Origin of the sequence: Kribbella sp. NPDC023855 (assembly GCF_040639475.1) — a bacterium.
Taxonomy (GTDB): Bacteria; Actinomycetota; Actinomycetes; order Propionibacteriales; family Kribbellaceae; genus Kribbella.
The window spans coordinates 55,635-110,333 of sequence record NZ_JBFAAA010000017.1 but is presented as its reverse complement, the minus strand read 5'-3'; the positions used below and the strand labels follow the sequence as shown (position 1 = coordinate 110,333).

57 protein-coding genes and 1 other RNA gene (1 of these 58 cut by a window edge) are annotated in these 54,699 nt (G+C 68.5%); 30 read left to right on the top strand and 28 right to left on the bottom strand.

The features are described 5' to 3' along the window. A protein-coding gene (locus tag AB0F51_RS36625) for an arginase family protein (RefSeq protein ID WP_360287865.1) crosses the window boundary here: on the bottom strand, positions 1-567 show its 5' portion. 222 nt of this gene lie to the left of the window's left edge; only the first 567 of its 789 coding nucleotides appear in the window; its start codon is at positions 565-567; its stop codon lies off the left edge, out of view. 95 nt (positions 568-662) lie between these two features. Between AB0F51_RS36625 and AB0F51_RS36620 the strand changes: the two genes are divergently transcribed. Then, the gene (locus AB0F51_RS36620) at positions 663-2,177 is read left to right on the top strand and encodes a DUF3558 family protein (protein WP_360287863.1); all 1,515 of its coding nucleotides are present in this window, start codon (positions 663-665) and stop codon (positions 2,175-2,177) included. A 12-nt stretch (positions 2,178-2,189) separates the two neighbouring features. On the opposite strand, the gene AB0F51_RS36615 is transcribed toward AB0F51_RS36620, so the two are convergent. Then, positions 2,190-2,609 carry a MarR family transcriptional regulator gene (locus AB0F51_RS36615; protein ID WP_360287861.1) on the bottom strand — a complete coding sequence of 140 codons (420 nt, stop codon included), beginning with the start codon at positions 2,607-2,609 and terminating at the stop codon, positions 2,190-2,192. A 70-nt stretch (positions 2,610-2,679) separates the two neighbouring features. Between AB0F51_RS36615 and AB0F51_RS36610 the strand changes: the two genes are divergently transcribed. From AB0F51_RS36610 to AB0F51_RS36590, 5 genes are all read left to right on the top strand, one after another. Further along, complete coding sequence (locus tag AB0F51_RS36610) at positions 2,680-3,765, top strand: methyltransferase (protein ID WP_360287859.1); 1,086 nt, start codon at positions 2,680-2,682, stop codon at positions 3,763-3,765. 2 nt (positions 3,766-3,767) lie between these two features. Beyond that, a complete protein-coding gene (locus AB0F51_RS36605; protein ID WP_360287857.1) occupies positions 3,768-4,166 on the top strand; it encodes a DUF1304 family protein in 399 nt (132 codons plus the stop codon). Between the two features lie 216 nt (positions 4,167-4,382). Continuing rightward, complete coding sequence (locus AB0F51_RS36600; RefSeq protein WP_360287855.1) at positions 4,383-5,096, top strand: C4-type zinc ribbon domain-containing protein; 714 nt, start codon at positions 4,383-4,385, stop codon at positions 5,094-5,096. Beyond that, positions 5,093-6,244: a bifunctional RNase H/acid phosphatase gene (locus AB0F51_RS36595; protein WP_360287853.1), complete on the top strand. Its 1,152-nt coding sequence runs from the start codon at positions 5,093-5,095 to the stop codon at positions 6,242-6,244. The genes AB0F51_RS36600 and AB0F51_RS36595 overlap by 4 nt, the downstream gene beginning before the upstream one ends. A 51-nt stretch (positions 6,245-6,295) precedes the next feature. After that, entirely contained in the window at positions 6,296-7,732 is a 1,437-nt protein-coding gene (locus AB0F51_RS36590; RefSeq protein WP_360287851.1) for an RNB domain-containing ribonuclease, read from the top strand. A 188-nt stretch (positions 7,733-7,920) separates the two neighbouring features. On the opposite strand, the gene AB0F51_RS36585 is transcribed toward AB0F51_RS36590, so the two are convergent. Continuing rightward, positions 7,921-8,484: a TetR/AcrR family transcriptional regulator gene (locus AB0F51_RS36585; RefSeq protein WP_360287850.1), complete on the bottom strand. Its 564-nt coding sequence runs from the start codon at positions 8,482-8,484 to the stop codon at positions 7,921-7,923. Between the two features lie 28 nt (positions 8,485-8,512). On the opposite strand from AB0F51_RS36585, the gene AB0F51_RS36580 reads away from it, so the two are divergent. Then, positions 8,513-9,016 (top strand): GNAT family N-acetyltransferase, encoded by a 504-nt coding sequence (locus tag AB0F51_RS36580; RefSeq protein ID WP_360287848.1) that lies wholly within the window; start codon positions 8,513-8,515, stop codon positions 9,014-9,016. Here the strand turns inward: AB0F51_RS36580 and AB0F51_RS36575 are convergent. Then, positions 9,013-9,753: a helix-turn-helix transcriptional regulator gene (locus tag AB0F51_RS36575; protein ID WP_360287846.1), complete on the bottom strand. Its 741-nt coding sequence runs from the start codon at positions 9,751-9,753 to the stop codon at positions 9,013-9,015. The genes AB0F51_RS36580 and AB0F51_RS36575 overlap by 4 nt on opposite strands. A gap of 52 nt (positions 9,754-9,805) precedes the next feature. On the opposite strand from AB0F51_RS36575, the gene AB0F51_RS36570 reads away from it, so the two are divergent. Beyond that, complete coding sequence (locus AB0F51_RS36570; protein ID WP_360287844.1) at positions 9,806-10,924, top strand: MFS transporter; 1,119 nt, start codon at positions 9,806-9,808, stop codon at positions 10,922-10,924. Here AB0F51_RS36570 and AB0F51_RS36565 read toward each other — a convergent pair whose 3' ends face one another. The 3 genes from AB0F51_RS36565 to AB0F51_RS36555 all read right to left on the bottom strand — a co-directional run bounded on the left by AB0F51_RS36565 (position 10,925) and on the right by AB0F51_RS36555 (position 13,161). After that, complete coding sequence (locus AB0F51_RS36565; protein ID WP_360287842.1) at positions 10,925-12,319, bottom strand: D-arabinono-1,4-lactone oxidase; 1,395 nt, start codon at positions 12,317-12,319, stop codon at positions 10,925-10,927. A gap of 62 nt (positions 12,320-12,381) precedes the next feature. Beyond that, an RNA gene (rnpB, locus tag AB0F51_RS36560) (RNase P RNA component class A) lies at positions 12,382-12,785 on the bottom strand. 7 nt (positions 12,786-12,792) lie between these two features. Then, on the bottom strand, positions 12,793-13,161 hold the full coding sequence (locus tag AB0F51_RS36555) for a DUF952 domain-containing protein (protein WP_360287840.1): 369 nt from the start codon (positions 13,159-13,161) through the stop codon (positions 12,793-12,795). A 97-nt stretch (positions 13,162-13,258) separates the two neighbouring features. On the opposite strand from AB0F51_RS36555, the gene AB0F51_RS36550 reads away from it, so the two are divergent. Genes AB0F51_RS36550 through AB0F51_RS36535 form a run of 4 tightly spaced genes read left to right on the top strand, consistent with a single transcriptional unit; the run spans position 13,259 to position 17,345 of the window. Then, complete coding sequence (locus AB0F51_RS36550) at positions 13,259-13,816, top strand: helix-turn-helix domain-containing protein (RefSeq protein ID WP_360287838.1); 558 nt, start codon at positions 13,259-13,261, stop codon at positions 13,814-13,816. Then, positions 13,813-15,063: an MFS transporter gene (locus AB0F51_RS36545; RefSeq protein WP_360287836.1), complete on the top strand. Its 1,251-nt coding sequence runs from the start codon at positions 13,813-13,815 to the stop codon at positions 15,061-15,063. The genes AB0F51_RS36550 and AB0F51_RS36545 overlap by 4 nt, the downstream gene beginning before the upstream one ends. 15 nt (positions 15,064-15,078) lie before the next feature. Further along, the gene (locus tag AB0F51_RS36540; protein ID WP_360287834.1) at positions 15,079-16,575 is read left to right on the top strand and encodes a peptidase S10; all 1,497 of its coding nucleotides are present in this window, start codon (positions 15,079-15,081) and stop codon (positions 16,573-16,575) included. After that, a complete protein-coding gene (locus AB0F51_RS36535; RefSeq protein WP_360287832.1) occupies positions 16,572-17,345 on the top strand; it encodes a nucleotidyltransferase domain-containing protein in 774 nt (257 codons plus the stop codon). Before AB0F51_RS36540 ends, AB0F51_RS36535 begins: the two co-directional genes overlap by 4 nt. Here the strand turns inward: AB0F51_RS36535 and AB0F51_RS36530 are convergent, their stop codons facing one another. Beyond that, the gene (locus AB0F51_RS36530) at positions 17,346-17,729 is read right to left on the bottom strand and encodes a GNAT family N-acetyltransferase (protein ID WP_360287830.1); all 384 of its coding nucleotides are present in this window, start codon (positions 17,727-17,729) and stop codon (positions 17,346-17,348) included. Beyond that, on the bottom strand, positions 17,726-18,574 hold the full coding sequence (gene map / locus AB0F51_RS36525) for a type I methionyl aminopeptidase (protein WP_360287828.1): 849 nt from the start codon (positions 18,572-18,574) through the stop codon (positions 17,726-17,728). The genes AB0F51_RS36530 and map overlap by 4 nt, the downstream gene beginning before the upstream one ends. 53 nt (positions 18,575-18,627) lie before the next feature. On the opposite strand from map, the gene AB0F51_RS36520 reads away from it, so the two are divergent. Beyond that, positions 18,628-18,816: a hypothetical protein gene (locus AB0F51_RS36520; protein WP_360287826.1), complete on the top strand. Its 189-nt coding sequence runs from the start codon at positions 18,628-18,630 to the stop codon at positions 18,814-18,816. A 65-nt stretch (positions 18,817-18,881) separates the two neighbouring features. Here the strand turns inward: AB0F51_RS36520 and AB0F51_RS36515 are convergent, their stop codons facing one another. Next, positions 18,882-19,538: a histone H1-like repetitive region-containing protein gene (locus tag AB0F51_RS36515; protein WP_360287824.1), complete on the bottom strand. Its 657-nt coding sequence runs from the start codon at positions 19,536-19,538 to the stop codon at positions 18,882-18,884. Between the two features lie 315 nt (positions 19,539-19,853). Here AB0F51_RS36515 and AB0F51_RS36510 point away from each other — a divergent pair, with 315 nt between their 5' ends. Beyond that, positions 19,854-20,591, top strand: coding sequence for a helical backbone metal receptor (locus AB0F51_RS36510; protein ID WP_360287822.1), 738 nt, complete (start codon positions 19,854-19,856; stop codon positions 20,589-20,591). A 63-nt stretch (positions 20,592-20,654) separates the two neighbouring features. After that, positions 20,655-20,831: a hypothetical protein gene (locus AB0F51_RS36505; RefSeq protein WP_344216310.1), complete on the top strand. Its 177-nt coding sequence runs from the start codon at positions 20,655-20,657 to the stop codon at positions 20,829-20,831. A gap of 21 nt (positions 20,832-20,852) precedes the next feature. Here the strand turns inward: AB0F51_RS36505 and AB0F51_RS36500 are convergent, their stop codons facing one another. Beyond that, on the bottom strand, positions 20,853-21,350 hold the full coding sequence (locus AB0F51_RS36500; RefSeq protein ID WP_360287820.1) for an NUDIX domain-containing protein: 498 nt from the start codon (positions 21,348-21,350) through the stop codon (positions 20,853-20,855). Between the two features lie 131 nt (positions 21,351-21,481). Between AB0F51_RS36500 and AB0F51_RS36495 the strand changes: the two genes are divergently transcribed. Then, positions 21,482-22,384: an aldo/keto reductase gene (locus tag AB0F51_RS36495; RefSeq protein ID WP_360287818.1), complete on the top strand. Its 903-nt coding sequence runs from the start codon at positions 21,482-21,484 to the stop codon at positions 22,382-22,384. Positions 22,385-22,407: 23 nt separating this feature from the next. Here the strand turns inward: AB0F51_RS36495 and panB are convergent, their stop codons facing one another. Together panB and AB0F51_RS36485 are read right to left on the bottom strand one after the other, a co-directional pair. Further along, positions 22,408-24,840, bottom strand: a complete 2,433-nt coding sequence (gene panB / locus AB0F51_RS36490) for a 3-methyl-2-oxobutanoate hydroxymethyltransferase (protein WP_360287816.1) — start codon at positions 24,838-24,840, stop codon at positions 22,408-22,410. Between the two features lie 176 nt (positions 24,841-25,016). Beyond that, complete coding sequence (locus AB0F51_RS36485) at positions 25,017-26,804, bottom strand: NAD+ synthase (protein WP_360287814.1); 1,788 nt, start codon at positions 26,802-26,804, stop codon at positions 25,017-25,019. Between the two features lie 158 nt (positions 26,805-26,962). On the opposite strand from AB0F51_RS36485, the gene AB0F51_RS36480 reads away from it, so the two are divergent. Next, complete coding sequence (locus tag AB0F51_RS36480) at positions 26,963-28,144, top strand: DUF418 domain-containing protein (protein ID WP_360287812.1); 1,182 nt, start codon at positions 26,963-26,965, stop codon at positions 28,142-28,144. Here the strand turns inward: AB0F51_RS36480 and AB0F51_RS36475 are convergent. Further along, a complete protein-coding gene (locus AB0F51_RS36475; protein WP_360287810.1) occupies positions 28,108-28,470 on the bottom strand; it encodes a nuclear transport factor 2 family protein in 363 nt (120 codons plus the stop codon). The two genes, AB0F51_RS36480 and AB0F51_RS36475, sit on opposite strands and share 37 nt — an antisense overlap. A gap of 9 nt (positions 28,471-28,479) precedes the next feature. Beyond that, entirely contained in the window at positions 28,480-29,259 is a 780-nt protein-coding gene (locus AB0F51_RS36470; RefSeq protein WP_360287808.1) for a dienelactone hydrolase family protein, read from the bottom strand. On the opposite strand from AB0F51_RS36470, the gene AB0F51_RS36465 reads away from it, so the two are divergent. The 3 genes from AB0F51_RS36465 to AB0F51_RS36455 are packed head-to-tail and all read left to right on the top strand — an operon-like array spanning position 29,140 to position 31,163. After that, a complete protein-coding gene (locus AB0F51_RS36465) occupies positions 29,140-29,727 on the top strand; it encodes a winged helix-turn-helix domain-containing protein (RefSeq protein WP_360287806.1) in 588 nt (195 codons plus the stop codon). The two genes, AB0F51_RS36470 and AB0F51_RS36465, sit on opposite strands and share 120 nt — an antisense overlap. A gap of 18 nt (positions 29,728-29,745) precedes the next feature. Then, positions 29,746-30,231, top strand: coding sequence for a hypothetical protein (locus AB0F51_RS36460; protein WP_360287804.1), 486 nt, complete (start codon positions 29,746-29,748; stop codon positions 30,229-30,231). Further along, positions 30,228-31,163: an HTTM domain-containing protein gene (locus tag AB0F51_RS36455; RefSeq protein ID WP_360287802.1), complete on the top strand. Its 936-nt coding sequence runs from the start codon at positions 30,228-30,230 to the stop codon at positions 31,161-31,163. The genes AB0F51_RS36460 and AB0F51_RS36455 overlap by 4 nt, the downstream gene beginning before the upstream one ends. On the opposite strand, the gene AB0F51_RS36450 is transcribed toward AB0F51_RS36455, so the two are convergent. After that, a complete protein-coding gene (locus AB0F51_RS36450; protein ID WP_360287889.1) occupies positions 31,089-31,487 on the bottom strand; it encodes a hypothetical protein in 399 nt (132 codons plus the stop codon). The genes AB0F51_RS36455 and AB0F51_RS36450 overlap by 75 nt on opposite strands. 16 nt (positions 31,488-31,503) lie before the next feature. Continuing rightward, positions 31,504-31,899, bottom strand: coding sequence for a DUF393 domain-containing protein (locus AB0F51_RS36445; RefSeq protein WP_360287800.1), 396 nt, complete (start codon positions 31,897-31,899; stop codon positions 31,504-31,506). A 133-nt stretch (positions 31,900-32,032) separates the two neighbouring features. Between AB0F51_RS36445 and glnA the strand changes: the two genes are divergently transcribed. From glnA to trmB, 4 genes are all read left to right on the top strand, one after another. Beyond that, on the top strand, positions 32,033-33,373 hold the full coding sequence (gene glnA / locus AB0F51_RS36440) for a type I glutamate--ammonia ligase (RefSeq protein WP_360287798.1): 1,341 nt from the start codon (positions 32,033-32,035) through the stop codon (positions 33,371-33,373). Positions 33,374-33,473: 100 nt separating this feature from the next. Further along, a complete protein-coding gene (locus AB0F51_RS36435) occupies positions 33,474-33,968 on the top strand; it encodes a hypothetical protein (protein WP_360287796.1) in 495 nt (164 codons plus the stop codon). Positions 33,969-34,023: 55 nt separating this feature from the next. Beyond that, entirely contained in the window at positions 34,024-37,026 is a 3,003-nt protein-coding gene (locus tag AB0F51_RS36430) for a bifunctional [glutamine synthetase] adenylyltransferase/[glutamine synthetase]-adenylyl-L-tyrosine phosphorylase (RefSeq protein WP_360287794.1), read from the top strand. Between the two features lie 22 nt (positions 37,027-37,048). Further along, positions 37,049-37,750 carry a tRNA (guanosine(46)-N7)-methyltransferase TrmB gene (trmB, locus tag AB0F51_RS36425; protein ID WP_360287792.1) on the top strand — a complete coding sequence of 234 codons (702 nt, stop codon included), beginning with the start codon at positions 37,049-37,051 and terminating at the stop codon, positions 37,748-37,750. Here the strand turns inward: trmB and AB0F51_RS36420 are convergent. The 5 genes from AB0F51_RS36420 to AB0F51_RS36400 form a co-directional block, all read right to left on the bottom strand. Next, positions 37,731-40,403: a family 78 glycoside hydrolase catalytic domain gene (locus tag AB0F51_RS36420; protein ID WP_360287790.1), complete on the bottom strand. Its 2,673-nt coding sequence runs from the start codon at positions 40,401-40,403 to the stop codon at positions 37,731-37,733. The genes trmB and AB0F51_RS36420 overlap by 20 nt on opposite strands. 90 nt (positions 40,404-40,493) lie before the next feature. Beyond that, positions 40,494-41,231 carry an SDR family NAD(P)-dependent oxidoreductase gene (locus AB0F51_RS36415; RefSeq protein ID WP_360287788.1) on the bottom strand — a complete coding sequence of 246 codons (738 nt, stop codon included), beginning with the start codon at positions 41,229-41,231 and terminating at the stop codon, positions 40,494-40,496. Between the two features lies 1 nt (position 41,232). Beyond that, entirely contained in the window at positions 41,233-42,471 is a 1,239-nt protein-coding gene (locus tag AB0F51_RS36410) for a cyclopropane-fatty-acyl-phospholipid synthase family protein (RefSeq protein WP_360287786.1), read from the bottom strand. Then, positions 42,468-43,187, bottom strand: coding sequence for a DUF1365 domain-containing protein (locus AB0F51_RS36405; RefSeq protein ID WP_360287784.1), 720 nt, complete (start codon positions 43,185-43,187; stop codon positions 42,468-42,470). Before AB0F51_RS36405 ends, AB0F51_RS36410 begins: the two co-directional genes overlap by 4 nt. After that, positions 43,181-44,437 carry an FAD-dependent oxidoreductase gene (locus tag AB0F51_RS36400; RefSeq protein ID WP_360287782.1) on the bottom strand — a complete coding sequence of 419 codons (1,257 nt, stop codon included), beginning with the start codon at positions 44,435-44,437 and terminating at the stop codon, positions 43,181-43,183. Before AB0F51_RS36400 ends, AB0F51_RS36405 begins: the two co-directional genes overlap by 7 nt. A 176-nt stretch (positions 44,438-44,613) precedes the next feature. On the opposite strand from AB0F51_RS36400, the gene AB0F51_RS36395 reads away from it, so the two are divergent. The 5 genes from AB0F51_RS36395 to AB0F51_RS36375 all read left to right on the top strand — a co-directional run bounded on the left by AB0F51_RS36395 (position 44,614) and on the right by AB0F51_RS36375 (position 48,046). Beyond that, a complete protein-coding gene (locus AB0F51_RS36395) occupies positions 44,614-44,709 on the top strand; it encodes a putative leader peptide (RefSeq protein WP_360287780.1) in 96 nt (31 codons plus the stop codon). Positions 44,710-44,809: 100 nt separating this feature from the next. Then, positions 44,810-45,886, top strand: coding sequence for an ABC transporter substrate-binding protein (locus AB0F51_RS36390; protein ID WP_360287778.1), 1,077 nt, complete (start codon positions 44,810-44,812; stop codon positions 45,884-45,886). Positions 45,887-45,936: 50 nt separating this feature from the next. After that, positions 45,937-46,752 (top strand): ABC transporter ATP-binding protein, encoded by an 816-nt coding sequence (locus tag AB0F51_RS36385; protein WP_360287776.1) that lies wholly within the window; start codon positions 45,937-45,939, stop codon positions 46,750-46,752. Next, a complete protein-coding gene (locus AB0F51_RS36380; protein WP_360287774.1) occupies positions 46,739-47,635 on the top strand; it encodes an ABC transporter permease in 897 nt (298 codons plus the stop codon). Before AB0F51_RS36385 ends, AB0F51_RS36380 begins: the two co-directional genes overlap by 14 nt. Before the next feature lie 21 nt (positions 47,636-47,656). Next, positions 47,657-48,046 carry a PLD nuclease N-terminal domain-containing protein gene (locus tag AB0F51_RS36375; RefSeq protein WP_360287772.1) on the top strand — a complete coding sequence of 130 codons (390 nt, stop codon included), beginning with the start codon at positions 47,657-47,659 and terminating at the stop codon, positions 48,044-48,046. 8 nt (positions 48,047-48,054) lie between these two features. On the opposite strand, the gene AB0F51_RS36370 is transcribed toward AB0F51_RS36375, so the two are convergent. From AB0F51_RS36370 to AB0F51_RS36355, 4 genes are all read right to left on the bottom strand, one after another. Continuing rightward, positions 48,055-49,785: a glycoside hydrolase family 9 protein gene (locus tag AB0F51_RS36370; protein ID WP_360287770.1), complete on the bottom strand. Its 1,731-nt coding sequence runs from the start codon at positions 49,783-49,785 to the stop codon at positions 48,055-48,057. 72 nt (positions 49,786-49,857) lie between these two features. Beyond that, positions 49,858-50,955: a hypothetical protein gene (locus AB0F51_RS36365; RefSeq protein WP_360287768.1), complete on the bottom strand. Its 1,098-nt coding sequence runs from the start codon at positions 50,953-50,955 to the stop codon at positions 49,858-49,860. A gap of 11 nt (positions 50,956-50,966) precedes the next feature. Continuing rightward, the gene (locus AB0F51_RS36360) at positions 50,967-51,473 is read right to left on the bottom strand and encodes a SigE family RNA polymerase sigma factor (RefSeq protein ID WP_360287766.1); all 507 of its coding nucleotides are present in this window, start codon (positions 51,471-51,473) and stop codon (positions 50,967-50,969) included. Between the two features lie 103 nt (positions 51,474-51,576). Then, positions 51,577-52,053 carry a GNAT family N-acetyltransferase gene (locus AB0F51_RS36355; protein WP_360287764.1) on the bottom strand — a complete coding sequence of 159 codons (477 nt, stop codon included), beginning with the start codon at positions 52,051-52,053 and terminating at the stop codon, positions 51,577-51,579. 82 nt (positions 52,054-52,135) lie between these two features. Here AB0F51_RS36355 and AB0F51_RS36350 point away from each other — a divergent pair, with 82 nt between their 5' ends. Beyond that, positions 52,136-52,900 carry a class I SAM-dependent methyltransferase gene (locus AB0F51_RS36350; RefSeq protein ID WP_360287762.1) on the top strand — a complete coding sequence of 255 codons (765 nt, stop codon included), beginning with the start codon at positions 52,136-52,138 and terminating at the stop codon, positions 52,898-52,900. Positions 52,901-52,911: 11 nt separating this feature from the next. Here the strand turns inward: AB0F51_RS36350 and AB0F51_RS36345 are convergent, their stop codons facing one another. Further along, on the bottom strand, positions 52,912-53,727 hold the full coding sequence (locus AB0F51_RS36345; protein WP_360287760.1) for a TIGR02569 family protein: 816 nt from the start codon (positions 53,725-53,727) through the stop codon (positions 52,912-52,914). Positions 53,728-53,776: 49 nt separating this feature from the next. Beyond that, on the bottom strand, positions 53,777-54,541 hold the full coding sequence (locus AB0F51_RS36340) for a phytanoyl-CoA dioxygenase family protein (protein WP_360287758.1): 765 nt from the start codon (positions 54,539-54,541) through the stop codon (positions 53,777-53,779). Positions 54,542-54,699: the final 158 nt, after the last annotated feature.

Genomic DNA, 54,699 nt, shown 5'->3' with positions numbered 1-54,699 from the left:
CCCGCTGAGACCGTCCAGCACTCGATCAAGCTCACCGACCCCGTACCGCCGGATGCCGACCTTCTCGAGGTACTCGTGCTCCGACGCATCACCCGCTCGCTCCCCGGCGATGATCACCTGCCCGGGCACCAGCGGCCGCGCCGGAACCAGCGGAGCCGGCCCTTCGCCGAGCAGCGTGCGCAACACCATCCCGTGAAACGAGCCGGACCGCAGCGTCTGGGGCGTGTACAGGTCGGGATGCGCATCGATCCACAGGACGGTCAGGTCGTCGCCGTACCGATCGCGAGCGGTGGCGATCGGCGCGAGGTCCACGGAACAGTCCCCGCCGACGGTCAGCACCAGATCGTCGAGGCCGGCCAGGGCGTCGTACGTCAACCGGAGATTCTCGGTCAGCACATCCAGCCCTCGTACGCCGGCCTCCGGCTTGCCGCCCGTGTCGAGGACAGGCACCGTCACGACCCGGTCGGCCGGAACGAGCTCAGCGGTCCGATGAGCGCCGTCCGCAAGGCGCGGCGAATCGCCCAGCCCGGATCCCTGCCATTGCGGCACACACAGCACAGTGGTCATACGGCACCCTACGATCCGACCAGGCCGCGTCCAGCGCGTTTCCAGGTGCATTGAAAGGTGAGGGCGCTAGACCCCGGCCGCTCTAATCTGGCGCGATGAGATTGCGGTGGGCGCTGTGCGGCCTGGTGGTGAGCATCAGTTTGTTGCTGACAGCATGCAAAGCGCTGGAGCCCCCGACAGCGGCTCCGACGCCGACTCCGGTGCCGACGGTCAGCCATCCCGCCCCGCCGGTGCCCAAGGATCGCGACCTCGCACGACTGGTCGCCGCGCTGACCCAGGTCGACACGTGCGCCATGCTCGACGCGGCGAAGGCGCAGGCTCCCGGTTTCACGGCCGCGGACAAGCTTCGCCGTACGTCGGCGCACACTTGCCGGATCACCAACGCCCGCGGTGACTGGGTCAGGATCGAGTTGGCGACCGGCAGCAACCGGATGAGTCGGTTCGATCTGGCGATCGACACGATCGGCGGCGCGAAGGTCTATCGCGACCGGCCGAACACCGACACCTGCGCGGTGGACGTGCCGATCGCCTTCGAGTACTCGATCAGCATCTACTCGCACATCGTCGGGGCCAGCCCGGCGGCGCTCTGCCGGCCGGTCGACGCGTTCGCCAAGTTCGCAGTGCCAATGCTGGCCAGGCCGGCTCCGGCGAAGACACCGCTGGCGGGGTGGTCCGGCTGTGCGCTGCTGAGTGTGATTCGCGGGAAGCCGATCAGCGCATTCCAGATCGGTGGCTATCCCACCAACAACATCGACGGCTGCACCGAGATGGACGTGGGTGAGCTGGTCTCCGAAGTCAGCCTGTCGTACGGCGGCGAGCTCGACCCGGCGAATTTCGAGCGGATCACCCCGATCGGTGGCCACCCCACCGGCGTGGACAGCCCCGGCGACAAGTGCCGGCTGACCTGGCTCGCCGGCCCCTCGGGTCAGACCGGTGCCGCGGACAAGTTCGTCGAGCTGATCGTGATGGCGAAGACCTGCGCCCAGGCCGAGCAACTCGCGGCGAAGACGAAGACCGCTCTCGCCGGCCCGATCCCGAAGGGAGCGGCTCCGCTGTTCCCGATCTACCTGCGCCCGAACGAGCCGGACTCGGAACAGCCGGGCGCCTGCGCCGACGTGGACCGCTTCGTCGTCGACTCGAACGTCGAGCAGCGGTGCCGCCCGTACGTGCCGGTCGCCGCGCCGCCCCAGGGTGCGACCGAAGTGCTGCGCGCGGTGCAGGCCGACGGGAACGTCGCGTGTGCGCTCAGCCTGGGGGCGGTCCGGAAACATCTCGGCGCCGAGTTCCGGCCGGTGACGATCGGCGGCCACGGTTGCCGGTACGTCGAGCCTGCCCACGGGCTGGAGGTCGCGGTGCTGGTCACCAACCGGGCGATCGCCAAACACCGGGAGTCGAAACCGGTGAAGGTCGGCAAGTACGGAGGCTGGACCGACGCGACGGAGTTGTCGCTGGAGCGGTACCTCGTCAACCTGCACGTCGACCGGCCCGAGCAGGTCTCGCTGCACGTCTCCTTCGACTTCAGGCCGCGGCGCGGAACGAACCACCTCGGCACAGCTCTACAGAAGGAACTGGTGCCGCTGGCTGCCGCCATCGTCAACAAGTACTTCTGACCCCCGGACCGGTCACTGGTAGGGGTCGGTCACCTCGCGCAGTTTGGTGAGGGCCTGGTGCAGTGCGGTGGCCAGCTCGGGGCCGAGGTGCTCGTTCCAGTTCTGCTCGACGCTCATCACCACCTCGCGGGCCCGGTCCGCCGCGGTCCGTCCCTTCGGGGTGAACCGGATGAGCCGCGCCCGCCCGTCGGCCGGATCCGGGACTCGCTCGACCAGACCTTGCTCTTCCAGGGCTGCGACCAGCAAGCTCGCGGTCTGCTTGGTGACCTGGGCCTGCTCGGCCAGTTCGGTGAGACGGGAGCCGCCGGGCGCGATCCGCTGGGCGATCCGCGCCTGGGCGACGGTCACCTGGTAGCCGGCCTCGTGCATGGCGCGGATCACCTGGTCGTCCATCGCGCGGTAGGCGATGAACATCAGCGTGGCGAGGTCCATTCCACCCCTTGACACTAGTCAGTATTGCTGACCAAAATTAGTCAACATTGCTGACGATTATAGGTGCGCGATGAGCAGAGTTCCTCCGGTCAGAGTCGTCCGGGCCGCCACGGCCGTCCGGACCGCGTTGCAGACCCTCACGCGGCGCATGGTCCCGCCGGAGATCGGTCTGCTGGAGCTCGCCTCGGGCTTCATGGGAACGCAGGCCCTGTACGCCGCGGCCAAGCTCGGCATCGCGGACGTCCTGGCGAACGGCCCGTTGGCTGCGGACGACATCGCGGCGGAAGCGGGATCAGACCCGGATGCCACCTATCGCCTTCTGCGGGCCTGCGTGATGTTCGGGATCTTCACCGAAGAGTCCGACGGACGCTTCGGGCTCGCTCCGCTGGGAAGCAGGCTGCGCTCCGGAGTCCCCGGCTCGATGCTGCCGGTCATCCTGATGCTCGGCGACCCGCAGTACCAGGGGCCGTGGGGGCGGCTGGCCTACTCCGTCGAGACCGGCAAGCCTGCCGTGGAGGTTGCTCTCGGCAAGCAACTGTGGGAGTACCTGGACGAGAACCCGGAGTTCGCCGCGACGTTCAACAACGCCATGACGTGTCTGACCACCCTGGACTGGCCGACCGTCGCGGCGGCGTACGACTTCACGCCGTACTCGACGATCGTCGACATCGGGGGAGGGCACGGGCAGTTGCTCGCGCTCATGCTCGGTGCCTCCCCGACTGCGAAGGGTGTTCTGCAAGAGCGCGAGGCTCTGGTCGGCCCGGCCGAGGCTCAGCTGCGGGAGGCCGGGGTGCGCGACCGCTGCCGGATCGAGTCCGGGTCGTTCTTCGAGACGGCCCCGTCCGATGGCGACCTCTACGTACTGCGCCGGGTGATCCACGACTTCGACGACGAGCAGGCCGTCGAAATCCTGACCAACGTACGCCGCCACATGCCGCGGGGATCGACCCTGTTGCTGCTGGAGAGCGTCGTGCCGGCGGGCAGCACCCCGCACTTCGCGAAGACGCTCGACCTCGACATGCTGATCTTCGTCGGCGGCCGCGAGCGGACCGGCCGGCAGTTCACCACGCTGCTCGACCGGGCCGGATTCCGCATGACCCGGATCATCCCGACGGTCTCGACCCTCTCGCTCATCGAAGCCGTTCCAGGGAGGTAGCCATGAACGTCATCGCGCAGCTCAGCGCCGGCATCGCGGCGCTGATCATGCTCGCCGTCTTCCCGGTCGAGGCCTTCCTCATCGACCGCCCGTGGGTCCAGAGGTTCCTCGGCATCGAACCCCGCGGCATCGAGAACGTGCACCTGTGGTCGTTCTGCATCGGCGCCCGCAACGCCCTGGCCGGAGTGGGCACGCTGATCGGACTCGGGATCGTGCGCTACGGCGACGCGTCCGTCGGCACCACCGTTGTGGTCGTCAGCTGCCTCTACATGCTGCTCGCCTCACTGTTCATGGGTGTCGCGGACGCGCTCGGCTACTGGCGCCCCCGCGGCGGAAGCATCCGGGGAACCATCGCCGCGGCCGTCCTGCCGGCCGTCGCGCTGATCGCCATCGCTGCCTAGCGCCCGGAAGGCAGGCCGGTACGCCGCTCGGCCCGGCCGCCGGCGGGGGTGGTGGGGCGTCGTGCGTGGGTTGCGATGTGGGGCAGTACCGTGGACACTCACATCTCGATGCTCTGTACCGGCGCCTGACCTTGCGGCTCTGATCGGTGCGGGGCTGACAACTGAACGCGATCTAAGGAGCCGACCCTGAACGCCGAGCCCGCTGTCCAACGCCGGTTGCTGGAGCTGCAGGACCTCGACCTGCAGCTGGATCAGATCGCGCACAAGCGCAAGTCGCTGCCCGAGCACGCGGCGCTGGCGGAGCTGGCGAAGGAGAAGGCGGTCGTCGACCGTGAGCTCGTCACCGCCGACACCGAGGTCAGCGACCTGCGCCGGGAGCAGAAGAAGGCGGACAGCGACGTCGACCAGGTCCGCCAGCGCAAGGCGCGCAACCAGCAGCGGATGGACTCCGGGCAGGTCACCTCGCCGCGCGACCTGGAGAACCTGCAGCACGAGATCGGCTCGCTCGACCGGCGGATCCTGGCGCTGGAGGATGCCGAGCTCGAGGTGATGGAGAAGCTCGAGGCCGCCGAGGCGGTGCAGGCCGAGCTGCAGGCTCGCGCGGACGCGTTCGCCGGCCGGCAGAGCGAGCTGGAGGCGACCCGGGACGCGGCGCTGAAGGAGCTCGACGAGCAGCGCGCGGGCGTCGGCGACAAGCGGGCGACGATCTCTGCCGAGCTGCCTGTCGAACTCGTCACGATGTACCAGAAGCTGCGCGAGCGCAACGGCGGGATCGGCGCCGCGCCGCTGGTCGGCAAGCGCTGCATGGGCTGCCGGATGGAGCTCGCGCCGTCGGACCTGACCAAGTTCAAGGCCGCCGCGGCCGACGTCGTACTGCGCTGCGAGGAGTGCGGACGCATCCTGGTCCGGACGGCGGAGAGCACCCTGTGACGAAGGGCCCGTCGCACGTCATCGTCGAGGCCGACGGCGGCTCCCGGGGCAACCCCGGTCCGGCCGCGTACGGCGCGCTGGTGCGTGACCCGGCGACCGGTGAGGTGATCGCCCAGGCCGGGGTCACCATCGGCGTCGCCACCAACAACGTCGCGGAGTACAGCGGGCTGATCGCCGGGCTGGAGCTGGCCCGCGAGTACGCGCCGGACGCCTCGATCGAGGTCCGGATGGACTCCAAGCTGGTGATCGAGCAGATGGCCGGGCGCTGGAAGATCAAGCACCCGGACATGAAGCCGCTGGCGATCAAGGCGCAGTCGCTCGCGCCGTTCGGGACCGAGTGGACCTGGGTGCCGCGCGCCCAGAACGCCGCCGCCGACGCGCTCGCCAACCTGGCGCTCGACGGCAAGCCGGTGCCGCTGCGTCCGGTCGCGGTCGGGGGAGGCGCGGCGGCCGTAGTACCGGCTGAGCCTTCCGACCAGCAGAAGGCGTTGCAGGGTTGGGGTGCGCAGACCGAGCCGCCGACCCAGCTGATCTTCCTGCGGCACGGTCAGACCCCGCACACCGTCGAGAAGCGGTTCTCGGGTTCCGGCGGGGACGACCCGGGGCTGAGCGAACTCGGCGAGGAGCAGGCGCGCGCCGCGGCGCAGTACCTGGCGCGGAATCGGCACGGGGAGCATGGCGGCATTGACGCGGTCGTGGTCTCGCCGATGCGGCGGACCAAGCAGACCGCGGCAGCCGTCGCGGAGGCGCTCGGGCTCGACGTGAAGATCGAGAAGGGCTGGGTGGAGTGCTCGTTCGGTGACTGGGACGGGCACACGTTCGCCGAGGTGCAGCAGAAGTGGCCGGAGGCCCTCAACGCCTGGATGGAGTCGACCTCGGTCGCCCCGCCCGGTGGCGAATCCTTCGACGCGTGCGCCCGCCGGGCCCGCTCCGCGCGCGACGGGCTGCTCGCGGCGTACCCCGGCAAGACGGTGCTCGTGGTCACCCACGTGACCCCGATCAAGCTGATGGTCCGCTCGGTGCTCCAGGCCCCGATGAACTCCCTCTTCCGGATGGAACTGGCCCCCGCCACCCTCACCGAGATCCACTGGTACGCCGACGGCCTGGCCTCCCTCAAAGCCTTCAACGTCCAACCCGCATTAGTCTGACCCAAGAGCCGCGGCACGACGGGGTGCCTGGCGGATGGACGGAGTGGTCGCGTGCCGTTGCAGAGGGTGCATTTCGCCGAAGAGGTCCCTGAGGTTTTCCGCGCGTCGCTGCGGGCGATCCGGCAGGAGCTCGACGTCCCCGCGGAGTTCCCGGCGGAGGTGGTCGAGGCCGCGCTGGCCGCGGCGGCGAACCCGCGGTTGCCGGAGCTGGACCGGACCGATATCGAGTTCGTCACCATCGATCCACCGGACTCGATGGACCTCGACCAGGCCGTCCACATCGAGCGCGCCGGTGCCGGCTATACCGTGCACTACGCGATCGCCGACGTCGCCGCGTTCGTCCAGCCAGGCGACCCGATCGACGTCGAGGCGCGCAAGCGGGGCGAGACGCTCTACGCACCGGACAAGCGCACCCCGCTGCACCCGCCGGAGCTGTCCGAGGGCGCGGCGTCCCTGCTGGCCGGCGAGGTCCGGCCCGCGGTGCTGTGGACGATCGCGGTCGATGCGTCGGGCGAGGGCACTGACGTGACGTGCGAGCGCGCACTGGTGAAGTCGCGCGCCAAGCTCAGCTACGCCGGCGTCCAGAAGGACCTCGACGCCGGTACTGCGTCGGAGTCGCTGCAACTCCTGCGTGAGGTCGGCAAGCTCCGCGAGCAGCGCGAACTGGAGCGCGGCGGCGTCAACCTGCCCATCCCGGACCAGGAGATCGTCACGGCCGATGGCGAGTGGACGCTCGAGTTCCGCGCACCGCTGCCGGTCGAGGGCTGGAATGCGCAGATCTCCCTGCTCACCGGGATGGCCGCCGCACACCTGATGATGTACGGCGAGATCGGCATCCTGCGCACGCTGCCCGAGTCGCACGACGACCTCCGCCGCAAACTCGAGAACACCGCCAAGGCGCTCGGTATCCCGTGGCCGGTCGGCGTCTCGTACGCCGCGTTCATCCACGGCCTCGACCCCAAGGTGCCGGCCCACGCGGCGATGCTCGCGGCCTGCACGGTGCTGTTCCGTGGCGCCGGCTACACCGCGTTCTCGGGTGGGGTGCCGGAGCAGCCGGAGCACGCCGCGCTGAAGTCGGAGTACGCGCACTGCACCGCGCCCCTGCGCCGCCTGGTGGACCGCTGGACGAGCGAGATCTGCCTCGCCCTGTGCGCGGACACCGAGGTGCCGCAGTGGGTCCGCGAGTCGATGGACGAGATCCCGAAGATCATGGAGGAGTGCGACCGCAAGGCGAACGCCTACGAACGCTCGATCGTCAGCATGGTCGAGGCCGGCCTGGTCGCCGACCACGTCGGCTCGTCCTTCGACGGCGTCATCACCGACGTCGACGACCGCGAACCGACCCGAGGCATCGTCGCCCTCTCCACCCTCGCCATCGAAGGCCGAGTCACCAGCACCACGGCCCTCCCCCTAGGCCAACCAGTCCACGTCAAACTAACCGAAGCCGACATCACCAAACGCACCGTCGCCTTCCAGTTGATCCCCTGACCCCGCGCCCGGCGGGCGAAGGCGCGTTCGAGCGCAAGCGCGCGCGGAGCGTGCAAGCCGCGCGGAGCGTGTAAGCGCGGGCGCAGCCCGCAGGTCCGGGCGTAAGCCCGCAGAACCTGGGGTGGGTGGGAGCGGGCGTAGCGGGCGCGACGGAGGAGCGGCGGCGGAGCGCGCGTGGGAGGAAGCTGTTACTCCAACGCTTTCAACACCGCCGCGGTTGTGCGGGTGGTGTCGCCGGTGGCTAGTAGGTCTAGGAGGCCGCCGCGGAGGATGGCTAGTACGGCGGTGCGGCGGGCCTGCGCGGTCTTGCTGTCTTTGCCGGGCTGCACCGACTTCAGCAAGTCGAGCCAGTCGTCGACGGTTGAGCGCGCGAAGTCGCTCCACGGGCCGTCGGGTGCGACCAGGGATCGCCCGTAGGCCTCCACCCAGAGTTTCATCAGCGGGCGGCGTTCCTCGGCGGCCAGCCAGGTCCACAGTTCGCGGGCGACCACGTCGAGCCCCGGCGGTTCGTCGTACTGGCTGGTGATCTTGCCGAGCAGGTCGAGCTCGTCGCTGCGGGCGCGGGCGAGCAGGGCGCGGATCAGTCCGTCCTTGCTGCCGAACAGGAACAGCAGCACCCGCGGGCTCGAACCGATGGCCGTCGCGAGGGGCCGCAGGGACAGGTCGGCCAGTCCGTGGGTCAGTGAGTACGCGTAGGCGCGCTCGAGCAGTTCGGTTTCCCGCGCAGAAGGGGCTGGTTTCGTCGTGGCCACCCGGCTAGTATCACTTACTGAAACAGTCGTGTCAGTAGATCGGGTGGTGTCGATGGAGATCAGGCAACTAGACCGGCCGGGAGATCTCGGCTGGGTGGTCCAGGTGCACGGCGAGCTGTACGCCGAGGAGTACGGCTGGGGGATGGCGTACGAGGCGTTGATCGCGCAGATCGTCGCCGACTTCGGCAAGGACCACGATCCGGCGCGGGAGCGGGCCTGGATCGCGGAGCACGACGGCGAGCGGGTGGGGAGCATCTTCCTGGTGCGAGGTCCGGACGAGGGGACGGCCCAGCTCAGGTTGCTCCTGCTGCACCCGTCCAGTCGTGGTCACGGCCTCGGCGCCAGGCTGGTCGACACCTGTCTGGCGTTCGCCCGCGAGGTCGGCTACAAGCGGATGGTGCTGTGGACCAACGACCCGTTGGTTGCCGCCCGCCACATCTACCTGGCCCGCGGTTTCAAGCTGACCAGCGAAGAGCCGCACAACCTCTGGGGCAATGAACTGCTCGGCCAGTACTACGAACTGGAACTCTAGAACTGCCGCCCGGGCGTCTGGCCGAACGTTCGGCGGAAGACGTCGATGAAGGCGCTCGGGCTGGACCAACCGCAGCGGTGGGCGACGGTGCTGACGGGTTCGCCCTCGGCCAGCAGGATCAGGGCGTGGTGCAGGCGGAGCTGGGTTCGCCACTGGGGAAATGTCATCGCGAACTCCTGCCGGAACAGGCGGGACAACGTTCGCTCGGCCGCACCCACCTGACGGCCCAGCTCGGCCAGCCCGCGCCCGTCGGCAGGATCGGCGTACAGGACGTCACAGACCGCGGCCAGTCGGTCGTCGGTTGCTGTGGGCAAGCGAATTGGTTGCTGTGGTGACCTTTCCAGCTGGTCGAGCAGGACAGCACGGATCCGTGCCCGCGCGGCGCTGTCATCGGAAGGGTCGGCCGTGTAGGCGATGATCAGTTCGCGGAGCAGCGGCCCGACCGCCAGTACTGCGGGAATCTCAAGGCCGACCGGGTTGAGCGAAGCGGGCAGCCCGACGAGATGCAGGTCGGTCGGACCGTAGGCGCGGTGCTCGTGCACGGTCCCGGCCGGCACCCAGATCGCCCGGGTCGCCGGTGCGATCCAATGGCCGCGATCCGTGGTCACGGCGAGGACCCCACGAGCGGCGTACGCGATCTGGTGGTCGTCGTGGCGATGCGCGTCGATACCGCCGCCGGGAGCGAGCCGGCGCAGTGCGGTCGGCGCGATCGGAGTGTGGCGGGGAATCGACATCATCTGACAGATTATCGGAAGCCGGTCAGTGCCAGCTGAGCCGAGGCTGGAGGGTGTGAAGCGACTCCAGACCACTTTGCTGTCCACCGGCCACGGCAGCGTCGACCTCTACCAGGGCATCGTGCCCGTCCTAGTACCGTTCCTGGCCGCCGAGCGCGGCTACGACTATCTCGCCATCTCCGGCTTCGTCCTCGCCGCGACGCTGCTCTCGTCGGTGGTCCAGCCGCTCTTCGGCCTGCTCACCGATCGCTGGTCGATGTCGTGGCTGATCCCGGCCAGCATGATCGCGTCCGGCCTGGGCGTCGCGCTGATCGGCCTCTCCTCGTCGTACCCGTTCACCCTGGCCGCGATAGGACTGACCGGCATCGGCGTAGCGGCCTACCACCCACAGGCAGCCCGTACTGCGCGAGCGGTGACGGGTGGAAGCCATATCGGCATGAGTTGGTTCTCACTCGGCGGCAACCTCGGCTTCGCAGTCGCCCCGGCCGCCGGACCACTTCTCGCGTACTCCGGCCTGGCGGCGACGCCACTCCTCATCGTCCCGGCCGTCGCCGGCGCCGCGATCACGGTGCCCCTGCTGCGTTCCGGCGGCGCGGCACGCCTGCGAACCAGAGACCTGCTGGGCGTGAACGACTGGCCGTCCTTCCGCACCCTCACGGCGATCATCATCCTGCGCTCGGTCGCGTACGTCGGCCTGAGTACCTTCCTCAGCCTGTACGTCGGCCAGCGGCTCCACCTCAGCACGGGCGCCAGCGCGACGACTCTCTTCGTGCTGTTCGGCGGGGGAGTGATCGGCACCCTTCTCGGCGGCCGTCTGGCGACGCGGTTCGGCCGCCTCCCGACCATGCGCTGGTCGTACGCCGTCGCCGCGTTCGCCCTGGCAGGTGTCGCGCTGGTCCCGACAGTCGCATTGTTCGCCTTCGTCGCGCTGAGCGCAGTGGCGTTGTACATGCCGTTCTCGCTGCACATCACGCTCGGCCAGGACTACCTGCCGACCCGCGTCGGCACCGCGAGCGGTGTCACCCTCGGCCTCGCCGTCAGCGCAGGAGGCGTAGCCGCGCCCGCCTTGGCCGCAGCAGCCCAGGCGTCCTCGCTGCAACTCGTCCTGACCACCTTGGCGCTTCTCCCAGCCCTGAGTTGCCTGCTCACCCTCCGACTGCGTGAACCGGCCTGACTACGGCTGGAGCAGCCGGTTGGTGAACTCGTTGGTGAACTTGCCGGCCGGGTCGTGCTCGGCCTTCAACTCGAGGAAGCGGGTGTAGCTGTCGCCGTGGACCTTCGCCATGTCCGCGCTGGTGATGCTGCGCCCGTACTTCCCCAAGTGCGGCCGGGCGCCGACCTCGCGCATCAACGCCTCGGCCGCGGCGTAGTACCGCTCGAAGTCGTGGGAGTCGTTGCAGAGCAGGTCGAGCCAGACGGACCGGCGATCCCGGCCGGCACCGAGCAAGGTGCGGTCGTGCCCGGCCGGGGTGAAGCGCAGCTCGAGGAAGGTGTAGGGCAGGTCGCGCGAGTACATCGACTCGTACAGCTCGAGGAACCGCCGGGCGACCGGCATCGTGTCCTCGTACGGGATCGCGAACTCCAGCTCCTGGTGCAGGTGGTAGATCGACCGGTTGTAGGCCTTGTTGCTCTCCAGGACCAGGTTGCTGCCGCGCTTGAGCCGGTGTGCCGCGCGGGAGACCTTCGGCATCAGCCCGGACCTCGCCAGCAGGCCGGCCATCCAGGCGGCCAGCAGGGCGTCGACCGAGATGCTGAGGAACTCGCGGAAGTCACCGAGGAAGGACCGCTTCTTCTCGGTCGGCTCCCAGGTGTTGATCTGGCAGCGCTCCGTGAACGGGAACAGGTAGAGGCTCAGGTGGGTGTGTTGCTGGAGCAGCGCGTCGAGGTTCGCCTCGACGGCGGGCAGCTCCGCCAGCTCGACCTTCTGGGCCACGTTGAACCGGTCGACCGCTTGCACGGTCACCTCGATGATGATGCCGACGGCACCGATTCCGCCGATCGCGGCGGCGAACAGGTCGTCGCCGGGTGCGCACTCGTCCACCACACCATTGCCATCGGCAACTTTGAGCCGGACCACGTGTTCGCTGACGAAACCCCAGTCCCGGCCGGTGCCGTGCACGTCGGTCGACAGGATGCCCGCGATGCTCTGCGCGTCGTGCGACGGCAGCGCGGCGAAGGCCAGCCCGTCCGCGAGCAGCGTGTCGGCGATGTCGCGGATCCGCGTCCCACCTTTGAAGGTGACCTGCTTCTTCGCCAGGTCCTTGGCCACCACACCGCAGTACCGGTCGAGTGAGATCAGCGTCGCGCTGGTGGCGATGCCGCTGTTGAAGGAGTGTCCGGCACCGAACACCCGGAGCTGATCGGCGGATTTGATCAGCTCGACGATCTCCTGCTCACTGGCCGGCCGCGCGAGCCGCTCGGGCCGATAGCTGAACCGTCGCAACCAGTTCCGGAAGATGCCGTTGGTGACGCGTCCTTCGAGCCAGATGTACCGCCCGCCGGTCACCGCGTAGAGCACCACGTTCCAGGTGGTCAGCAATCCGACCGCGAAGTACCCGCGGCGTTTCATCACTCCTGGAATGCGGTCCATGCCAGATGGTGACACGAAACCCGGTTCTTCCGGGAGAGTGGGGAACGGGCCGGTCTGTAAGCCGGATTCTGTGGTCGGCGATCATCTATCTACGGTGACCGTTGCCGGGCACCTCCAGCAGCCTACCCGCGAGCTCGGACGGGCAGCCCTCGGACGCTCGCGCGGACGACGGTCACCCGTCGCCCTTCTTGGCCTTGCTCCACGTGGGGTTTACCTAGCCTCCGCAGTCACCTGTGGAGCTGGTGGTCTCTTACACCACCGTTTCACCCTTACCCGCACCTGGAGGAACCACGGGGTTCATCCAGGCCGCTGGCGGTCTGTTTTCTGTGGCACTGTCCCGCGGGTTGCCCCGGGTGGGCGTTACCCACCACGTCGCCCTGTGGAGTCCGGACTTTCCTCGGCGCCCACCGTTGCCGGTGAACGACGCGATCGCCCGACCGGCCCGTTCACTGTCAGGATAGAGCCTGCGCGCCGACTTCCGGCCATCGGCCGTCGGCGGCCCGCTCGTACGGGCGTACGTCGACCACCGCGTCCAGGTTCAGCGGGCCGTAGAGGTGCGGGAACGAGATGCCCACCGCGTCCAGGTCCTCGTCGCACAACGCCGACACCAGCAGCCTGGTGTCGATCACCAGCAGGCACAGCGGCTCGGTGACGTCGGCGTAGAAGGAGTTCGCGACCATGGCGACCTGGTCCGGCCAGGAGCAGTGGATGAAGGTCGCGCCGTCGTCGAGTGACTTGCCCCGGGTGGAGATCCGGTAGCTGCCCGCTCGCTGGGCGGCTTCCCACTCCTCGACGAAGGCCAAATGCAGGATCAGAGCCATGCGCCCAAACCTAGTGCCCAGGCGCTGGAAACCGGGGCAACCGAGGCTTGCAGAAAAATCTTTGCAAAAACTATTCTGCAAGGACTAGAGTGGCGGCATGAGCGAGCGAGAAGTGCACGACGGACAGGAACTCAAGGCGCTGACCCATCCGCTCCGCCTGCGGATGCTCGCCGCACTGCGCGAGGACGGGCCGTCGACCGCGACCGAGCTGGCCCGGCGCTTCGCCACCGACACGGGTGCGACGAGCTACCACCTGCGGAAGCTGGCGCAGTACGGGTTCGTCGAGGAGGTGGCCGTCGAAGGGCATCCGCGGGCCCGGCACTGGCAGGCCGTGCACAAGACCACGACCTGGAAGAACACGGAGGTCGGCGCGACCGGCGAAGGCCGTGCGGCGGCCGACTGGATGCGCCGGCAGCAGGCCGGGATCCTGCAGTCCGACGTCGAGGCGTTCGAGCAGCTTCAAGACTCTCTTCCACCGGAGTGGATCGACGCCGCGGGCGTCGGCGACATGCTGGTCAAGCTCACCGCGGAGTCGCTCAACGAACTCTGGGATCGCTTCTACTCCGACCTCGACGAGCTGAAGGCCAGGGACGCCGGCAACGATGCGGCGCGGCGCGTCTCGATCGTCGTCGGCGGCTTCCCGAGAGCCTCATGACACCTCAGGCAGCGAGTCGCAGGTATGCGCTGATCAGCTTCCTCACCTGGTTGCCGACCGGCCTCTACATCCCGGTGATGGTCGTCCTCCTGCTGGACCGGGGAATCAGCCTGACTGCGGTGGCCGCCCTCGGTGTCGCCTACTCGGCCACCGTGATGCTGCTCGAACTCCCGACCGGCGGCCTCGCCGACGTGATCGGTCGCAGGCCGGTGATGATCGCCTCGGCCGCCGCGAGCCTGGGCGCTCTGCTGCTGCTCGGCCTGTCCGAATCGCTGTGGCTGCTGACCTTCTCCGCCGTACTGCGAGGCGTCGCTCGCGCGCTCAGCAGTGGCCCGGTGGAAGCCTGGTACGTCGACCAGGTGCCCGCCGAGGACGCGGCCGAGCTGACTCGTGGGCTGTCCTTGGGTGTGATGGCGTCGTCGGCCGCCCTGACCGCCGGGACTGTGGCGGGCGCGCTGATCCCGTTCGGTCTCGACGTGAGTCTTGCCGTGCCGGTGTTGATCGCCGCCGGTGCAGACGCGCTGCGCCTGGTCGTGACGCTGGTGGCGATGCCGGAAGCGAAGTACGAAGCGTCGTCCCTTCGCAGCATTCTGTGGGGAGTGCCCTCGACGATCGCGAGCGGTGCGCGGCTCGCAGTACGGAATCTCGCGCTGACCCGCATCCTGATGGTCAGTGCCGGGATGGGTGTCACGCTGGCGGTGATCGAACTGCTGACGCCGGCGTGGATGGCCGAGCTGGCGGGATCCGCCGAGCGGGGTGTGCTCGCTTATGGACTGGTGGCCGCGGTGGGGTTCGCCGCCGATGCGCTCGGCAGTTCGGTGAGCATGCCGCTGTTGCGCCGACTCGGTTCGGTCCGCGCGGTCTGCCGGACCGGGTACTGCGTGAGCGTGCTCGCGCTGGCCGGGATGGCGGCGGCGAGTGCGATGACAGGCCTCCCGGGGATCCTCGCTGCGGCCGTCGCCTACCTGCTCATGTTCGTCGGTCTCGGCATGGCGGCCGGCCCGCTGTCCCAGTTGCTGCACAGCCAGGTGACGACGGCCGAGCGGGCAACGGTGGTGTCCGTGCAGTCGCTTCTGTTGCAGTCCGCTGGTGCGCTGGGCGCGGTGTCGCTCGGCTACCTCGCGGGGGTCACCAGCCCGTTGGTCGCCTTCCTGCTTGCGGCGATCGCTCTGGCCGTCCCCGCGGCGCGCTTGGTGGTACCGGATCCAGTGCCGTCGCAAAGCGCGGAGGCATGCTCCGGCCGCTGAGATAGGTTTTCCGGCATGGCGACCCCTGAACAGACTCCGGAGAGCGCGGAGAGCAAGCCGACCGAGACCGCCGCCCCCACAGTGGCTCCGGTCGATGATCTGATCAGTTCGAAGCACACCCTCACCGCCGGCCGGCGGACGCTGAAGTACACGGCGACCACCGGGCGGGTGGTGCTGCGTCAGGAGGTGCTGACGGACGGCAAGTTCGACGGGTACCGGCCCAAGGCCGAGGTGTTCCTGACGGCGTACACGCTGGACGATGCCGACCCGGGGAGCCGGCCGGTGACGTTCGCGTTCAACGGCGGGCCCGGGTCGTCGAGCATCTGGCTGCATCTGGGGTTGCTCGGTCCGCGCCGAGTGGTGTCGGGCGACGCCGGCGAGCTCGAGGCACCGCCGTACGGGCTGGTGGACAACGCGGAGACGTTGCTGAAGGACAGCGACCTGGTCTTCATCGACCCGGTGTCGACCGGCTACTCGCGCGCGGTCGAGGGCGAGAAACCGGGGGAGTACCACGGTTTCACCGCTGACCTCGAGTCCGTCGGCGAAGTGATCCGGCTGTGGACGTCGCGCAACGGGCGCTGGATGTCACCGAAGTTCCTGGCCGGCGAGTCCTACGGTACGACGCGCGCCGCCGGGCTGGCCGCGCATCTCCAGGACCGGTACGGGATGTACCTGAACGGAATCATGCTGATCTCCGCGGTGCTGGAGTTCGGCACGCTGGAGTTCGGTCCGGGCAACGACCTGCCGTACACGCTGTTCCTGCCGTCGTACGCCGCGGCCGCGCACTACCACGGGCTGATCCCGGACCGGACGCTCGAGGAGGTGCTCGCCGACGCGGAGCGGTTCGCGGCCGGGCGCTATCCCAATGCTCTTGCTCAGGGCAACAGAGTTCCGGACGACTTCCGGGCCGAGGTGCTCACCCGGCTGGCCGGGCTGACCGGGTTGTCGGAGGACTACCTGGACCGGGTGAACCTGCGGGTCGAGCACACCCGGTTCTTCGCCGAGCTGCTCCGCTCGCGGCGCCAGGTGGTCGGCCGGCTGGACGCGCGCTTCACCGGCTGGGACTCGGACTCCGCCGGCGAGACGTCCGTCGACGATCCGTCGTTCCGGGCGATCATCGGGCCCTACACGGCGGCGCTGAACCACTACCTGCACGCGGAACTCGGGTACCGCAACGACCTGCCGTACGAGTTCCTCAGCAGCACGGCGGCCAAGGACTGGTCGTACAAGGAGTTCGAGAACAACCACGTCAACGTCGCCGACAAGCTGGCCGAGGCGATGCGCGCCAACCCGCACCTCAAGGTGCACGTGGCCTCCGGGTACTACGACTGCGCGACGCCGTACTTCGCCACCGAGTACACGATCGGCCGGCTGCGGATTCCGGCGGAACTTCGCGACAACATCGAACTTTGCTACTACCCGGCGGGTCACATGATGTACGTGCACGAACCGTCGCGGCGGCAACAGTCCAAGGACCTGTCCGCCTTCCTCAAGGGGGCCTCCAACCGATGACCGACCTCCCAGCCGAAGTCACCGGTACGACGAAGCGGTATCTGGAGCTGGTCGACGAGGTGCTCCCGGGACAGGTGACCGGGTTCTACCTGACCGGATCGGTACCGCTGGGTGACTTCCGGCCGGGACGCAGCGACATCGACGGCGTCGTCGTCACCGCCGAGCCGGTGCGGGACGCGTCGGTGGTGCGCGAAGTGCACGAACAGTTGCCGGCGGCACCGGCCTTTGACGTCACCTATCTGACCGCCGCACAGCTCGCCGCGGCGCCGGACCAGGACCAGCCGGTCGTCTTCACCCAGGACGGCGCCTTCCGCGAGGCGCCTTCCGGTGGTCCCGTCTCGCCGGTGCTGTGGTCGGAGCTGGCACGCCAGTCCTTCCCGATCCGTACTGCGCCCGGACTGGTCGTGCATGACGACCAGGAGGAGCTGGAAGCGTTCACCCGCGCCAACCTCACGTCGTACTGGGCATCGACCTTCGGTCAGCTGGAGTCCGCGATGGCCGACCGGCCCGACGACGAGGTGCTGCCCGAATCCGTGCTGCCCTGGGTGATGCTCGGCGTACCGCGCCTGCACGCACTCCTTGCCACCGGCAACATCATTTCCAAGACCGCCGCCGGCGAACACGCCCTGGTCGCCTTCCCCCGCTGGTCCGCCCTACTCCACCGCTGCCTCGACCACCGAGCCGGCACCCCCCAGACCTTCACCGCAGCCGACGCCAAATCCGCCATCCCCTACGGCCAAACGGTCATCACCACAGCCCTGGCGTTGTAGTCAGCCGGGGTAGATGCGAAACCCGGACAGCGCGCGGTGGTCGAACGATGTGTAGAAGGCTTCGGCGGTGTCGGTGACGAGGTCTATGCGCTGGGCTCCGGTGAGCGGCGCGGCGTACTCGAGGAGGGCTCGGCCGACGCCCTTGCGGCGGTAGGCGTGGTGCACCGCCATCTGGGACAGGTGGGCCTGGATGTGGCCGTCGCTTTGCAGGTAGGCGAAGCCGATCACCAGGTCGCCGTCGAGGGCTATCACGGTGGTTACGCCCGGGGCAGTGAGGACCTTGTGGGCGCGCTTGGGGTCGGCCGGGAAGCTCGGCCATTGTTCGGCCTCGCACAGTGCGAGGATGCCCGCGAGGTGGGCATGCTCGTACTGCGTGATGTTCACGGGAGGGTGAGGACTTCGGCGCCGGTGGGGGTGACCAGGAGGGTGTGTTCGAACTGGGCGGTGCGGGACTTGTCCTTGGTGGTGGCGGTCCAGCCGTCGTCCCAGAGGTCGTAGTCGTAGCTGCCGAGGGTGAGCATCGGCTCGATGGTGAACGTCATCCCGGGCTCGATCACGTCGTCGAAGCGTTCGTCGTCGTAGTGCGGGATGATCAGCCCGGAGTGGAACGCGGTCGCGATGCCGTGGCCGGTGAAGTCGCGGACCACGCCGTAGCCGAAGCGCTTGGCGTACGACTCGATCACCCGGCCGATGATGCTGACCTGACGACCCGGCTTGACCGCCTTGATGCCACGGTTGAGCGCCTCACGGGTGCGCTCGACCAGCAGCCGGCTCTCCTCGTCGACGTCGCCGACCAGGAACGTCGCGTTCGTGTCGCCGTGCACACCGTCGAGGAACGCGGTGATGTCCACGTTCACGATGTCGCCGTCCTCGAGCGGGCGGTCGTCCGGGATGCCGTGGCAGATCACCTCGTTGACCGAGGTGCACAAGGACTTCGGGTAGCCGCGATAGCCCAGCGTCGACGGATACGCCCCGCGCTCCACCAGGTACTCATGGCCGACCGCGTCCAGCTCGTCGGTGGTGACACCGGGCTTGGCCGCCGCCCCGACCGCCTCGAGTGCCTGCGCAGCAAGCTTGCCGGCCACCCGCATCTTCTCGATCAGCTCGGGAGACGTGACATAAGAACCGTCGTACGGCGTGGGCGCGGGTTTGCCGACGTACTCCGGCCTGGGAATGGAGGCGGGTACCGGACGGCGAGGCGAGATGATGCCAGGAGTGAGTAGCGACATGGTGAGATCATTCTAGTGAGCCGCGACAAGACTCCAGGAGGTGGTCAGGGCTTATGAGCGACGATCACAGCAACGAGTGGTACTACAACGTGAAAACCGGTCAGGTCGAGCCCTATCAGGGCGACAAGGCGGCTGAACGGCTCGGGCCCTACAGTTCGCCGGAGGAAGCGGCCCGGGCGCTGGAAAAGGTCCAGGAACGCAATGAGGCCTGGGACAACGACCCGAAATGGAACGACGACTGATTCGCCACCGGCGGGCATGACCGAGGGGCACCACCGCATCGGTGGTGCCCCTCGGTGTTTGCTGGTCAGGCCTTCTTCGCGGCGGCCTTGCGCGCCGGTGCCTTCCGCGCCGACGTCGCGCGCTTGGCGACCGCCGTGCGGGCGGGTGCCTTCTTGGCGGCGACCTTGCGGGCCGGGGCCTTCTTCGCAACCGCCGTGCGGGCAGGTGCCTTCTTGGCGGCGACCTTGCGGGCCGGCGCCTTCTTCGCGACCGTCTTCACGACGGCCTTCTTGGCCGCGCTGACCTTCCTGGCCACCGTCTTCTTGGCGGCGGTCACCTTCTTGGCGGCGGTCGACTTCTTGGCCGGAGCCTTCTTCGCGACCGTCTTCTTCGCGGTCGTCTTCTTGGCCACGGTCTTGGCCGGTGCCTTCTTGGCCACCGTCTTCTTCGCGGCGGTCACCTTCTTGGCCGGTGCCTTCTTGGCCACGGTTTTCTTGGCCGGGGCCTTCTTTGCAACGGTCTTCTTGGCGGTCGACTTCTTCGCCGGTGCCTTCTTCGCGGCGACCTTCGTGGCTGGTGCCTTCTTCGCCGCACTCACCTTCTTCGCCGTTGTCGTCTTCTTCGCGGTGACCTTGCGCGCGGTGGTCGTCTTCGCTGCGCTGGCCTTCTTGGCGACAGTCTTCTTGGCGGGAGAAGCCTTTTTGGCTGTCGCCTTCCCTGCGGCTGCCTTCTTGGCTGGCACTTCGCCTCCTTGGTGCGGCTGAGGAAAACCACGGTGGATTCCTCGTCGTCATGATGATGACAACACTTGGTGCCTACGTAAAGCACCTGAAACGTCCACACGTTAAGGCGTCCCGAACCGCAATCCGGGGGAATAGCGCGAAAATCCTTGTGGACAAGGGTTTTCACCGGGCTCCGAGCTTGCCGGACGGCGGCTAAGATTTGTTGGCGACACGCGCGCAAAGTGGCCGTTCCAGCGCCGATTCGGCGTCGTTGCGCGAAGTGTTGTCCTCGGCAACGTCTGCCGAACGGACCGGAAAAAGTGAGGTGGGAACGCATGCGGGACGACCTGGGAACAGTGGTCGCGGTGCCGTCACGCGTGCGTCGCGTGGTCAGTATCGTGCCGTCGTTGACGGAAGCGATCGCGGTAACTCGTCGCGAGTTGCTGGTCGGTGCGACAGACTGGTGCACGCATCCCGAAGACCTCGACGTGACGCGCGTGCGAGGAACCAAGAACCCCGACCTGGAAATGATCCGCGAGCTCGCGCCGGACGTCGTGATCGCGAATGCGGAAGAGAATCGCGAAGCCGATCTCGACGCGTTGCGTGCGGCCGGTCTCGCCGTCTGGGTGACCGCGCCGACCACCGTCGCGGAATCACTCGACTCGCTCCAGCGAATGCTTGCCGCCGTCACGGGAGAAGTGCCGCAGTGGCTCGACCAAGCGCGCGAAGTGTGGAGTACGCCCTCTGCCGGGCCGCGCCGGCGGGCGCTGATTCCGGTCTGGCGACGGCCCTGGATGGCGTTGGGCCGGGACACCTTCGCGGGTGATCTGTTGCAAAGACTGGGGATCGACAATGTGCTCGCACAATCACCGGAGCGGTATCCGAAGATCGACCTGACGGCGTTACCGGAGTACGACGTGGTGGTGCTGCCGGACGAGCCTTATGCGTTCTCACCGACCGACGGTCCGGAGGCATTCGAGCGGCCGGCCTTTTGCGTCAGCGGGCGGCACCTGACCTGGTACGGGCCTTCCCTGGTCGAGGCGCGGGCGGTGCTGACCGAACAGCTTCAGTGACCTGCGACACGATGACTGCGCTGTCAGGTAGACGGTTAGGCGAGCCTCACCTACGCTTGCCGCGTGCCGTCCATGACCGCGAAGAAGAAGTGCTGCAAGGACAAGCCGAGGTGCAAGAAGTGCCCGGTCGTCCTCAAGCGGCTGGCTGATGCCGGCTGCGCGGAGCGCCTCGACCTGCGCCACTACATCGTGGACAAGAAGCTGCCGAAGAAGCTCCTGAAGAAGGCCCGCGCCCGCTGAGCCGGCCGGGACGCCGCGGCGTCAGGACGCCTCGCGGTACCTGATCGCCTCGACCGCCTGCCGGAGCAGCCCCGGAATCGTCACGTGCGCGGCCTGACCGGTCGCCTCCAGCTCGTCCGGGCACCACCAGCCGTGCGCGCTGATCGTCTCCAGCTCCAGCTGTTCCTGGTTGGCGAAACTCACCTCGACGGTGTCCACGCCGACCGCGAAGAAGGTCTGGTGCTGGATGATCGGGCAGCCGCCCCACTCGAACTCGATCGTGTTCGTGGCCACCGGTGCACCGAGCCGCTCGGCCGGCAACACGATGCCGACCTCCTCGCGCAGCTCCCGGCTGCCGGCCTGCTCGACCGTCTCGCCCGCCTCGACGCCACCACCGATCGTGAACCAGTACGGCGTCTGCGGTTTCAGCGGGTCCCAGCCGTGCAGCAGCAACACCTTGCCGTCCGGGCGGACAGGCAGGACGCGGGCCGTCGTACGCCGGACGACGGTGCCGGGCGGTGGCAGGCGGGGTTCAGTCACACCTCAAAACGCTAGACGACACAGCCGGTACTACGACGCGTCGCGCGGCGCGTCTCGTCGCGACGTCCCGAATGCGGGCACTCGGCAACGGTCTGCGAACACGGCAGCGGACGCGGTGAGACGATCGGCATATGACTGCGCACATCGGCCTGGGACTTGCAGCCATTGGGCGTCCCGGCTACATCAACCTCGGCCACGACCAAGACCTGCCGCCTGGCCGTGAGGTCGACGATCTTCGCCGTCGGACGCATGAGTTGCTGGAGCAGGCCTGGCAGGCAGGGGTCCGGTACTTCGATGCCGCGCGGTCCTATGGTTTGGCCGAGACGTTTCTGGGGGAGTGGCTGACACCGGAGCGACGCGACCAGCTCACGGTCGGGTCGAAGTGGGGCTACACCTACGTTGCCGACTGGCGCCACGACGCGGAAACCCATGAGGTGAAGGACCACTCGCTCGCAACCTTCGAGAGGCAGTGGCCCGAGACGCTGCAGGCACTCGGCGGTACGCCGGACTTCTACCTGGTGCACAGCCTCACGCAGGACAGCCCGGCACTCGATGACCCGAAGCTCCTGGACCGCCTGCGTGAGCTGGCAGACAGCGGCGTACGGGTCGGTCTGTCGACGAGCGGGCCGCAGCAGGCGGAGACGTTGCGCAAGGCACTGACCCTGGAGACACCGTTCACTGCGGTCCAGTCCACTTGGAACGTGTTGGAGCGATCCGCTGGTTCAGCACTGTCCGAGGCACATGACGCGGGCTGGTTCGTGGTGGTGAAGGAAGCGGTTGCCAACGGACGGCTGACGGCGCGGGCGGGGGAGACGCCCTTCAACGCCTTCGCCGCCCAGCACGGCGTTGATCCCGATGCACTGGCCATTGGAGCCGCCGCGGCGCAGCCGTGGGCCGACGTGGTGCTCAGCGGCGCGACGACGGCGGAACAACTCGCCAGCAACCTGGCGCCGGTCGTCCGCGGACCCCTGGAGGAGTTCGCCCAGGAGCCCGCCGAGTACTGGTCAGAGCGCTCCGCCCTGCCCTGGCACTAACGCGCCGTGTCGGCGCACTGCGTCTAGAAGGTGTGTTCGTCGGTCGGGAAGGCGCCGGAGGTGACCTCGGCGGCGAAGGTGGTGGCCGCGTTGGTGAGTACGCCGCGCAGATCGGCGTACTGCTTGACGAAGCGCGGCATCTGACCGGAGCGCATCCCGGCCATGTCCTGCCACACCAGCACCTGAGCATCCGTGTCGCGGCCGGCGCCGATGCCGATGGTCGGGATCGAGACGCGCTTGGTGATCTCCGCGGAGACGTCACCCGGCACCATCTCGAGCACGACCGAGAAGGCACCCGCCTCGGCCAGTGCGACCGCGTCGTCGATCAGCGCGGCGGCCTGGTCGCCCCGGCCCTGGACCCGGTACCCGCCGATCGTGTGCTCGCTCTGCGGGGTGAACCCGATGTGGGCCATCACCGGGATGCCGGACTGGGTCAGCTTCTCGACCGCCGGTACGACGTTGCGCCCGCCCTCCAGCTTGACCGCGTGCACGCCGGCTTCCTTCATGAACCGGACAGCCGTGTGGAACGCCTGCTCGGGCGACGCCTGGTACGAACCGAACGGCAGGTCGGCGACGACGAGCGCGCGGTCGACCGCACCCGCGACTGCCCGCGCCAACGGGATCAGCTCGTCGACCGTGACGCGCAGGGTCGACTCGTAGCCGAAGACGTTGTTCGCCGCGGAGTCGCCGACCAGCAGCACCGGGATGCCGGCCTGGTCGAAGATCTCGGCGGTGTACTGGTCGTAGGCGGTGAGCATGGCCCACTTCTCGCCACGGTTCTTCATGTCCCGCAGATGGTGGATCCGGTACCGCCGCGGGCGCTTCGTCGCGTCTGTGGACACACTGCTCCCGCCTGATGAACTCTGCGCGGAACCGGCCACGCCGCCGATGCTGTTGCTGACAGTAGCGGTCTTGTCCGCTTCCTTGGGTGCGGTGGTCTCGGCGACTGGCTCCGCCTTCGCGGCCGGACCTGCTCCTGCACGACGTGCCGCGCGGTGAGAACTGGCAGGCACCTCGGGCACCTGGCTCGGCGCATCCTGCTGTACATCGGCCCGCCGCCGCGCACCCGCAGGTCGCTGCGAACCCTCCGGTGCCGGCTTGGTCTCCTGCTGGCTGCTGGACGAGGGCGCGGCACTCAGCGGCGCGTTGCTCTCGTACTCCGCCGAGGGGTCCGACGGGTAGCCGTTGGCAGAAGTGGATGCGTTGGCGGGCGGTGGCGACGACGGGGTCGGCGCAGTACCGGTCCAGCCGGTCTGGCCTTGGCCACTAGGTCCGCCGGAACGGGCGGCAGGGCCCGCTTGGCTGCCTGGTGCTGTTGGGTTGGCCGGAGCCGGGTTGCTGGTCGGCGGGGACACCCCGTTCTGCAAAGGCCCGGTGTTGCCGGCAGCAAGCCCGTTGGAGCCGAGGCCGTTAGAGCGTGAGCCGCCGAGGTCCGGGCTGTTGGAGCCCGGGCCGTTCGGTGGGCGCAGGTTGTTGGCGCCCGGAGGTGGTCCGGTGGGGCTCGGTGGCGGGGTCGGGGTCGATAGGCCGTTGGAGCCCGCTGCTCGTGCTTCAGGACTGCCTGGAACCCAGCCGTTGCCGCCGGGTGAGCCGTTGGAAGAGTGCGGAGTGAGCCCGTTGCTCGCCGGACCAGGCGCGCCCGGACGTGCGGGTGCCGGGCCGACGGGGCCGGGCGGCGTACCGGGGCCTGGTTGTCCTGCGCGGCTCGGCGGGGGACCGCTCGTGCCGTTGCGCCCGGGACCGAACGGGCTCTGCTGTGCTTGCTGCGGCGGTGCGGGCGGCTGTTGCGGATAGCGGGTCTGCTCGGGATAGCCGCGTTCCTGATACCGCTCCTGCTGCTGCCGCTCCAACGCCTGCCGCTCCAACGCCTGCCGCTCCTGAGCAGCCCGCTCTTGCGCAGCACGTTCCTGCGAAGCCCGCTCCTGGGCGGCACGTTCCTGCGCGGCCCGCTCTTGCGCAGCGCGCTCCTGGGCGGCCCGCTCCTGCGTGGCACGTTCCTGGGCGGCGCGCTCCTGAGCAGAGCGGTCCGGCGACGACTGGTCGGCGTACGGGGAGCGCGGCGCGAACGGCGACTCCTCGAACGCACCGGACTCCCGGTAGGTCTCCGGTTCACCCCACGGCGTGGAGTCCCCGTACTGCGGCTCCGCCTGCGGATAACCGCCGCCGGCCGGGTAGTCGCTGTCCGACCGGAAGGGCGGCTTCGGTACGTACGGTTGCTGCGGCACCGGGCCACGGTCGTAGGCCCGCGGAGCGTTCGGCAGCGACGGCGCCGGGTCGAGCCCGCTCAGCGAGGTCGGACGGTCGCGCCATCCGCGGTCGCCAGAGCCTTCGCTGTAGCCGTAGTCCGAGCGGTGCTGCTCCTCGGTTGTCCGGTTCTTCGGTCCGGTCCCGTACGGCGCCGGCAGCTCGTCGTCGGCGTCGCCGTTGGTACCGGCCGACAGGAAGTTGTCAACCATGCCCTCATCGTCCCACCGTTGCGGAGGGTGAGCGCTACCGGCCGCGGCTGAGGGATCGCTCACACCTGACGGGTCAGCTTTCCGGTCCGCGGGCACGCCGAAGGGATCAGCCTGCTCAGAATCCTCGGGCGGAAAGAACGGACTGTCGTTGAATGGGCGGTTACGCCAGGATCCGCTCAGGTTTCCGTCGCCCCTCTGGTAGCCACCCGGCTCGCGTCCTCACGCCAGGCGTTGGTGATCGGCAGCCGCCGGTCCCGCCCGAAGGCCTTGTGGGTGATCTTCGGACCCGGAGGATACTGCCGCCGCTTGTACTCCGCTTTGTCGACCAGCTGGATCACCTTGCTGACCAGCTCGGTGTCGAAGCCGGCGGCCAGCAACTCCGCGGTCCCGCGGTCCTGTTCGACGTAGTCGTCGAGCATGTCGTCGAGCAGGTCGTACGGCGGCAGCGAGTCGGTGTCGACCTGCCCCGGACGGAGCTCGGCCGAGGGCGGTTTGGCGATCGCGTTCTCCGGGATCGGCGGCTGCTGGCCGCGTGCCTTCGCGTCCTCGTTGCGCCACTTGGCCAGCCGCCAGACCAGCGTCTTCGGGACGTCCTTGAGCGGCGCGTAGCCACCGACCGCGTCGCCGTAGATGGTCGAGTAGCCGACAGCGAGCTCCGATTTGTTGCCGCAGGCAAGCACCAGGTGGCCGTCGGCGTTCGACAGTCCCATCCAGATCACCGCGCGGACGCGGGCCTGCAGGTTCTCTTCGGCCAGGCCGGTCAGTCCGAGGGTGTCCAGGAACGGCTGCACCATCGGCTGGATCGGCACCACCCGGTAGCTCAGCCCCGTCCGGGCGGCGAGCTCGGCGGCGTCGTCCTTGGAGTGGTCGCTGGAGTACACACTGGGGTTGGAGATGCCGTACACGTGCTCCGGGCCGACCGCGTCACAGGCGATCGCGGCCACCAGCGACGAGTCGATGCCACCGGACAGTCCGAGCAGGACCGACTTGAAGCCGTTCTTGCGGACGTAGTCGCGCAGGCCGAGCACGATCGCGCCGTACATCTCGGCCTCGTCCGAGAGCCGCGGCGCCAGCGCCGAGTCGATCGGCTCGTACTCCGGCAGCGGGTCCTCGTGCAGCACGGTGTGCTCGATGCGGATTCCCTCATGCTCGCCACCCGGCGTACCGGTCGCGGCCGGCAGGTCGAGGTCGACGACCATGCTGCCCTGCTCGAACTGGGGAGCGCGGGCGAACACCTTGCCCTCGGCATCGGCGATCAGCGAGTCGCCGTCGAACACCAACTCGTCCTGCCCGCCGACGAGGTTCACGTAGGCCAGCGAGCAGCCGGCCTCGCGGGCTCGCCGGGTGACCAGCTCACCGCGCACGTCGTCCTTGTTGGCCTCGTACGGCGAACTGTTGACCACCAGCAGCAGTCCGGCGCCGGCCGCCCGAGCGACCGCGACCGGGCCGCCGTCCTGCCACAGGTCCTCACAAATCACCAGCGCGACATCGACGCCGTGGATCCGGATCACCTGCAGGCTGTCCCCGGGGACGAAATGCCGGAACTCGTCGAAGACGCCGTAGTTCGGCAGGTGGTGCTTGACCGCCGACGTGACGACCTCACCGCGGTACAGCACCGCGGCCGCGTTGGTCGGTGAACCTTTCGGACGACCGAGCCGGTCGACGCCCATCGCCGTACCGGAGGCGCGGTCGAGGTAGCCGCAGACCACGACGATCTCGCCGAGGCCCTCGTCGGCCAGCCGTCGCGCGAGTTTCTTGATCTTCGCCTGCGACGCGGCCACGAACGAGGCGCGCAAGGCGAGGTCCTCGACCGGATAACCGGTCAGTGCGAGCTCGGGGAAGGCGATCAGGTGGGCGCCACGCTCGGCCGCGTTCCGGGTCCAGGTGACGACCTTTTCGGCATTGCCGTCGACATCACCGACCGTCACGTTGAGCTGAGCGAGAGCAACCCGGAGCTGAGGCACGGGAGCACCTTACTGGTCGCGGGTGCTTCCACCACCGAACCGGCCGAAGAAGTGCCTTCGTCTTTACAAGGGCGGCTGGTCGCGGTTCATCCGAAGGTCAGCCGGCCGAAGACTTTAGGAAGCGGCGGGCCGGGGTGCGCGACTGGTTCGGTGAGAACGTGACCTCACTGCAGAACGCTTCGACGGCCGGCCCGACCGGACTGCGCGGGCGGGCCCTCGGGCCGGACCTGGCGCGCGGATTCATGTTGTTGTTCATCGCCCTGGCGAACTCCCACTACTTCATCACCGCCGACTCCGTGCTCGGCGGTTTCCCGCAGGACGGCTCGGGCGTCGACAAGGTGTTCGTCCTGCTGATCGCGACCATCGTCGACGGCCGGGCCTTCCCGCTGTTCGGGCTGCTGTTCGGGTACGGCGTCGCACAGATCGCCCGCCGGCAGAGCGAGGCCGGTCGTGATCCGCGCGGCGTCCGGCGGCTGCTCTGGCGCCGCAGCCTGTTCCTGGTCGTGCTCGGTTTCGTCGACGCGATGCTGTTCTACGTCGGCGACATCCTCGCGGCGTACGGCGTGCTGCTCTTCCTCGGTGTCTGGGCGATTCGCTGGAAGGCGCGCACGCTGCTGATCGTCGCGTTGCTCTTCTTCGTAGTGACCTCGCTGCCAGGTGGCGGCTCGCTGGCGGTCAGCGCGGACGCACCGGACGCCTCGATGCTGCCGCCGGATCTGTTCGCGGCCTTCGAGGCACGCATCGGGGTCTTTCCGGTGATCGCCTTGTTGGGCCCGATCGGCTTCGCCGCGCCGTTCCTGATCGGGCTGTGGGCCGGGCGCCGGCGCGTGCTCGAACAGCCGGACAACCACCTGCGGCTGCTGATCCCGACTGCCGTCGTCGGCATCACCGCATCGATCGCCGGCGCCCTTCCGGTGTCGTTGATGCTGAGCGGCTTCATCGACAAGCCGTCCAAGGACGTTCTCGAGTTGATCGGCCCGCTGCACGACTCCACCGGCGTCCTCGGAGGGCTTGGCTATGCGGCGCTGATCGTGCTGATCGCCCGATGGATCGGCCGGGACCACGGCCGCGTCACCCAGGCGATCGCGGCCGTCGGTCAACGGTCACTCAGTTGCTACCTCACCCAGTCCGTCGTCTGGACCGTTGCCTTCACCCCGTACTTCGGGGATCTGTCCGGTCATCTCGGGGTCGCGACCACCGCGTTGCTTGCCACCATGACCTGGCTGGGCACGGTCTGCCTGGCCTACTGGATGCACCTGCGGTCGTACCGCGGTCCGATGGAGACCCTGGTCCGCCGGTTCACCTACGGCAGGTCCTCGGGCTCGATCGCGGCTGTGTAGGACGTGATCGCGGTCAGGTAGCCCTGCGTGAACTCGTAGATGTCGCAGGACCGGACGAACGAGCGCTGCCATTTCGCGTCGACGTACTTCGCGACGGTGTCGATGGCGACCGCGTCCGGCCCGGCGATCGTCTTGAACCGCAGGAACTGCGTGGTCATCCGCTCCAGCTGGGCGAGCGACCGCTCGCAGGCGGCCCGCACCTGGTCGATGCCTTCGAGTCGCGCGACGCCGACCAGCGTCCACTCCACCTGCGGGTGCATGAAGTCGTAGATCTCGGTGAACCGGTGACTCGAGAACGCCTCAGCCACCTGCTGGATCGTCGGCATCCGCCGATGTTACAAGCCCTTGAGGAACTCGATGACGCGGCTGGTGAGCAGGGTCGTCGCGGCCTCGTCGTACGCCGGAATTGACGCATCGCTGAACAGGTGCTCCTTGCCCGGGTAGAGAAAGAGCTCGGCCTCGGAGGTGCTCTCGACCAGGGCCTTGGCCGCGTCGAGGTCACCGCCTTCCTCGATGAAGAACGGGTCCTCGTCCATCGCGTGCACCTGGACGGGAACGCCAGCCGGCCAGGCTTCGCCGTACTCCGAGAACGGCAGGCAAGCGTGCAGGAAGAGCGCGGCCCGAGCTCCGGCGCGGGTCTGGGCGAGTTGCTGCGCCGGCACGACTCCGAGGGACATGCCCGCGTAGACCAGACCGTTGCCAGAGCCGGCGCCCAGGGCATCGGCCGCGGCGATACCGTGCTCGGCCATCGCGCCGAAGCCGACCTCCCGCACATAGGCCATTCCGTCGTCGAGGGTCTCGAACGTCTTGCCTTCGAACAGGTCCGGGAGATGGACGACGTGACCGGCCGCCCGCAGGGCGTCGGCGAAGGCGCGCACCCCCTCGGTGAGTCCCTGTGAGTGGTGGAACAGCACTACCTCGGCCATCGCCGGCTCCTTCGAACGGTGAATGATCCAAATATCTCGAACGATCTGCGATGTTAGTCTGATCAGACCATGGCGAACAACCCCCAGGTCCCGGACTACGAGCTCGAAGACACCATCGAGCTCACCACCGCCGAGCAGGTCCGGGCGATCAGCGATCCGTTGCGGACGACGATCCTGCAGATGCTGCACGAGCGCGCCGCGACCGTGACCGAGCTGGCGGCCGCGGTGAAGCGCCCGAAGAGCACGGTCGCCCACCACGTCAACGTGCTCGCCGACGCCGGCCTCTTGCGGGTGGTCCGGACCCGCCGCGTCCGGGCGATCGACGAGCGGTACTACGGCCGCGCCGCCCGGATGTTCTACGTCGGGCTCGGCCGCGGCAGCGCGGACGGCGGTGACCTGCCGCAGGACTTCAACGACTTCGAGGTGGCCGCGAAGGAATCCGTCGCCGCCTACGACGCGGGCCAGCTGCGGTCGTTCATCCGGCACGCCCGGATTCCCGACGAGCGCGCGAAGGAGTTCTGGGCGAAGGTCGAGCAGGTCATCCACGAGTTCGACAAGCTGCCGCGCGCCGGCGATACGACGTACGGGTTCACTGTCGGTCTCTATCCGACGACCGACTACCCGACCCTCCCGCCGCGGGCCGATGAAGAGGGCTGACCAAGTGCTTGGTGTGTAATGGCGGGCGTGGTGACGAAGGAGCAGGAGCGGGCTGGGGACGTCCGGCTGGGCACAGTGGGCAAGGGCATCCGGGTCCTGGTGGCGCTGATCGGGATCGGCCTGCTGATCAACGGGTCGGTGCGGGCCAGTGACGACGCCTGGCCGTTCGGCCCGATGCCGCAGTACGCCGGGATGATCGCCGACGACGCGTCGATCACCTACACCCGGATCAGCGCGCAGACCGACGCCGGTACGACGGTCGACGTGCCGCTCAACATCGAGGGGGCCGGCGTGGCCCGGGCCGAGATCGAGGCGCGGACCGGCGAGATCGTGAAGAACCCGGCACTGTTGCAGGCGGTCGCCGACGGCTGGGCGCGCAAACATCCGGACGAACCGAAGTACGTGAAGCTCGAGCTGATCCGCGACACCACCACGCTGGTCGACGGCCGCGTCGAGGGCGACCCGGTCCCCGAGGTCCTGGCGACCTGGCAGGTGCGGAAGTGAACAAGGCGGTTGACTGGTTCACCCCCAAGATCGCGCTGGCCAGGATCGCGTGGTTGCGGACGATCCTCTACCTGTTCGTCATCCTCGACATGCACGCGTTCGTCCGGGACACGCGCCTCAAGGGCGAGAGCCCCGGCCTCTACCAGCCGCTCTTCCTGGCCCGCCTCTTCGACCTGCCGAAGCCGTCGGTCGCCAACACGACCACCCTGTACGTCGTCCTGATCGTGTTCTGCCTCATCGGCGCGGCCAACCGGATGCCCCGGCTGGCCGGCTGGATCGTCGCGCCCGCCTTCACCTGGTGGGTGCTGATCGGGATGAGCGACGGCAAGGTCGATCACGACCATCTCGGGCTGGTCGTCGCGCTCTGGGTGCTGCCGACCGTGGCGCCGCGCAGTACCGGCTGGACGTGGAGGCGGGACGTCTCGCCGTACGCGGACCAGACCACGTCGGAGGCGGCCGGGTGGGCTGTCCGGTGCGTGCAGATCTCGGTGATCGCGACCTACTTCCTGTCCGCGGTCGCCAAGCTCCGCGGCGCGGGCTGGACGCTGGGCTGGCCGAGCAGCGCGATCCTCACCTGGGCCATCGTGCGCCGGCCGCATCCGGTCGGGGAGTGGCTGCTGCAGTACCCGTGGATGCTGCACGTGATGCAGTGGGTCGGGATCATCGGGGAGTTCTGCTCGCCGGTCATTCTCTGGCTCAAGGGCCGTTGGCAACTACTCGGTGCGCTGTTCTTCATCGGTTTCCACGTCGCGAACACCGCGATCCTGCTGATCCACTTCCTGCCGACCGTGGTCTGCTGGCTGGCCTTCGCGCCGCTGGAACGGATCGTGCCCTGGTTCCAGCGGCGAAGGGCTGGCTCAGACCGCGACGCCGGACAGGCCGAAGACCAGACCGAAAATGGCCGGCAGGCCCAGGAGCAGGCCGGCGCGTAGCCGGAAGCGGCGGCCACCCGGGCCCGGAGTACGGACGACGCGGGACAGCACCGCACCGGCGTACCCGAAGACCAGCGCGGCGAGCAGGATCTGTTTAGTCGGCAGGCCCGCGTCGGAGTGCGTCAGGCCGAGCGTGACCAGGCCGGGGCAGCAGAACGCGAACATGCCGAAGCCCAGCTCGGGAATCGGCAGCCAGCGACGGCCCAGAACGTCGAGCTCGGCCGGTCGCTTGCGCTGGATGGAGCGGATGAACCGGCCGGTGCTGAGCAGCAGGTCCGAGGCGCAGAGGATCGCAGCGATGACAAGAGCCACGTGAAAGATCATCCGCACGGGGAGGAGACTAGGGCATTTTTTCGGGCGGCAGGGCACAAGCCGGGGTACCACCGGGCATCTTGTCCCGGTTGTTGGCAATCAGCCGGTAGACCCCGGCCGCGATCCACCGGATCGGTGGGAACGTGAACATCCGGCCGACCGGCCGCCACCAGCCACCGCTGTGGATCAGCCAGCGCGCGAAAGCCTGCGCGCCACCGTGAACCTGCCCGGCCTCGTCCACCCAGAGCACCTCGTACTGCGCGCGCTCGGCCGTCGTCCCGTACGCCGCCAGGTCGGTGAACTGCCACGGCTCGACCGGGACCGCGCCACCCAGCCTGCGTTGCAGCCAGCGGGCGCTCGTCGTACAGAAGGCGCAGTCGCCGTCGAAGATCAGAATCGGCCCGGATCGGCTGCTGTTCGGCACGCCACCACGGTACTGCGGGGCCGGGTGCGAGCGATGTCTCCTCCAACACGTAACGTCTGCTTAACACGTCCGGGGCAGACTGTGTGAGGCCGTGGGTTTTGAGCGATTTGGATCACGAGAGGTGGACTCGCCGATGGACAAGCAGCAGGAGTTCGTGCTGCGCGCGCTCGAGGAGCGCGACGTACGGTTCGTGCGGCTCTGGTTCACCGATGTGCTCGGGTTCCTGAAGTCGGTGGCGGTGGCGCCGGCCGAGCTGGAGGGCGCGTTCGCCGAGGGAATCGGGTTCGACGGGTCCGCGATCGAGGGCTTCGCCCGGGTGACCGAGGCGGACATGCTGGCCAAGCCGGACCCCTCGACGTTCCAGATCCTGCCCTGGCGGGGCGAGACGATGGGCACCGCGCGGATGTTCTGCGACATCAACATGCCCGACGGCTCGGCGTCCTTCGCCGACCCGCGGCACGTGCTGAAGCGGACCCTGTCGAAGGCGGCCGACCTCGGCTTCACCTTCTACACCCACCCCGAGATCGAGTTCTACCTGTTCAAGTCGCTGACCGGCGCGCCGGGCACGTACCCCGAACCGGTCGACTCGTCCGGGTACTTCGACCACACCCCGCAGGGGATCGGCAACGACTTCCGCCGCGAGGCGATCACGATGCTGGAGTCGATGGGCATCTCGGTCGAGTTCAGCCACCACGAGGGCGGCCCCGGCCAGCAGGAGATCGACCTGCGGTACGCCGACGCGCTGAGCACCGCCGACAACATCATGACGTTCCGGGTGGTGGTGAAGGAGGTCGCGCTGTCGCAGGGCATCTACGCGTCCTTCATGCCGAAGCCGCTCAGCGACCAGCCCGGCTCGGGCATGCACACCCACATGTCGCTGTTCGAGGGTGACCGCAACGCGTTCTTCGAGGGCGGCGCGCAGTACCAGCTGTCGAAGACCGGGCGGGCCTTCATCGCCGGGCTGCTGCACCACGCGGCCGAGATCACCGCGGTGACGAACCAGTGGGTCAACTCGTACAAGCGGCTCGCCGTCGGTGACGAGGCCCCGTCGTTCATCTCGTGGGGGCACAACAACCGTTCCGCGCTGGTCCGGGTGCCGATGTACAAGCCGCACAAGGGGCAGTCGTCGCGGGTCGAGTTCCGCTCGCTGGACTCGGCGGCCAACCCGTACCTCGCGTTCGCGCTGATGCTCGCGGCCGGGCTGAAGGGCATCGAAGAGGGCTACGAGCTGCCGCGCGAGGCCGAGGACGACGTCTGGTCGCTGACGCCGCGCGAGCGCAAGGCACTCGGCATCAAGCCGCTGCCGAGCAGCCTCGCCGAGGCGATCCAGGCGATGGAAGACAGCGAACTGGTCGCCGAGACGCTCGGCGAGCACGTCTTCGACTTCTTCCTCCGCAACAAGCGAGCCGAGTGGCAGGACTACCGCAAACAGGTCACCCCGTTCGAACTGAACAAGCTGCTGCCCGTCCTGTAAAGGAGATCTCGGGAAGCACGCGGACGGATTGCGGGGGGATTGCGGTCGACACACGGAGTTGCCTGGCATATTCGGGCTGTAATCGGCATGATGACTCGTTATGGTCATGATGACGGGGTCGCTCGCTGTTCGGGGCACGGTGGTCTGGTTGACGCCCCAGCAGGGTGGGCGAGTATCCGGGCCGCCTGAGCCGGACTACGACTACGACTACACAGCAACCGCCTACCTCCCACCGAGGACGGCTGAAGACGGGCAGGCAGGGCTCTCGCTGCGCCGGTTCGCACCGGGTGCCTGGCGCACGCCCGCGGAAGGAATCCTGGTACCGGGCAAGGGCAACCGTGCTCAGCAGGTCGTGCCGGGCAACCTCGTGGTGATCACCGAGGGCGTTCGCCCGGTCGGTCTGCTCACCGTGGAAGAGGTTCACGCGCTCGCCCCCGACGGGACGGCCGTGCCCGAGCGCACTCCGGCGATCGACATCACCGGCCTCACCGCACTCCGCCCGCCCGCGACCGACCCGGCGACCACCGACACGCCGTACCGGCACTCCACGGCATCGGCCCGCTGGAACTCCCCCGAACGCGCCGGCGCCAGCTGACCCACGCCACCCCGCCCCACAACCCGCAGAGCACCTGAGCCCTAGGGTGGTGGATGTGGCTGAGGTGCGGAGGGTTTCTGGGGCCGGGAGGTTGGCGCGGGCGGGGTTTGCGGACTCCGCGCGGGCCGGGCGGATGCTCGAGCAGTTGGACGCTCTCGACGCGTTGAGCGCGCCGGGGGAGTACAGCCCGATGGCCGGCGACAAGTTGATCGCGTCGCTGTCGGAGTCGGCTGATCCCGATCTCGCGCTGACCGGTCTGCTCGGGATCGCGGAGTCGCTGCACGCGGGCGAGTTCGACCTCGCGGCCTTCGCGCGCACCCTCGACGTGGATGCCGACTTCCGCCGCCGGCTCGTCTACGTGCTCGGTGCCAGCGAAGCGCTCGGACGACACCTGAGCGTGCATCCGCGGCATTGGTACGACCTCGCCGACCCGGCGTTGGCGGCGTCCCGCCCGACGCCGGACGATGTCGCCGCCTGCCTCGCCACCGCGGTCGGTGCTCCGCAGCCGGTGGACGCGCTCCGGGTGGAGTACCGGCGGCTGTTGCTGCGGCTCGCGGCGCGCGATCTCGCCGAAGGGTTGCCCGTCGACGAGACCGCCGCAGTACTGGCTGATCTGGCCGGTGGTGCCCTGGAGACCGCCTTGCAGATCGCGCGCAACGAGTATTTCCAGTTGCATCCGGAGGCGGCCGACTGCCGGCTCGCGATTGTTGCTATGGGCAAGTGTGGCGGCCGGGAGCTGAACTATGTCAGCGATGTCGACGTGCTGTTCGTCGCCGAGCCGCTGGAGGGCGAGCCGGAGGCGCCCGCGCTGAAGACCGCCACGCAACTGGCGGTCGCGACGATGCGGACCTGCTCGGCGCACACAGCCGAGGGGACGCTGTGGCCGGTCGACGCCGCGTTGCGGCCGGAGGGCAAGTCAGGACCGCTGGTCCGGACGCTCGACAGCCACCTCGCGTACTACCAGCGGTGGGCGAAGACCTGGGAGTTCCAGGCACTGCTCAAGGCACGACCCATCGCGGGTGACCCCGACCTCGGCCGCGCGTACGCCGAGAAGACCGGCCGGCTGGTCTGGTCGGCTGCTGACCGTGAGGGTTTCGTCGGTGATGTCCAGGCGATGCGGAGGCGGGTCGTCGACCACATTCCGGCCGCGGATGCGGATCGCCAGCTCAAGCTCGGTCCGGGCGGATTGCGCGATGTCGAGTTCGCAGTACAGCTGCTGCAGTTGGTGCATGGGCGTAGCGACGAGTCGGTGCGGAGCGGGACCACGCTGATCGCGCTGGAGCAGTTGACCAGCTCCGGGTATGTGGGGCGGACCGACGGCGCAGTACTGGCTGATGCTTATCGGTTCCTGCGGTCGATGGAGCATCGGATCCAGCTGTACCGGCTGCGGCGTACGCATCAGGTGCCGGACGATGACGACGATCTGCGCCGGCTCGGGCGTTCGCTGGGGTTCACGAAGAACCCGATCGACGACCTGACCACGGCGTGGAAGAAGCACGGGCTCGAAGTCCGCCGGTTGCACGAGAAGCTCTTCTACCGGCCGCTGCTGGCCGCGGTCGCGCGGATCCCCGGCAACGAGGTGCGGCTGACGCCCGAGGCCGCCAAGCAGCGGCTGACCGCGCTCGGGTACGCCGATCCGTCGTCGGCCCTGCGCCACATCGAGGCCTTGTCGGAGGGAGTGTCGCGGCGATCGTCGATCCAGCGGGCGTTGCTGCCGGCGATGCTCGGGTGGTTCGCCGAGTCGCCGGATCCCGATGCGGGATTGCTTGCCTTCCGCACCATCTCGGACTCGCTCGGCTCGACACCGTGGTACCTGCGGCAGTTGCGCGACGAGGGCGCGTCGGCTGAGCGGCTCGCCCACTTGCTGGCCAGCGGCCGGTACGCCGTTGACCTGTTGCAGCGTGCTCCCGAGGCGACGGCGATGCTCGCGGACGAGCGGGAGTTGTCGCCGCGCGCCCTCGAGTCGCTGCTGACCGAGATGTCGGCGGCAGGGCGCCGGCAGGACGAGCCGGTTGCGGCGGTCGCCGCGATTCGTGGGGCGCGGCGGCGGGAGTTGTTCCGGATCGCGGCGGCTGATCTGTCCGGGCTGCTCGAGGTCGAGGCGGTCGGGGAGGCGCTCACGACGGTTTCGGTGGCGACGCTGACGGCCGCGCTCGAGGTCGCCCGGCGGACTGTGGCGAAGGGTCAGCCCGTGCCGACGCGGATGGCGATCGTCGCGATGGGACGGTTCGGCGGGCACGAGTTGAGCTATGGCAGCGATGCGGACGTGATGTTCGTGCACGACCCGGTGCCCGGCGCGTCCGAGAAGGCGGCAACGGACTTCGCCACACAGGTCGCGACGGAGCTGCGGCGACTGCTGGCCCTGCCCGGCGCGGACCCCGCCGTGGCGATCGACGCCGACTTGCGACCGGAGGGCCGGCAGGGCCCGCTGGTGCGCACACTTGCTTCCTACGCCTCGTACTACGCCCGCTGGTCGGCCGTGTGGGAGGCGCAGGCGTTGTTGCGTGCCGACCCGCTGTGCGGCGATGCCGAACTGTGCAAGGCGTTTCGCGAGTTGATCGACCCGCTGCGGTACCCGGCGGGCGGGATCCAGGACCGCGACGTGATGGAGATCCGCCGGATCAAGGCCCGCGTGGACGCGGAACGGCTGCCGCGCGGGGCTGACCCGGCGACGCATACGAAGCTCGGTCGTGGCGGACTGGCGGACATCGAGTGGACCGTCCAGTTGCTGCAGATGCGCTATGCCCATCGGATCGAAGGGCTCCGAACGACCCGCACCCTCGGCGCCCTGCGAGCAGCCGTCGACGTCGGACTGGTCGAAGCACCCGATGCCGACGTCCTGAGCCGCGCCTGGGAACTGGCCACGCGCATCCGCAACGCCATCATGCTCGTCCGCGCCCGCCCCGGCGACTCCCTCCCACGCGACCCCCGAGACCTAGCCGCAGTAGCCCAGATCTGCGGCTACAACGCCGGCGAATCCTCCCGCTTCTCCGACGACTACCTCCGCCGAACCCGCCAAGCCCGCAACGTAGTAGACCGCCTGTTCTGGGGCGACTGAAGCACAACCCTAGGATTGGGGGGTGGAGACGGTGGATCAGGTTCGGCAGGCTGGGGTGTTCAGTCATGTCCGGCGGAGTGTTCGGATGACGGTGGGGCAGCAGCGGGTTTGGGAGACCAACTGGGGTGACCTCGGTCGCAAGCTTGAAGATTTGCCGGCTGGGACTGTTGATCTGGGTGCTTGGTTCGGGCGGGAAGCGCCTACCGTGTTGGAGATCGGGTCTGGGATGGGGGAGGGGACCGCGCAGTTGGCGCGGCAGGCTCCTGAGGTCAATCATCTGGCGGCTGAGGTGTATCCGGCCGGTCTAGGGCAGCTGATGTTGTGGGTGGAGAAGTACGAGTTGGACAACGTCCGGCTGCTGCACGGTGATGCGCTCGACTTTCTTCGTGACCACGTGCAGCCCGACACCCTCGCCGGAGTACGGGTCTTCTTTCCTGATCCGTGGCAGAAGAAGCGTCATCACAAGCGCCGGCTGATCACCGCGCCTTTCGTCAAGCTGCTCGCCTCCCGGCTCGCTCCCGGTGGAAGGTTGCATCTGGCAACTGACTGGCAGGACTACGCCGATTCCATGCTGGCGATCTGCGAGGCTGAGCCGCTGCTGGTCAACGAGTACGACGGCTGGGCGCCGCGACCCGATTGGCGACCGGTCACCAAGTTCGAGTCACGCGCGCATGCCGAGGGCCGGGTCTGTCACGACCTCATGTTCACGAAGTCCGCGACGTGAAGTTCCAGTGACCTGACGGCACAGTGAAGACGCAGTAGCCGTCCCGGTGCACCGGTTCGCCCGCATACGGGGCCGGCACCGCGGTCACATCGCACGTGTTCTCCGCCGGCACATGTACTTCGGCAGTCGCCCCCACCGGCACCTGTACTTCGAGCTGGAACACTCGCCCGACCCGTCGCCACGACACCGACACCCGGCCGCGCACGGTGTCAGTCCGCAGCGAAGCCGAGTCGACCTGCGTTCGCGCATCCGGCCGGACCAAGATCCGCTCCCACCCGTTCGCGAGAGTGCGCAGCCCGGCGACGTTCTCCAGCAACCACTGCGCAACAGTCCCCTGGAAGTAGTGGTCGCGCGACCGCGTGTCCGTCTCCCACATCTCCCACATCGTGTCGGCACCGTTGTCGAACCAGTAACCCCAGCTGGGATAAGTCCGCTGCAGAGCCACCTTCGCCGCCACGTCGGCATGACCGTGCGCGGTCAGCACCGGAAGCAGTACGCCGACCCCAAGACAACCCGTGTTGAGATGGAAGCCACGAGCCTCGATGTCCGCGACCAAGTTCGCCACCACAGCAGGAACCAGCTCATCGGGCACCAGCCCAAAAGCGAGCGGTACTGCGTTGGACGTCTGCCGATAGTCCGGATCCGAGTCCGACCGGTAGATCCCGGCCGAGCGATCGAGGAAGGCTCGGTTCAGCCCGTCCGCGAGTTCGGCCGCTGCCTTGCGCAGGCGATCCACCTCACTCGACCGGCCAAGAATCTCGGCGATCTCTGCCCCGGCGAGTACTGCGCGATGCAGGTACGCAGTACCGGTGAGGCGGCGGTCCTCGGGTGGGGGGCCTTCGGGGTAGCCCGGTGGGATCCAGTCGCCGAGGACGCTGAGGGACAACCCGTCTTCCACCCGATCGAGTTCGTAGTCGAGGTAGCGCAGTACTGCGTCCCAGTGGTCGGCGAGCAGTCGCTCGTCGCCGTACCAGCGGTGCATCTCGCGGAGGACGAACGGGTAGACGGTCGACCATTCGGTGGCGGGCGCGAGTTCGGTGTAGCCCCAGTCGCCGGTCGGCACGATCACCGGCAACCGGCCGTCGGCGTCCTGGCTGTCGCGCAGGTCGCCGAGCCACTTGGTGAAGAACCGGGCCATGCCGAGGGTGCCGGCCATCGTCGGCGCGCCGACCTGCGCGTCACCGGTCCAGCCGTTCTTCTCCAGCTTCGGGGTGTCGGTCGGGATGCCGTGCAGGTTGTTCAGCACGGTCCGCCGCATCGCCTGGTCGATCTGCTCGTACAGCGGCTGACTCGCGCTGAACCGGCTGATCGTCGCGACATCGGAGTGCACCACCCGCATCGTCACCGAGCCCGTCGTCGGCTCGCCGGGGAATCCTTCGAGCTGCACGTAGCGGAAGCCCTTGTAGGAGAAGCGCGGCTCCCACTCCTCGACACCGTTGCCCGCGGCAATGTACTCGTCGCGCTGGAAGCGCTCCTTGTGCACGTGCTTGTTCTTCGCGAAAACGGTGCCGTCGGCAAGCAACCACTCACCATGGGTCAGGCTGATCGTCGTACCGGCCGGGGCGCTCACCCGAAGCTTGGTCCAGCCGGCCGTGGTCCGGCCGAAGTCGGCGATCCACACGCCAGGCTTCGGCTGGGTGAACGACACCGGAGCGACGTCCTCGATCACCCGGATCGGTTCGTGTTCCTGCGCGCGAACCTGACCACGCGGAGCCGGTACGACGAGCGCCGCGCTCCAGCCGGAGTCGTCGAAGCCGGCCTCGTCCCACCCGTCGGGGTGCAGCCGGGCATCGTAGGTCTCGCCGCAGAACAACGAGTCGGAGCGAGTCGGCCCATCGGTCACCCGCCACGCGTCGTCGGTGACGATCTCGGTCACGGTGCCGTCGGAGTGCTCGATCACGAGCCGGGCAAGCAGCCGCGGCTCGGCGTTCCACGGGGTCTGGTGCCAGCGCCAGGTGTTCGAAGTCGACAGCCCGAAGAACCCACGACCGAGCTCCGCCCCGAGCACGTTGTCCCCGGAACGCAGCAACCCGGTCACGTCGTACGCGACCGACAACACGGTCTCGTCGTAGTCGGTGAAGCCGGGATCGAGCACCGAGTCGCCGACGCGCTGCCCGTTGATCCGCAGCTCCTGGTAGGCGAGCCCGCTCGCATACAACCGCGCCCGCTCCACCGGCGCCCCCAACGCGAAAGCTCGCCGCAGCAGCGGAGCCGGAACGTCAACATCTCGTACTTCGTCCCGCGCGCCGATCCACTGCGCCGAACCGAACCCCTCGTCGAGCAGCCCGGTCTCGAACCAGCTCGCGGCACTCCACCGGCCCACCTGGTCAAGGCCGTCCCACAACCGGACGGCCCAGTGGTACCGAGTCCGCGGCGAGAGTGCTGGCCCGTCGTACTCGATGCCAAAGCTCCGAGCGGAGGCAACCTGACCCGAGTCCCACACATCGGCCGCTTCCGGCGTCAGCAACTCAGGCGAAGACGCCACCAGCACCTGGTACGCCGATTGCGTCGCGCCGTACCCGGGTGCGGTGGCGATCCAGCCGAGTCGCGGCCTGGCCGCGTCGGTGCCGAGCGGGCGGTCGGCGTACTCGGTGGTGAGCTTGTCCGCGGTCAATGGTCCACCAGGGGTCCAGCTGTCCGGGGCAACAGGCATCAGGCAAGCTCCTCACCAAGGCGACAGTCCCGAAGGACCGTATGCACCTGTGCGACCGGCCCGCAATCCCCATGTCCTGATCTGGACAGATCACGACCGAGGCGTGAGCGCCAACGCCCACAATCTGTCGGGAACCAGCCGGGCGGCGCGCATTAGGAGTGACATCTGCCACGGGAAGACGATCCGGGCGGACTGCTGCTCGATCCCGGCCGCGATCGCCCGGCCGGCCTGCTCGGCCGAGACGATGAACGGCATCAGGAAGGTGTTCTGCTCGGTCATCTCCGTCTCGACGAAGCCGGGACAGACAGTCAGTACGTCGATGCCGTCGGGGCGCAGCCGGACTCGCAGGGCTTCGAGCAGGTTGATCTGCGCGGCCTTCGTCGCGCCGTACGCCTCGGAGCCGGGCAGCCCGCGGTATCCGGCGACCGATGAGATGCCGACGATCATGCCGGCTCGCTGCGCCTTCATCCGGGGGATCAGCTCGCCGAGGCAGTTGGCCATCCCGGTGAGGTTGACCTGGAGATGCCGGTTGAACGACTCGACGTCGAAGTCGTCGCCCATTTGTTGCCAGTAGCCCGCACTCAGGACGGCGATGTCGATGCCACCCAACTCGGCCGCGACCACCCCGGCCGCCTGGCGAACCTGCTCGGCGTCCGTGATGTCACACGGCACCGCCGTCATCAGTTCGCCCGCGACCTCCTGCAGCGCGTCGGCGCGCCGAGCGGAGATCGCGACAGCAGCGCCCCGGCGGCACAGCTCCTTCGCGAGCGCCGCGCCGATGCCCGACGATGCGCCCACGACCCAGATCCGGCGGCCTGCGAGTTCCATGTCAGTCCTTTCGCACCAGAGCGAGTTGAGAGACACCCAGGTACCCGGCGCGGAAGCCGGCCTCGGAGTACGCGAGATAGAACTCCCACATCCGCCGGAAGACGGCGTCGAAGCCGAGGTTCGCGACCTCTCCGGCCCGCGAGGTGAAGCGCTCCCGCCACAGCCGCAGCGTGTGGGCGTAGGACGGTCCGAAGTCGCGCCGCTGCTCGATCCTGAGTCCGCCTGCCGTGGCGGCGATCTGCTCGATCGCGGTCAGCGACGGGATCAGGCCGCCCGGGAAGATGTACTGGTGGATCCAGCCCTGCGCATGCTGGGTGGCAAGGAGCCGGTCGTGGGGCATGGTGATCGACTGCAGCGCGAACCGCCCGCGGGGCGCCAGCAACCGGTCGATCGTCGCGAAATAGGCCGGCCAGTACCGCGCTCCGACGGCCTCGATCATCTCGACACTGACCACCGCGTCGTACTGGCCTCGCGCGTCGCGGTAGTCGCGGAGCTCGACCTCTGCGTCGACTCCGGCTTCGGCGATTCGTTTGCGGGCGAGGTCGCGTTGCTCGGCCGAGAGCGTCACCGAGGTGACGATCGCGCCGCGTTCGGCGGCCTGGATGGCGAGTTGTCCCCAGCCGGTGCCGATCTCCAGCAGGCGGGTGCCGGGTTGGACGCCCGCGTAGTCGAGCACGCCGTCGATCTTGCGGCGCTGCGCCGCGGCGAGCTGCCCGAAACCCGTAGGCTGCCCGTCGAACCAGGCCGACGAGTACGTCATCGTCTCGTCCAGGAACAGCCCGAAGAGCTCGTTGGACAGGTCGTAGTGCCGGGCGATGTTCGAGCGCGCACCCGACCGGTCGTTGATCTCCTCACGGGGCATTCGCGGCTCGATCAGCTTGCGGAAGCGCTGCAGGACCGGCGGGACGAGGTCGCCCAGCTTCTGCGCGAAGACTGTGAGCAGGTCGGCCAGGTCGGTGCCGTCACCCGGTCGCCAGTCACCGGCCAGGTACGCCTCGCCGAAACCGATCTTGAGGTCGGCGCCGATCCGGTGGAAGAACTGTTCCCCAACGATCTCCAGCACAGGTGCGCCCGGACCACCCGCGCCAAGCCGGCTGCGGTCGGGTAGCAGGACGACGAGGGGAAGGTCACGGACCGCTCTGCGCAGGATCCGCCGCGCCGCTGCGGCCCGCACCGGGCTGTACGGCGTACGGGCGACGCCGGGCCAACGGTCTGCATCGACAAGGGGCAGGGAACTCATCGGACTCCCTCCGGTGGAGTGTGGGGCTCTCGACGGACCACCGGGAGGTGGCGCAGCCAGAGCCAGACACCATGGATTCGGATCAGCGCCCAGACCTGATAGGTCACGAAGGGTGTGAGTAACGCCGCTTTGAGGACCGTCAGCCGCCTCGCCGGCCGGGCCCGACCGGTGAAGGCTGCCGAGAACACCCTGTGCTCGCGCTGGACCAGGTCGATTGCCACGGAGACCCGCTCTGCGTCCAGCCGCAACGTCACGTAGTACCGGCCGTTGACGGTGAAGAACGGCGAGACGTAGAACTCCTTGCCCAGCGTGAAGCGTCCGTTGGCGTCAGGTCTCGCCAGCTGTGCGTGCCGCTCGCCGTAGGTGTTGTGGATCTCCAGTACTACGCAGCGCAGCTCGCCGCTCGAGGTGAGACACCAGAAGACGCTCAGTGGGTCGAATACGAACCCGAGCGGGCTTCTGGCGTTGGCCAGCATCACTACTCGGTCGTCCGGCTGCAGGGGTACGCCTTGCGCCTTCGTGAAGGCGGCCACGTTGGCACGCAATGAGGTGCCCGGGCCTAGGTGGTCGGAGGCAGAGAACCGACGGCGGGGGAGGTCGTCGACGTCTACGAGCCACTGGTACGTGCGGTAGCGGAAGCGGTGGCGCAGTGGCATCCGCCGGGAGTGACTGACGTGGCCGACCACTAGGGCCGGCAGCTGGGGGAGAGTCACCATGAGGCGCCGAGCCTCTCGGCTGCCTCGACTCCCGATCGGCAGCCGTCCTCGTGGAAGCCCCAGCCGAGGTGTGCGCCGGCGAAAGCGAGTCGTGGGCCGCCGGCGGTTCGTAGTACGGGTGCTGCGGCTACTGACTCCGGGGTGAAGACCGGGTGCGCGTAGGTCATCTGTGCGGTGACGCTGGTCGGGTCTACCCAGCCGTGTGGGTTCAGGGTGACCAGGTGCTCGTCTGGGCTCTGCAGGCCTTGCAGGCGGTTCATCCAGTAGCTGACGAGGACCTGCGACTGGTCGGTGTCGCAGCTGGCCATGCGGTAGTTCCAGGACGACCTCGCCCGCTTCGCGATCGGCAGCACGCTGGTGTCCGTGTGCAGCCAGGTCGGGTTCGTCGAGTAGCGGAACGTGGCGAGCAGCGTCTTCTCGTCGGGCGTCGCGTCGGCCAGGAGGTCGAGTGCGGTGTCGGCATGAGTGGCCACGACAACCTGGTCGAACTCCTCGGTCCGGTCGGTGATCACCTCGACGGCGTCGTCGTGCCGCAGTACTGCGCGCACCGGCGTCGAGGTGCGCACTTCGGCGATCCGGGCGACCACGGCGTCGACGTACGCGCGCGAACCGCCGCTGACAGTGCGCCACTGCGGGGAGCCGCTCACCGTCAGCATGCCGTGGTGCTCCAGGAAGCGGAACAGGTACTGCGCCGGGTAGAGCCCGGCATCGGCGGAGCCGGCCGACCAGACACACGCCACCAGCGGCAGGGCGAAGTGCCGGGCGAAGTACTGCGAGAAGCCGCGTGTGCGGAGGAAGTCTGCCCAGGTCAGGTCGTCACCGGTGCGGAGCACCTTCCGGGCTTCCCGGTGGAAGCGGGGGACCTCGGTGAGCATCCGGAGGAACCTGGGATCGCCGGCTCGATGCGGCTGGCTGAGTACGCCGGCGGCCCCGCGCCCGCCGGCGTACTCCAGACCGCAGCCGTCGCAGTGCACGCTCATGCTCATCTCGGTCGGCTGGGTGCGGATGCCCAGTTCGGCGAAGAGGCGGAGGAGATTGGGGTAGGTGCGCTCGTTGTGCACGATGAAGCCGCTGTCGATCCGCAGGGCGTTGCCGGCCGAATCCGTCACGTCGTGGGTGTGCGCGTGGCCGCCGGGGCGGCCGTCGGCCTCGAAGACGGTGACGCGATGGGTTCGGCTGAGCAGGTAGGCCGCGGTCAGGCCGGAGACTCCGGAGCCCAGGACCGCGGCGGTCGGACGGTCGCCGGTCATAACCGAAAGCCTTCCCGTTGCATAAGTTTCGAACAAGTTTTGCCCGCTTGTTCGTCGCTGTCGGGGAGTCTTCGGTGCCGTCCGATGTCCGGATCGGTCGACGGAGTTGTCTCAGTGCGTGATTTTGTGTCTCACATCGCGAAACCACAGCCCGTTGATGGACTTTGTCAGGTTTCATGGTGTGCATGCAGGTCACCGCCAACAGGCCATCCGACGCGCTCACCCGCCGTCGGCATGTCGACCTGCTCCGCGTCGCCTCCGCAACCTGTTGACCTTCGGCGCCTTCTCAGCTGCTGCCTGAGCTCTTTCTCTCCAGCCTGCTCTGATCCCGCCCGCGACCACGGTCGCCCGCACCCTTCGAAGGTCAACCCTGTGAGCATCACGAGCTTCCGTCCTGCCCGTGTCCTGGCCGCCTCGGCCGCCGTCCTGTCCCTCCTCGCCGCCGTTGCCGGGTGCACGCGTGCTGACCGCGGCGACACCGCGGCCGCCGCGTCCGACAAGGGCCCCGCCACCGAGCTGCGGCTCGGGTACTTCCCGAACGTCACCCACGCGGCCGCCCTGGTCGGCCTCGGCAAGGGGCTGTTCAGCAAGGAGCTGGGCAACACCAAACTGGTCCCGACCAAGTTCAACGCCGGCCCGGAGGCGGTCGGCGCGCTGCTCGGCGGCTCCCTGGACGCGTCGTTCATCGGCTCCGGCCCAGCGATCAACGCCTACGCGAAGTCCAACGGTGAGGCCGTCCGGTTGATCGCCGGTACGACGTCCGGCGGCGCGCAACTGGTCGTCAAGCCGGGCATCACCAAGCCGGAGGACCTGGCGGGCAAGACCGTCGTCACTCCGCAGCTGGGCAACACCCAGGACGTGTCGCTGAAGAAGTGGCTGGCCGAGCAGAAGCTGACCGACAAGGTCAAGGTGACCAACCTGGAGAACGCGCAGACCCTGGACGCGTTCAAGAAGGGCGAAGTGGACGCCGCCTGGCTGCCCGAGCCCTGGTCGTCACGGCTGGTCCTCGACGCGGGCGCGAAGGTGCTGCTGGACGAGGCCTCGTTGTGGCCGAACGGCAAGTTCCCGACCACTGTGCTGATCGTCCGGACGCAGTTCCTGCGGGAGCACCCGGAGTCGGTGAAGCAGCTGCTCACCGGTCTGGTCGCGGCGATCGAGGTCAGCAACGCCGACAAGGCGGCCACCAAGACCGAAGTGAACAAGCAACTGCTCGACCTGACCGGCAAGGCGCTGAAACCGGCCGTGATCGACCGGGCCTTCAGCAAGATCGAGATCACCGCCGATCCGATCGCGGCCGACTTCCCGCAGCTGGCCAAGGACCAGGTCACCGCGGGGATCGCCAAGGAGGCGCCGAGCGTGTCCGGTTTCGCCGACCTCGGCCCGCTGAACGAAGTACTGAGCAAGGCCGGAAAGCCCGCCGTTGACGCGGCCGGGCTCGACACGAAGTAGCGCCCCGAAGTGCCTACAGGTACGCCGGTTCCGCAACGAGGAGGCAGACGATGACTGCGACAGTCGAAGCCCGCGAGACGATTCACAGCACCACCGACACCGCCGTACGGCCGGTGCGGTTCCACCAGGTCGGCAAGGCGTTCGGGCACGGGCGCAAGTCCGTCGTGGCGCTGGAGCAGGTCGACCTGGAGGTCGGGGTCGGTGAGTTCGTCTGCCTGCTCGGTGCGTCCGGCTGCGGCAAGACGACGCTGCTGAACCTGGTGGCCGGGCTCGACAAGCCGACCACCGGGCGGATCGAGCTGAGCTCGTCCCGGCCCGCTGTGGTGTTCCAGGAGGCTGCGCTGATGCCGTGGCTCACCGCCGCGGGCAACGTAGAGCTGCCGCTGCGGATGGCCGGAGTACCGAAGGCTGCGCGTCGTGCCAAGGCTGCTGAGCTGCTGGAGCTCGTACGGCTGGGCGGTCTCGGCGACAAGCGTCCGCACGAGCTGTCCGGCGGTATGCGCCAGCGGGTCGCCCTGGCGCGGGCGCTGGCGTCTACGACCGACAACACCGGCTCAGGCGCAGGCAAGCCGTCGCTGCTGCTCATGGACGAGCCGTTCTCCGCGCTGGACGCCATCACGCGAGACGTGATGCAGGGCGAGCTGCTGCGGATCTGGCGAGCCACCGGTACTGCGATCCTGTTCGTCACGCACGATGTCCGCGAGGCGGTGCGGCTCGGGCAGCGCGTAGTACTGCTGTCGTCACGGCCTGGCCGGGTTGTGGAGCAGTGGGACGTCGACGGGCTGTCCGGTGCCGGGGAGGCCGGGGCCGTCGACGAGATCAACGCCGCGTTGCGGAAGGTGATCAGCAGTCATGCCGCAGCCTGATACCGGCGTACGGGATCGCGTCGCCGACGAGTCCGGGTCGGTCGAGGCCGGTCTGGACGCACTCGACACCCCGGTCAACGCACCCGAGGCCGGGTTCGGGCGGCGCTTTCTGAGCAAGGCGCTGCCGCCGGTGGTGGCTCTGGTGTTGCTGGTGGCGATCTGGCAGGCGCTGTGGGCCGCGGCGTTCTGGCCCGAGTTCAAGCTGCCGGCGCCGGTGGACGTCTGGGCGCAGATCTGGCAGCTCGTCACCACCGGCAAGATCATCGAGTTGTTCTGGACCTCGGTGCATCGGGCGGTGATCGGGTTCGCGATCTCGCTGCTGATCGCCGTACCGCTCGGACTGGCGATCGCGCACATCACGGTGGTCCGGCGGGGGATCGGGCCGCTCGTGTCCGGGTTGCAGAGCCTGCCGTCCGTCGCTTGGGTGCCGGCCGCGATCCTGTGGTTCGGGCTGAACGACCGGGCGATCTACTGGGTGGTGCTGCTGGGCGCAGTACCGTCGATCGCGAACGGGCTGGTGTCCGGTCTGGACCAGGTCCCGCCGATCCTGCCGCGGGTCGGCAAGGCTCTGGGCGCTGGGCGGATAGGCGGCATCCGGTACATCCTGCTGCCGGCGGCGCTGCCTGGGTTCCTGGGTGGGCTGAAGCAGGGCTGGGCGTTCTCCTGGCGCTCACTGATGGCCGCGGAGCTGATCGCGACCTCCCCGGATCTGGGCGAGGGCCTCGGTCAGTACCTGCACAACGGGATGTCCCTGTCCGACATCTCGATGGTCTTCGCGGGCGTCCTGCTGATCTTCGTCGTGGGCGTCGGAATCGAACTCTTGGTCTTCCGTCCACTGGAGAACACCGTCCTGCGGGCGCGCGGGCTGACCCGCGCGACCTGACGGGCGCCGTACTGTTGGGGTGTGGTCCGATTTCTGCCGTTCCTGATCAGCCTGGTGCTGAGCGTGTATGCGCTCTTCTCCTGCATCCAGACACGCGATGAAGACGTCCCTTACCTGCCCAAGCTGGTCTGGATCGTCCTGATCGTCTTCGTGCCCTTCGCCGGCCCGATCGTCTGGCTCCTGATGTCCCGCACCCACGCCGTACGCCGCGAGCGAGCCGCCGTCCCCAAAACCAAGCCGACGGGCCGCCCGGTCGCCCCGGACGACGACCCGGACTTCCTGGCGTCCCTGGACCGCTACCGCGACCCCAGAACCACGGCCAAGCCCCCGGAGCCGGAGAAGCCCACCGACCCGCCCAAGGACGAAGACACGCCCGAACCAGCCGACACCGAGCCCGAAGACAAGCCTTGACAGCCTGTTCAGTCGGGCTGGGTGTGGGCGAGGTAGGTGGCGATGTGGACCAGTGGGGTGTTCCAGCGGATGCAGATGTCGTTCGTGACCTCGGAGGTCGGCTCGTCTAGGTAGCAGCACTGGGGTGGTTGGCCAAGCAGACGGGCGTCGTACGGGAAGTCGGGGCTCGGCTGCGAGTTGGCGCCGCCTGCTAGTGCGCCCGGAGGTGGTGGAGGAAACGCCGGGTCGAGGTCGTGGCCGAACTGGCGGGTCCGCTGGTGGCGTGTGTCGTCGATTCCGTAGCCGGTGACGTAGCTCTGACCGAGCGCGTTGCGGCCGAACAGGTAGTCCATCCCGGTGCTGACACCATCGGCGAAGCGACGCTCCCCGGTCAGCAGGTCTGCCGCCACCAGTACGACGAGGTTGTTGAGCAGCCGGCCGTTCGATCCCCAGGCCCAGCCGTCCGATGGGGCATACGGGTTGCCCCACGGTTGTCGGGCCTGCAGGTCGAGCAGTCCGTCCGCCGCCTCGACGACGTTGCTCGCCACTTGGTCGTGACCTGGCAGGGCTTGGCCAAGGAGAGCCAGATCGAGTTGGGCTGGTACGGCGACGCGGTCGTAGTCGAAACCGTCGAAGTGGATCGTGGTCAGGTGCCAGGGCGAGTTCAGCACCTCCTCGCGGTACTGCGAATCTCCGGTGGCCAGCCACAGTTGGACGGCAGCCCAGTAGAAGTCGTCCCCGTGCTCCGAGTCGCCGTACGGACCGCCGCCGAACTTGGCATGGTCATCGGGTGCGAACAGCTCGGGATGCTCGTGCGCCGCGACGTGAGCACGGCGAGCTGCGGTCAGCAATCGGTCGGCGTAGGCGGAGTCCGTGGCACGGAACAGTCGAGCGCCCTGCGCCGCTGTCGCAGCCAGATGCAGAGTCGCGCTGGTCGAAGGTCGGTGGAGGACGCGCTCGGTGGGGTCTTCGTGTGCCCAGCCGGGGAGTGGCGACCACTCCGTCCCGTGGACACGGTGAAACGCCATCCCGGCCAGCGGATCCGGGGACGGCACCTGCATGCGCAGTACCCAGTCCAGCTGCCAGCGGCACTCGTCCAGCAGCCCTGCCTGGAGAGTGGGGTCGTCAACCTCGAGCGCGGCTAGGAGGTCGAGGGTCCTCAACAGCTGCCACAACGCGATGGCGCCGCTCGTCACGTACTTGCCGTAGTCGCCGGCGTCGTACCAGCCGCCGGAGACGTCGAACCGACCCTCGCAGCGCCAACCCGGATAGAGCCGCTCAGCCTCCGGCCCTGTCCATGCCGGTACCGCGATGTCGCCGCGATTGGGGAGCACACCGAGGTGTCCAGCGGGCCGGCCATAGACGGGGTCGGCCACGGGCGTCCCGGACCGTAAGAGTGTCAGCACCCGCAACGCATCGGCACCGAGTTGCCGATACGGCACGTTGCCGATCCGGAAGGGGTGGCTCTGCATCCCGCCGACTTCGAGCCGGAAGGCATCACCGCGGTGACGCGTCGCCGAGAAGTCGAGGACGTGAACCGACTGCCCCGAGGTAGGCTCCGGCCGGACCGGCCACGGATCGGACCACCCTTCGAAAACCACCTGCCCGCCGCCGTTTCGCAGTACGAACGCCAACGGCTGTTCCGCGGGATGAACAACGGTCGCCGCCATCGGCCGGCCAGGCTGATACCCACACTGATTAACCCGCACAGCAGGCCGCCCAGCCAGCACATCCCCCAACGCCCACACCGGCCAACCCATCCACCCATGCTAGCCAGCCGGATCGTTGCCAAAGGCGGTTGCTTGAGGCAACCGCCTTTGGCCACGGTGGGGTTACTTCTCGGGGTAGAGCTTGCTGAGGAGCTTTCCGTTCTTGTCGTACGCCCTGACCGTCATCCTGTCGCTGCTGGCGTGGGAGGTTTTGTCGAGTGGGGTGAAGACGAACCAGCCGTCCTTGAACGGCGCCTCGTACTTCGGGCCGGAGCCGACCTGGACGACGACCTTGGCGGTGTCCGCCGGTGCCCGCCCCCAGCCGATGGGCAGCGACCGGGCACAGACCTTGCCGGTGTCGTTGCAGTCCGAACTCTGCAGAAACATCGCGCCGATCTCCTGGGCGCGGGTCCCGTCAGGCCACGGGACCCGCGGGTCGTCCGGTGCGGGCCGGTCGAGACGCACGGCGGTGACGCCCCAGCCGTAAGCTTTGCCTTCCATGCGCTCGCCCCCGCGCGGCTGGCAGATGATCGCTGTCTTGCCCGACGGCGAGGTCGCGATCAGCAGTGTTGCTCTGAAGGGCGGGAACATTCCCTCGGCACGCTGATCCAGCCGGTCGGAGACCTGGATGTGCCACTTGGTCATGTCGACCCACGCCTTCACAGAGCAATTGCGAAGCTGGCCGGCCGCGGTCTTCGGGTCCGGATCCGCTGTCGCGGCAGCGACCAGTGCGGCCGACGGTTTGTCCCCGCCCGGGATCAGGCAACCAAAGCGGCCTGGGAGCTCGGAACTCTTCCGCCCGTCGTACCCGTGAGCGCTCACGGACCGGAAGCCGGCCGAGTCGCCGGTGTATTGCTCCAGCGGGTACTTCGTACCGCCGTACCGCAGCGCGCAGCGGCGTTCGGCCTCCTCCTTGGTGATCTGCTGGCCGGCGCCGTCCTCGCCGCGGGGGACGCCGGGGACCGGGCTGAACTGAGAGTTCTCGGTTTCGGTACCGGCCACGCCGGGCTGCTCACTGGTGGCGGCGGTGAGGTTGGGGATGAAGGTGACAGCGAGGGCTGCCGCCGCGACGCCGGCGACGGCACCGCCCGCGCCCAGGATGCGGCGCCGGCGGAGGCCGCGGCGGCCTCGGGTGAGCACCGTTACGGTGTCGAACTGATCCAGTGGTGCGGCGTCGGCCAGGCGGCGTAGTTCGGCGCTGACCTCGCGGGTGTCTTCCATGTCGTTCTCCTTCACAGCGCCGGACTCCGTCGCCGATCGATGGCCTTGCGGAGAGCCTCGAGACCGCGGGAGGCCTGACTTCTCACCGTGCCCTCCGTGCAGCCGAGAATCTCCGCGGTCTGCTCGACCGAGAGGTCCTCGTAGTACCGGAGGACGATGCAGGCTCGCTGCCGTGGTCCCAGTGCTCGCAGCGCTTCGAGCACTTCGTCACGCTCAGCGTGCCCGGTCGCGAAGTCGCCGGTGTGACCGTCGTGCTCCGGGACCTCGGCGATGGTGACCTCCCGCCGCCAGGGTCGCCGGCCACCGTCGTACGCGACGTTGACCAGCATCCTGCGGGCGTAGGCGAACGGGTTGCCGGCCCGTTGCACCTTCGGCCAGGCGAGATACACCTTGTAAAGCGTCTCCTGGACGACGTCGTCGGCTCTGTGCCGGTCACCGCCGATCAGGTACGCCGTCCGCCGCAGCGACGGTGTCGCCGCCTCGACGAACTCGACGAACGCTTTGTCCCGCTCAGCCATCCGCGCCTCCACTCTCCATGTCCCCCTCAAGACGGAAGGCCCACGCCTTTACGCTGCACCCCCTCAACAGATTTCTGGCGAGACAACTGGTTGGCCGAACGGATCACCGGGTGAAGAGGTAGCGCTGTTCGAGGCGGCCGTGGCGCGGATGGGGCGTCGGATCGCCGTCGGGCTTCCAGCCCAGCCGCTCGTACAGTGCGACGGCGCGCAGGTTGTCGGCGTACACAGACAGTTGAAGAGTCTGGAACTCAAGGGGTTTCGCTTGCTGCGCCAGCTCGTTCAGCAGCAACTGCGCCACTCCGCGTCCCCACGCCCGTGGGCGGACGCCGAGATAGCGCAGTTCGGCGACGGACGGCTGCTGGGTTGGCTCGACGGCGGCGAAACCGAGCGCCGTACCGGCTGGATCGGTGGCCATCAGCAGGAAGGATCGGGGTGAGCTGTCGATGACCGCCTGGATGACGGGCCGGGCCTCGTCGAGGGTCGGTACGACGCTTTCGCCGTCTCGGGCGGCGGTGGTTTCGGCCCAGATCAGGGCTGCGGCGCTCACCTGGTCCGCCGACCGGGTCAGAGTGGCTCTCATGGGCTGATTGTGTGTCATCCCGCTGGGGGCAGCCATCGAAATTGGCAGGCGCGGGGTTGTGGAGGCGTGCCAGGATGCTGGGATGGTTGTGCGGGCGTTGAGTTTTGGGGTGGTGGCGGAGGCGTACGAGCGGTTCCGGCCTGGGTATCCGGGGGAACTTCTCGAGCTGGTGATGGCGTACGCCGGTGGGCCGATCCGGACCGCTCTCGAGATCGGTGCTGGGACAGGTAAGGCGACGCGTCTGTTTGCGGAGGCCGGGATCGCGGTCACGGCGACCGAGCCGGATGCGGACATGCTTGCGGAGCTGCGCAAACACGTGCCGACCAACGTCACCGCCGTGCAGGCCGCCTTCGAGGACTTGCCGCTGGATACGTCGTACGAGCTGGTGTATTCGGCTGCCGCGCTCCATTGGACCAACCCTGAAGGCCGGTGGGCCCGGATGGCCGCGCTGGTCCGGCCGGGTGGGGTGTTCGCCTCGTTCGGCGTACCGATCCAGTTGGCTGACCCGGACCTCAAGCAGGCCGTGCGCGCGGCACGTGCGCCGTACCTGGAGGACGACGGCGTCCCATCGCCTGACAGTACGCCGCCCGCGGATCGCCCGATGGAATGGCCCGGCACAGAACTCCAGCAGTCCGAGTGGTTCACCGATGTGCGGCAGGCGGTGATCGAACGGCGCTTGACGATGAGCGCTCAGGACTATGTCGGACAACTGTCGACGGTGTCGGCGTACGTGATGTTGCAGCCTGCGGACCGAGACCAGGTGTTCGGCCGAATCCTCCAGGTCCTCCCCGCGACCGTGGAACTCAACGCCCAGGTCCACGCCCACCTCGCCCGCCGCCACCCGTAGCGCGCTACCCGCTACTGGTCGGCGATCGTGACTGCGAGGTCGACCGCCGGCTGGTAGGCGTTGAGTCGGGATGTGGTCCAGCACGATGGACCGGAAGCTGCTTCGTCAGTGGCGATCCGGTAGATCAGGGCGCGGATCAGCATCTGGCCCCAGGCCGGCAGGTGCGCCCAGCGCTCCGCGAGGCCAGGCGTGGCGTCGTACCAGCACAGAGCGTCGACGACTGCGATTGCCAGGGCCCAGGTCGGAGGGCGCCAGTAGACGGGCCAGTCGATGATCGCCGGTGGCAGACCCGGAGCGAAGAGGACGTTTCCTGGGAGGTCGCCGTGGACCGCCTGTGAGGGGAGGTCGACAGGACGAAGGGTTTGGCTCAAGGGTTTGGTCAACGGGTCGGCGGCGGGGGCGAGCCGGAAGGGGATCTCCTCCCAGGCGACGCGGTCTCCGGTGGACCACGGGTCCTGGCGAGTGTCCAGGAAATCAGGGCGTGGGACGGATGCGATGGCTCGGTGGAATTCGATCCCGGCTCGCAGTACGTCGTCTTGCCTGCTGACGTCGGTGGCTCCGTCGACCACTTGACTGGCTTCCCACCCGTCGGCGATCCACATCCCGTCGACGGTGCGGACCGAGCGGGCGATCCGGAAATGCTCTGAGGCGGGGAGGACATCGAGCACGTCCGCTCGCCAGTTGGTCTCGGCGGCAAAGTCGACCGGCTTGAGGATCACCCCGCCGGCTCGCCAGGTGCCGCCCCGACCGCCGCCGAGGAGGACGGGCTCGTCAGTAATCGCAAACCCTTCGATCACAGCGGCCGAAGGCGTCGAGGGCGTATCCACAGTCAGATCCTGAGCCAACAATCAGAACTTCCGCCACGCATTTCCGGTTCTACTGGCTTCCCGTCCGCCAGATCATGCGGCTGCGCATCATGCGGGGGGTGGGGCGGGCGTTGGGGGCGATGGAGTGGAGTATCCAGGGGTGGGTTAGGTAGACGTCGCCGGCGTGGCCGGTGAGTTCGACTACTCGGACCGGGATGCCGTCCAGGTCGGCTTCGGTCATGAAGTCGGCGTCAGCGGTTCTGTGCTCGCTAGTCAGGTCGACGAACCACGGATGGGATGCCAGGACGCCATCGCGGACCGTGGTGAAGTCCCGCTCTTCGGTGGTGCTCAGATAGCGGGCGATCACCCGGTGCGAGCCGGCGACCTGCGGCGTACCGCCGCCGCCGGGTTCGAGATCGGTCAGGAGGGCCCAGATCTTGACGCCACCTGGCTCGTCCTGCGGTACGTCGAAACCGACATCCGTATGCCATTGCCGGTGCGGCACTACCCAGTCTTCGCCGGTCGGCATGGTGACCAGGACCTGGCCTTGGTGCGGCGGCTCGACCCAGCCTGCCGGTCCGAGAAGTTGGTTGAGTGCGGCTCGGAGTGGCGGGCCGAGGATCGCGTCGGCAGCTGGATGCTTCTTGGTGGCCGCCAGTCTGGTCGGGCGCACAGGCGTCCAGGTACTGCGATCGTCTGGCCGCATCCCGTGCAACTCGGTCAACTCGCGCCAGAGCACGTCTCGCATCCGCGCCGCGTCGCCGGCCGTGAACGCACCCGGAAGCCGCACGATCCCGTCGCGGGTGATCTCTTCCAGCTGGCCGTCGCTGAGCATCTACCCATGCTCACCTCGCGACTTCCCCGCCGCCACCAGATTTCTCCGCAGCGGAGCAGGCGTCACGAGCTGAGTGCGGGAGCTGCAATCGATGCCAGGTAACCAACCGCGGCTCTGCCGGGCTTGTGCCGATCTGTGGGCGGGTGAGGCCGCTGGAG

Excerpts from the sequence above, each read along its gene's own strand:
- AB0F51_RS36370 (WP_360287770.1), bottom strand. The coding sequence starts at position 49,785 with ATGGGTTGGCCGGTGTGGGCGTTGGGGGATGTGCTGGCTGGGCGGCCT.
- AB0F51_RS36395 (WP_360287780.1), top strand. The coding sequence starts at position 44,614 with ATGGTGTGCATGCAGGTCACCGCCAACAGGCCATCCGACGCGCTCACC.
- AB0F51_RS36435 (WP_360287796.1), top strand. The coding sequence starts at position 33,474 with ATGGTCATGATGACGGGGTCGCTCGCTGTTCGGGGCACGGTGGTCTGG.
- AB0F51_RS36385 (WP_360287776.1), top strand. The coding sequence starts at position 45,937 with ATGACTGCGACAGTCGAAGCCCGCGAGACGATTCACAGCACCACCGAC.
- AB0F51_RS36415 (WP_360287788.1), bottom strand. The coding sequence starts at position 41,231 with ATGGAACTCGCAGGCCGCCGGATCTGGGTCGTGGGCGCATCGTCGGGC.
- AB0F51_RS36410 (WP_360287786.1), bottom strand. The coding sequence starts at position 42,471 with ATGAGTTCCCTGCCCCTTGTCGATGCAGACCGTTGGCCCGGCGTCGCC.
- AB0F51_RS36540 (WP_360287834.1), top strand. The coding sequence starts at position 15,079 with ATGGCGACCCCTGAACAGACTCCGGAGAGCGCGGAGAGCAAGCCGACC.
- AB0F51_RS36520 (WP_360287826.1), top strand. The coding sequence starts at position 18,628 with ATGAGCGACGATCACAGCAACGAGTGGTACTACAACGTGAAAACCGGT.
- AB0F51_RS36350 (WP_360287762.1), top strand. The coding sequence starts at position 52,136 with ATGGTTGTGCGGGCGTTGAGTTTTGGGGTGGTGGCGGAGGCGTACGAG.
- AB0F51_RS36355 (WP_360287764.1), bottom strand. The coding sequence starts at position 52,053 with ATGAGAGCCACTCTGACCCGGTCGGCGGACCAGGTGAGCGCCGCAGCC.
- AB0F51_RS36340 (WP_360287758.1), bottom strand. The coding sequence starts at position 54,541 with ATGCTCAGCGACGGCCAGCTGGAAGAGATCACCCGCGACGGGATCGTG.
- map (WP_360287828.1), bottom strand. The coding sequence starts at position 18,574 with ATGTCGCTACTCACTCCTGGCATCATCTCGCCTCGCCGTCCGGTACCC.
- AB0F51_RS36510 (WP_360287822.1), top strand. The coding sequence starts at position 19,854 with ATGCGGGACGACCTGGGAACAGTGGTCGCGGTGCCGTCACGCGTGCGT.
- AB0F51_RS36550 (WP_360287838.1), top strand. The coding sequence starts at position 13,259 with ATGAGCGAGCGAGAAGTGCACGACGGACAGGAACTCAAGGCGCTGACC.
- panB (WP_360287816.1), bottom strand. The coding sequence starts at position 24,840 with ATGGTTGACAACTTCCTGTCGGCCGGTACCAACGGCGACGCCGACGAC.
- AB0F51_RS36460 (WP_360287804.1), top strand. The coding sequence starts at position 29,746 with ATGGCGGGCGTGGTGACGAAGGAGCAGGAGCGGGCTGGGGACGTCCGG.
- AB0F51_RS36405 (WP_360287784.1), bottom strand. The coding sequence starts at position 43,187 with ATGGTGACTCTCCCCCAGCTGCCGGCCCTAGTGGTCGGCCACGTCAGT.
- AB0F51_RS36365 (WP_360287768.1), bottom strand. The coding sequence starts at position 50,955 with ATGGAAGACACCCGCGAGGTCAGCGCCGAACTACGCCGCCTGGCCGAC.
- AB0F51_RS36420 (WP_360287790.1), bottom strand. The coding sequence starts at position 40,403 with ATGCCTGTTGCCCCGGACAGCTGGACCCCTGGTGGACCATTGACCGCG.
- AB0F51_RS36545 (WP_360287836.1), top strand. The coding sequence starts at position 13,813 with ATGACACCTCAGGCAGCGAGTCGCAGGTATGCGCTGATCAGCTTCCTC.
- AB0F51_RS36610 (WP_360287859.1), top strand. The coding sequence starts at position 2,680 with ATGAGCAGAGTTCCTCCGGTCAGAGTCGTCCGGGCCGCCACGGCCGTC.
- AB0F51_RS36465 (WP_360287806.1), top strand. The coding sequence starts at position 29,140 with ATGGCGAACAACCCCCAGGTCCCGGACTACGAGCTCGAAGACACCATC.
- AB0F51_RS36565 (WP_360287842.1), bottom strand. The coding sequence starts at position 12,319 with ATGAAACGCCGCGGGTACTTCGCGGTCGGATTGCTGACCACCTGGAAC.
- AB0F51_RS36555 (WP_360287840.1), bottom strand. The coding sequence starts at position 13,161 with ATGGCTCTGATCCTGCATTTGGCCTTCGTCGAGGAGTGGGAAGCCGCC.
- AB0F51_RS36400 (WP_360287782.1), bottom strand. The coding sequence starts at position 44,437 with ATGACCGGCGACCGTCCGACCGCCGCGGTCCTGGGCTCCGGAGTCTCC.
- AB0F51_RS36360 (WP_360287766.1), bottom strand. The coding sequence starts at position 51,473 with ATGGCTGAGCGGGACAAAGCGTTCGTCGAGTTCGTCGAGGCGGCGACA.
- AB0F51_RS36615 (WP_360287861.1), bottom strand. The coding sequence starts at position 2,609 with ATGGACCTCGCCACGCTGATGTTCATCGCCTACCGCGCGATGGACGAC.
- AB0F51_RS36495 (WP_360287818.1), top strand. The coding sequence starts at position 21,482 with ATGACTGCGCACATCGGCCTGGGACTTGCAGCCATTGGGCGTCCCGGC.
- AB0F51_RS36620 (WP_360287863.1), top strand. The coding sequence starts at position 663 with ATGAGATTGCGGTGGGCGCTGTGCGGCCTGGTGGTGAGCATCAGTTTG.
- AB0F51_RS36380 (WP_360287774.1), top strand. The coding sequence starts at position 46,739 with ATGCCGCAGCCTGATACCGGCGTACGGGATCGCGTCGCCGACGAGTCC.
- AB0F51_RS36575 (WP_360287846.1), bottom strand. The coding sequence starts at position 9,753 with ATGATGTCGATTCCCCGCCACACTCCGATCGCGCCGACCGCACTGCGC.
- AB0F51_RS36605 (WP_360287857.1), top strand. The coding sequence starts at position 3,768 with ATGAACGTCATCGCGCAGCTCAGCGCCGGCATCGCGGCGCTGATCATG.
- AB0F51_RS36535 (WP_360287832.1), top strand. The coding sequence starts at position 16,572 with ATGACCGACCTCCCAGCCGAAGTCACCGGTACGACGAAGCGGTATCTG.
- AB0F51_RS36475 (WP_360287810.1), bottom strand. The coding sequence starts at position 28,470 with ATGCCGACGATCCAGCAGGTGGCTGAGGCGTTCTCGAGTCACCGGTTC.
- glnA (WP_360287798.1), top strand. The coding sequence starts at position 32,033 with ATGGACAAGCAGCAGGAGTTCGTGCTGCGCGCGCTCGAGGAGCGCGAC.
- AB0F51_RS36450 (WP_360287889.1), bottom strand. The coding sequence starts at position 31,487 with ATGATCTTTCACGTGGCTCTTGTCATCGCTGCGATCCTCTGCGCCTCG.